This is a genomic window from Nostoc sp. ChiSLP03a (assembly GCF_034531215.2).
In the GTDB taxonomy this organism is placed as follows: Bacteria; Cyanobacteriota; Cyanobacteriia; order Cyanobacteriales; family Nostocaceae; genus Nostoc.
Genome location: NZ_JAVRBQ020000027.1, coordinates 57672 through 115342, shown reverse-complemented (window position 1 = coordinate 115342; position 57671 = coordinate 57672). Strand labels below are relative to the sequence as shown.

Here is a 57671-nt window from a genome sequence, read left to right as displayed (position 1 = left end):
CGGTAAAGCCAATTAAAATGTCTTCTTGCTGAGAACACAAATAAATCAAAGCCTTAAACGCTGCTACGAAAGTCATAAAGGAAGTAATTCCCATTTGTTCGTGACTTCGTTGTTTGATTGCAGCCCACAGAAGAGGATCGAGTTTAAAAAACTTTCGCCGGCCCTGGAAATTCTGGAGTGGCGGTCGGGGATGGTCAATGGGTAATTTTAATTCAAATGATGCCCCCTCTAGTTGCTGTTTCCAGTAAGCTAGTTCGCTTTTGAGGGCATCATTGTTGAGCCACTGGCGCTGCCATACGGCAAAATCTCGATATTGGATCGCAGGTTCTAGCAGTGGAGAAGGCTGTCCCTTGTAGAAATGACTGTAGACTGTCGCCAGTTCTCGAATCCATAAACCCATTGAGATCATATCGCTGATAATGTGATGAATGACGAGCAAGAGAATATGCTCGCGTGCATTTAAGCGAATGAGTTTAATCCGCCATAAAGGAGCGATCGCCAAATCAAAGGGAGTTTCGGCTGCTTCATCGGCAATTTGCCAGAAAGTTTTTAATTGTTCGGTTGCATCTAAATGCTCGAGATTTAAAACAGATAATTTAAACAGTTCTGGTGCAGTGATATTTTGCACGGGATTACCTTCCCATACCCCAAATGTTGTCCCAAAGACATCGTGGCGACGGAAAATTTCATTAAGACTTTTTTCTAGGCAGTTTAAATCTAAATCGCCATTCAGCCGCAAGGCTTGAGCAATATTATGAGCAGATTCTACAGCAGCTAACTGGGCCAAAATCCACAGGCGTTCCTGCTGGAAGGATACCGGCACGTTTTGCGTTTGTGAAAGCGGAACCAAAGGAATGGAAGCAGCGCCGATTTTGTTCTGATGTAGTAACCGGATTAGCTCTACTTTATTGTTAGCTAAAGCATTTCGGAGATCGGGAGTGATAACTCCTTTAGGTGCTTGAATGCGGAGTTGTTCTCCATCAACTAATAATTTCACTCCCCGGTCTGAAAGTTCGGCTAAAAGGGCATTTAGGTTCATAGGATTATTTCCTCTACATCCTCAGTGATTTCAGTTGCCGAATTTTCGTTTAGTCCCTGTAAAGCTAGTTGTTTCAATAGCAGGTCTGCTAGTTGGTTGATGCTGGAACCTTCAACAAACTTTTCTAAAGAAAGGTCAATTCCCAGTTCTGTGATGATGCGATTGCGGATTTCGATCGCCATCAAAGAATCTAGTCCGGCTTTGCTCAATGCTTGATTAGCATCCACTCGATCCACAGAACAACCCAACACTTTGGCAATCTTTTCTTTCAGATAAATGGTTAAAATCTGCAAGCGATCGCCAAAGTCATGAGTTTGCAATTGCTGCTGAATTTCCATCGGCGGTGGTGATGTCGATTGAGTAACCGCCAGTTGAGAAAACTCTGCCAAATATGCCGGACAATTCCCCGGTGAGAATTGCTGCATAAATGTCAGCCAATTGAGCGGCATCACACCTACTTGAGCAACCTCCCAAAAAAAGCTCTGCTCCAAAGCCTGTAAACCTTGGGATGGCGATATCATTTCCATTCCCTGATGTTGGAGTTGCTTACCGAACTGACGCTCGGCGGCTGCACCAATTTCAGCCCAAGCTCCCCAGTTAATACTCAATCCGGGTAATCCCAATTGATGACGATAATGTGCTAGAGCGTCTAAAAAGGCATTAGCAGCGCAGTGGTTAGCTTGACCGGCAGAACCTAAAACAGAAGCAGCCGAAGAAAACAAGATGAAGAAATCGAGCGGTAAGGTTTGGGTTAATGCGTGCAGATTCCAAGCACCTTGTACTTTCGGTGCCATGACTTGATGAAAGCGCTCCCAAGTTTGCTGGAGTAAAACTCCGTCATTCAAAACTCCGGCTGCATGGATAATGCCGCGTAGAGGCGGGTGGCTGCGGCCAATTTCTGCCAATACCTCCGCCACTTGTGACTGCACAGACACGTCAGCTTGCATTACCATCACCGATACACCTTGTGCCTGAAGCTGCTGAATCTGGCGATCGCTGTGTTCGCTTGTCCCTTTGCGTCCCATGAGAACTAAGTGCTTTGCCCCACGTTCTACTAACCAATGGGCAATTAGCAGTCCCAGTCCCCCTAATCCACCAGTAATTAAGTAGGTACTATCTGAATGGATGGGGATATCTGCTCGATTATGAGAGTTACGGTAAGGAACCAGTCTTGCCACCTGACGCATCCCATTACGGAATGCAATTTGGTTCTCTCGATCTGGTGATGTCAACTCTGCAAATAGTGCATCAAGAGGGTTTTGAGTTAGCCGATAATTTTCTTGGAGGTCTAAATCTATCAAGCGAAGCTGTAATTCTGGGTGTTCTTTGACGATCGCCTTCCCCATTCCCCATAGGGGCGATTGAACTAATCCAGCTTTATCGGCAACTGCTCCTTTAGTTATTACCCATAACTGAGGTGGCGTTATACCCATCTTTTTAACTAGCGCTTGCACCAAGTACAGAGTACTGCCACAGCCAATACGGGTTGCTGCTTGCAAATCTTCGACGGTTAAGGTTGGTGCAGTTTCTCCACTCTCTAGGCTCCACAAATGTACTGCCCCTGAGAGACGCGATCGCTTGCTAAGTATGTGCGAAACCAACCGCTGAAAATCTTCCGGTTTCTGAGGATTAATCCTGAACTCGAACTTGCTCAACAGTTCGTATTCCTGTCCGGGAAAAACTAGAGTACAGGTATCTCCTCGTTCTTGAAACCGTCGAGCAAGTTTCTGACTGATACCTTGACTATCTGCTAAAATTAGCCAGTTTTGTGGTATATGGCTCTCGCTTCCTTTTTGGGCAACGATCGCAGCCTGAGCCAGGGAACCGATGATTTTGTTTTTAGGTGCGATCGCCACCGCCGACGTAAATCCATTCGCTTGCAACACATCTTGCCACTCGGCACTACTTAAGAGCGGGTAATTCGGTCGCAACCAGCGATCGGCAAACAACCACCAACCTGGCGTCAAACCGAAGCTCAGATCCAGCCAACAATGGCGATCGGTGACTTCTAACATCACCATAATTCCGCCTGGTGCTAATAAGCTGTGGACGTGGGCCAATGTTTGTTGTAAATCTGGTGTCGCGTGCAGGACATTGGCTGCCAGAATCACATCGTATTGTTGCCCTTCCAAGCCTTGAGTCGCTGGATCTCGGCTGATATCTAAAGATTGATAGCGGACAAATGGGTAATCCCGAAACTTCTCCCGTGCTTTGGCTGCAAACAGCGGTGAAATGTCTGTGAAGGTGTATTCAGCTTGATAATTATTCAATTGCGGTAGAATGTAAGCGGTTGTGCTGCCAGTTCCCGCTCCAATTTCTAGCAAGCGGATCTTGCTTTTTTGTGGTACTCGCAGCAGTGCCGCGGAAACTGCCTTTTGCACCAATGTATTCATCACTCTAGCAGCGGGGGCATCTTGATACAGTTGCGTCAGCAGGGTAAAATCACCATTGGGAAATAGTAATTGTAGCGGGTCAAGTTTTCCCTGAAGTACCTCTGGTAAGCTGGCACCACAGCGTTCTACTAGGGCGATCTCAGTATCTCCGGTAGGGAATCGGGCTAACAATCGCTCTGGTTGCGGCGTTTGGCGATCGAGGGCGCTAATTACTTCCCAGTGATGTCTGCCGTTAGCACAATCAAGAGGTCTAAGCCACCCTGCTTCAGTCAAAATATCCAGAAACCGATGTAGCAGTTGGTGATACTGGCTAATCACCCCCAACTGTTCTGCTATTTCTGTAAAGGAAAACTGCAATCCGAGTTGAAAGTCCCATCCTAGTTGTTGTAAGGCACTGATTACATAAGACACACTGAGGGCTTCAAGTTGGGGTAAAAATTCCTCGTTTGATGAGGTTGTTGTTAAAAGTTCGGCCAATTGAGGAATCAGGTTTTGGCTGATGTCCTTGGGATTGAGCAAGTAATCCGGTGAGAGCGATCGCCCCATTCGGGCTTGAGGTCGCCACTCGATTTGATACAACCAATCTGGCGGAACTTGAGGAGAAACTGTCAATGTTCCCGAAGCGACCCTTTGAAGTTGCAGACCTTCAACAACCGCTATAATCTCACCATCATCTGCAACTAATTGTAAATCGCTAATGAGTGTTTTGTTACTGTTCTGGCTAGGATGTACTTTGGCAAAACTCCATAGTCGATTGCTGGGGCGATCGCAAACTTGCAATCGCTTGATGGCGATCGGCACATAAGCCTCTTTGCTACTATCTTGTGGGAATTTAGCTTGTAAAACCTGAAAACAAGCATCCAAGAATGCTGGATGAAACTGATAAATATCTGTTTCTAAAACGCATCTTTGGGGTAACTCAATTTCCCCTGTTACTACTTCTGAATTCAACCACAACTGTTTAACTCCCCGAAAACTCGCACCATAATCAACTCCTCGTTGAAGAAACTGTTGGTAATGTTCGTCTTGCTTATGAGAAGCTAGTTCCTTGGGGAAACAGTGCGTTGCAGAAAGTTCCAGCGATGGTTTGAGATTGGATGCAGTGACATTTCCAGAAACATGCAGCATCCAAGATGGTGAATCTTCCTCATCTAATTCACAACTAAAAATTTCAAAGGAATATCCTTGTTGCTCTGTTGGTTGAAGAATTAGCTGGAGCGTCTTAACTTCATTTTCTGATAGAATTAATGCCCGTTTATATAAGACATTTTCTAAAATTAAATTTTTGGATTTCAAAACCTTAGCTGCTGCCCCTAAAACCATCTCTAGATAGGCGGTTCCTGGCACGATTACTTTGCCGTAAACGCGATGGTCAGCTAAAAAAGCGGGGAAATTAGAACTGATTTGCGTCTGGAAACGAATCTCTTTCGAGTCTGCCAAGTGCAATCTAGAACCGAGCAGAGGATAAGAAGATTTGAGATTTGCAGAGGGAATTTGAAAATTTTTGTGGCTACTGTCTTTGTTTGGTTCAACCCAAAAACGCGATCGCTCAAAGGGATAATTCGGCAACGCCACGCGCCGATGCTCAGATCCTCGATGAAACTCATACCAATTCACCGATATTCCCTGCTCATACAACGCCGCTAAACTGGTCAACATCTGCTGCCAATCTGATTCTTGCGATTTGAGACTTGCCAGCCACAGATGTCCTGATTCTGGGATACACTGACGACCCATGCTTACTAAAATTGGGTGCGCGCCCACTTCCAAACAAGCCAAATTTCCTAACGCTGACAGGCTGACAATACTGTTAGCAAATTGCACTGGCTGCAACACATGCTGCACCCAATATTCAGGCGTGCTAATCTCCACTCCTGCCAATTGCCCTGTGATGTTAGAAATGAAGCGAATATTCGGGTTTGGTGTACAGTAGCTCACTTGCTGGGCAATCTGCCGAAACTCTGCCACCATTGGTTGCATCAACGGCGAATGAAAAGCATGGGAAACTTTCAGTGACTTGGTTTGCACTCCTCTGCCTTCTAAGATAGCCACAGCCGATGCGATCGCCCCAGCCGCACCAGAGATCGTGATTTGTCTTGGTGCGTTGATTGCAGCAATCGTTACCTCCGGCAATGAATCAATTACCGCACATACTTGTGCCAAATCAGTAAATACCGCTACCATTGCCCCTGTCTGCGGTAGTGCTTGCATCAATTTACCCCGTGCAGCAATGAGTTTCAATCCATCTTCCAGACTGAATACACCTGCAACAGTTGCGGCAACATATTCGCCCACACTATGACCCATCACAACACTAGGCTTGATACCCCAAGATTGCCATAGCTGGGACAATGCATATTCCAAAGCGAATAAGACAGGTTGGGTATAGCCCGTCTCATCCAGAAGATGAGGCGCTAAGTTTTTTTCCCTTTCCCCTTTCCCCTTTCCCCTTTCCCCTAATGGATACAGCACTTCTAGCAATGGTTGCTCTAATAATGAGTCCAGGATTTGGGCACAACGTTCTATGGCTTGCCGGAAAACAGGTTGGGTTTCGTAAAGTTCTCGTCCCATGCCGATATATTGCGAACCTTGTCCAGTGAATAGGAAAGCTACCCCTGAAGCCTGAAAGCAAGTGCGCGAATTTTCGGCAATAAATGTTGTGAGTTGATTTCTCAATTGTGCGGGTGAATCAGCAACCAAAGCCAGCCGATAATCAAAATGCGATCGCCCCACATTACTCGTATAACAAATATCCCTCAAACATACTTCTGAATGAGACTCCAAAAACCCCACATACCGCCGAGCTAATTCCCGTAACGCTGTCTCAGTTTTTGCCGAAACCGTCAACAGCGATTTTGGATTATTATCAGCATCATCCAATCTAAAATCTAAAATCGGCAATCTAAAATCGGAGGGCGTTTCCTCCAAAATCACATGGACATTCGTACCGCCAACACCCAAGGAAGTGACGCCAGCCCGCCGAGGCGTTTGGTCTGTTTGCCAGTCTGATAGAGTTGTATTTACATAAAATGGACTGTTAGCAAAATCAATCTTGGGATTGGGATGTTTAAAATTTAGGATAGGCGGTAGCAATCCGTGCTTGAGTGCCAAAACTGTTTTAATCAATCCTGCTATGCCTGAAGCTGTATCTAAATGTCCGATGTTAGTCTTTACAGAACCGATGGCGCAAAATTGTTGCTTCTGTGTTTTGCTACGAAATGCCTGGGTTAATGCTGCAATTTCAATCGGATCGCCGAGAGTCGTTCCGGTTCCGTGGGTTTCGATGTAAGTAATAGTTTCTGGATTGATATCTGCGATCGCTTGGGCTTGGGCAATCATTGCTGCCTGTCTCTGAACGCTGGGAGCCGTATAGCTGATTTTTTGGGAGCCATCGTTATTAATCGCAGAACCCTTAATCACGGCGTAAATATTATCTCCATCGGCGATCGCATCTGCCAATCGTTTCAACATCACAATGCCAACGCCATTGCCGCCAACGGTTCCTTGAGAGTTGGCATCAAATGCTCGACAGTGACCGTCGGGTGAAAGAATCATCCCTGGCTGATAGCGATAACCAGATTTTTGCGGTACGGCAATGGCAGCAGCGCCAGCCAGAGCCATATCGCATTCTCCCTGGATCAAACTCCGACACGCTTGATGCACTGCAACTAAGGAAGTCGAGCAAGCGGTTTGCACGTTGACGCTGGGCCCTTGCAAGTTGAATTTGTATGAAACCCGCGTGGGCAGAAAATCTGTACCATTGGCGATCGCTAGTTGCGAGTCATCAACGTGTTCTAGGCGATCGCGATTTGGGTAAAGATTGTGATTCCAGTAAGTTCGACCTGCATAAAGATTCATCCCCATGCCAGCATAAACCCCGATTAATCCTGTATAAGTAGCAGGGTCGTAACCAGCATTTTCGAGTGTTTCCCAAGCACACTCTAAAAACAGCCGATGCTGTGGGTCGAGGATTTGAGCTTCTTTGGGCGAGATATCGAAAAACGCGGCATCAAATAAATCTATGTCAGATAAGATACCACTAGCTTTTACATAATTGGCATCATTCAAAGATGAAGAATCGATTCCAGCTAACTCCAGTTCTTCATCGCTGAAGAATGAAATCGATTCCACGCCATTACAGCAATTTTGCCAGAATTCATCGAGTGTTTTGGCTCCTGGAAAACGCCCAGACATACCGATGATGGCAATTTCTAATTGCTGGGTATCTTTCATCTTACCCAAGTGATGGGATGGCGATAATTGCGATCGCTCCGGCAATGGCATTTGAGCTTGATTCAGAAACTCTGCTAGCGTCTGAATCGTTGGATATTGGAACAAGTCAATCAGTGACAGATGTTGCCCAAATTGTTTTTGTAAGCGATCGTGAACCCGAACCAAGGTGAGGGAACTGCCACCTAATTCAAAAAAGTTGCGATCGATACTCACCGAAGAAATGCCGAGTACGTCTTGCCATATTTGAGCTATCTGACGTTGAATATCAGTTTGCGGCAAAACGACTTGCCAAGGTTGGTTGTGCTTCTGATTGCTGCCAATAATTTTGGCAATGTCTATGGTACCCGTTTGTGTTAAGGGCATTTTTGCAAGCCGTACAATTTCACAATGGCTCGGAGTCCCAAAGCGATCGCTAACTCTCATTTGCTCCCAACCATCCAACCCTGCACCATCCACAGTGGTAATATAAGCGGTTAATTTCTCGACGTTATCGGCTTCTGTCTTCAGATATCGACGAATATGAGGATTACTGCCATCTAAACCGACAATCAACTGCGGTTGATGACGCGATAAACCTGCCAGTAAGGAACGCCAACCCTGTTCTTGAGTAATACTCTGATACCCCAAACGATGAGCTGCTTCCCGGCTGTGGATGGGGTTTCCTTCGCTCATACCAACATCATCCCACTGGCTCCAGTTAAAGCAGTAAGCATCAGGATGGTAATGGTATTGCTGATACTGACAACAACCATCTAAAAAACTGTTGGCAGCAGCATAGGCACTAAAGGTTGCTCCTCCAAACACACTATTTACAGAAGAAAAGCCGATGAAAAGCACATCTGGCTGATTCTGAATCAGTTGAAAAAGTGTCCAAGTGCCCTGAACTTTCGGACGTAGCATGGTACGAAAGCTTTCTAGTGTAGCCACAGCTATCCAGTGATTTTCCATCACCGTCCAGTGGTGTTTGAGATCGCCTTCACCTGCGAGATGAATAATTCCTGCCAGAGGTTGATTCCATCTCAACTCTGCCTCAGTGACAGCCTGTTGCAAGCAAGTTAAATCGCAGATATCAACAGATTTGTATAATAAATCACTACTTATCGCCAAGAGAGATTGATAATTTTTCAATCGCTTGGCGATCGCTGTATTCCGATCGAGATGCTGCGACCATTCTGTTTCTGGTGGCAAATTTGTTCTGCCAACAATCAGCAATCGCACACCAAATTGCTTAAGTAAATATTGGCAAACTGAAGCCCCAATTCCACCCAATCCGCCTGTTACCAGATAAGTCTGCCCTGCTTTAATTGGTATTTCCTGGGTTGGACTAGCAAGCATATCGACTTTGGCGAGTGACGAGATTAGCCGTTGACCTTGACGATAAGCAATTTCACTATCACCTTTGGTAACATTTAGTTCTCTTAAAATATAATTGGCATTTGTTTCCAGTGACCCAACTTCCAAGTCAAGGTGGCGACAGTGCAACCAAGATAGTTCTAAAGGAATTGTTTTCAGCAATCCGATAAGTGTGGATTTTTCATAAGCGATCGCATCATCGCTGCTAGTTAACTGGACGTTGTTAGAAATGACTTGTAACTGAATATCTATATCTAGTAGTTGGTGTTTTTCCTTGGCATTTGCTAAGGCTTGCACTAAAAATAGAATGCTATATAACCCTAAGTATTGGGCGCGTTCTAGTGACTCTAGGCTAGAAACTTGACCCGCAGACTCGTTATAAGTCCATAAATGCAAAATCTGAGTGGGAATATTCGATGCCAAAGACTCTAGTAACTGCCGATAGTGATCGGGATTTTCGGGATTGATGGTAAAGCGATCGCCTTGCTCAGATTTGATAAAATCTGTACCTGCTGTAACGCAGATATAAGATTGATGATTGCGTTCGAGTTCTGTACACAGGTAATTTCCTAAACCTAAATCATTGAGAAACACGAGGAATTTCTGAGTCGGAAGTTTAACTGGCTGCCGATGTTTGTGATTTAACTGCTTAACACACCAAATTCGGCGATAAAACCAGTCAGGGATTGTGTTGGCATTGCCACTCAGGATATCAAACTGACGGAGGATAAATTTAAATTCACCTGATTCAAAGCGTTTAACCAATTGCGATCGCTGGATCTTGCCAATGGGCGTTTTTGGAATCGCAGCTTTTTCAACTGGAATTACATAGCTGGGATTGATCCTACAACGTTGGACAACTTTTTGGCGAATGGTTTGCATCAACGTTGCAATTTCGATTTCATCCGCGCCATCTGTATGGAAAAAGATAGCTAGCTGTTCTGTAGTTTCTCCATCGCGGACTGCAACTGCGGCAGTGTAGGAAACAACTACACCTGCAATTTCTTCAACAACTGCTTCGATTTCATGACTATAGTAATTCAGTCCGTTGACGATAATAACGTCTTTCTCTCTGCCTGTAATTGTTAAACGTCCTTGTCGTAAGAAAGCTAAATCTCCCGTCTTCAACCAGCCATCTTCTGTAAAAACCTCTGAATTCAGTTCTGGTTGACCAAAATAACCTGATGTTACTGTCAATCCTTTTACTTGCAGCCTTCCGATGGCTTCTTCTTCAACGAGCTGGTCTTGAGCATCAACTATCCGCAGAGAAAATCCGGGAATCGGCGCTCCAACTTCTACGAATGCATCTTCATCTGTAGTTGATTCTCCAGAAAAGTTGTGAGAGTAAGTCACTCCCGAACAAGTTTCAGCCATTCCCCAAACGGGATGTATTGCCGTAGTCGGGAGTCCGTGCGCTGTCAGCAATTCGAGAAATCTTCTCGCAGTTTTGCCGACAATAGCTTCTGCTCCGTTCAAGATGTATCGCACTGATGATAAATCCCAATGCCCCTGAGAAAGTTCTGCTTCGGCTGCATTGATTAGCCCATACGCAAAATTCGGTGCAAAGGTGACACTCACGCGATAATCAGACATCCAATCAAGCCATTTCAGGGGTTGTTGCAACACCCAATCGGTGACGGCATGAATTTGTTGACAACCCACATACACATCCCGAATATGAAAATACACTAATCCGGCAACGTGATCGAGTGGCATCCAGTTTAAGGAAACATCTTTTTGGGTAAATCCGTTCATTTGGACACTCGCAGCCGATCGACAGATGAGACTGCGATGGCTTTGCATAACTGCTTTCGGCGTACCTGTACTGCCAGAAGTTAAAAATAGCACTGCCAAATCATCTGGGGCAGCAACATACCAGTTAGGATCGGGATGGTAAGATTGCAACTCATTGAGGGTAGCGATCGCCAAATTGTCAAGTGGCAAATCTGTCAGGGAACGTCTCAGTTCAGGTGCTAATCGATCGCTAGTCAGGACTAAGCTTGGTTCTAGTCTTTCCCAGATTTGAGCTAATTTATTAACGAAACCATCAGAGCGATCGTAACTTTGAGGAACGGATAAAGGAATTGGGATGAATCCGCCCAAAATACAGCCCCAGAAGGCAGGAATGAAATCTTGAGGTTGGTCAAATTGAAAGAGAATTCTATTTTGAGGTACGAGTCCTAATTTTCTTAAACCCGCCAAAATCCGTTGAGCTGCGTTTAATAAATTTTCGTAGGATTGGTTTTGGTGAGTATCATCGGGTTGGATGTAAGTAATTCCTTCTGAGCTTTGTAACGCTGCCCTTTGGAGTAGTTCCGTTAAGTTAGTGGTTGCGTCTGTTTCTAGTTGTAAAGGTTCGCCATGACTAATTGCTTTGGCTTTTGGCTGGGAAATCTGAGATTGTGAAGGCTGAAATTGTTGATTTACGCCATCGGATTTTAGTTTTTCTCCAGAATCCTCTAATTGAAAATTGAGTTTTGTTGCTTGTGGATTCCCTAGCAAATCCCAAACGTGTAATGGTGGCAGTTGTTTTGTCTGGTCTTGTACGATAACTGCGACTTGGTCGATCGAGGGGAGCGATCGCAAAGACGATTCCCAGCGATCGACCAAATCTATGTCAATCACGGCTAAATCAGTTAGACGGCGATCGTCAATCAGTCCCTCACTAGTAAGCGGCAATCTGGATAACCAAACGTAGGATTGAGGCAGGATAGTGTTTGGCAAATGAACCTGCAAATATGCATTTAGCTGTGCCAACGAACATTTTCCTGATGCAACTACGTAGGCTACTAACCACATATCTGCGGTTTCTGTTTCTCGGATTAATACCCGACACTCTTCAATTTCTGGATGGTTCAGGAGCGCAGTTTCCAGTGCTGCTTGGTCTGCTAAGGTTGCCTGAAAATCATTGAGGGTATTAATTTTCTCCAACATCTATAAGCTCCAAACTAACTTAGACACGTTTGCTGTTGCGGGATGTCTTTACTTCTACAAGCAACCCTATTAGTTGGTGGTTTGATATAACAGGCAACAGCTAATAGGCAACAGGCTTAAAAGTTTTTGGTGTCGGGGTTTGACGATCGGTTGATGTCCTAACCTATCTGGCAACTGCTATATATGCTTTTTTTGGCCGTTTTTGACATATTTGCTGTTTAAGGTCGCTACCTTGTGAATATTGAGAATACATGAAATTTTTTTGTAGTTACTAACTTCGTGACCATTTGTAACAAGTAACCTGAAAAGAGAATCTGGAAAAATTGGACTTAAAGGTTTGTAAATATTTGCTAGCAAGTTGTAGGAAGATTTTTGTCCAAAAATCATTCAGTTTTAAGTGCAACGGTGTCGAAAAACAAAACTATGTAAATAAAAATAAATTAACTTGTAACTCTTGTTGTATCTTGTTAAACTCATTGTTGTTTTTTTATAATTTATATTCCTACGAACTTACTTAACTAATTCCCAATCCGTCGTCACGATTTACAATTAAAATATTACAATTTTGGTTTTCGTCTTGTTGGTAAATAAACCGATCTACGCTCTTCAGAGCTAGATAAACTCCCAAACCGCCAATCTGTCGTTGCTGTAGCGACTTGTTCAAATCATTTGGAGTTAACTTCTGGGTAGGATTGAAGGGAACACCAGTATCTTTAATCGTAATGCTCAAGGAGCGATCGTCAAAATCGGCTTTTAAAATCAATATGCCTTGGCGATTTGCTGCCTGATAGCCGTAATTAATGATGTTTGTAGCGATTTCATCAACCGCCAAACGCAGTTTATAGGAGGTTTTTTTATTCAAACCTGCTACCATTGCTGCTGCCATCACATATTCTGCGATCGCCTTTAAAGAGTCCAGTGTTCCAGGCACAGTTAAAGGTTCCATATTTTACAGATTGGGGGTAAGTGAAAGGATGAAACTTTAGTCTGATGCCTTTCTCTGCACAATCAGCATTGTGATGTCATCATACTGAGGTGCGTTGCTGATATGAGCGAACAAATCAGTTGTAATGCTCTCTAGCAGGGGAGATGGCAAAAGTGCAGATCGATCTAGGAGCGATCGCAGTCGCTTTTCAGTAAAAAACTTACCGCTGGGACTACGTGCCTCAGTTACTCCATCGGTATAGCCAATTAAGATATCGCCTGGTTCCAACTGTACTTGTTGAATTTTAAATTTCATATTAGGCATCATCCCTACTGCTGGCCCGGTTGAGTTGAGACTGGCTTTGATACCAGTCTCACCGACAACAAACAGAGTTTCGTGTCCACCATTGATGTATGTAAGAATGCCAGTTGCTGGATCTAACACGCCAAAAAACAGCGTAGCAAACATACTCATCTGGGCGTGCTGCTGGGCGATATAGTTATTCGTGAGCGCTACTGCTTTCAGGGGGTTAATTTGGTATAAATTGGTTGCCATCTCTGACTCAAGCAAAATCGATAATTCCGCCTCATTGGCAATAATAGAGAGTCCGCCTAAACTAATTTGTCCCGAAAAAATACGGATTAAGCTTCGGAACAAAGCCATAAATAAGGCAGCGCCTACACCTTTGTCGGCGACATCAGCAATAACTAGCCCCAAGTAGTCGCCAGGTAGCATAAAAACGTCGTAGAAGTCGCCAGCAACTTGACGCGCAGGAGAGAAAAACGTGGCAATCTCTAAATTAGGTAGCTGTGGGATTTCGTTGGGTAGAAAATCTCTCTGGATTTGCCGCCCTTTTTCTAATTCGTAGTTGAGCGCTTTGGAATAAGTTTCAATTTTCCCATAGAGCTGGGCATTTTCTAAAACTATAGCGATTTGGTCAGCAGTGAGCTGCATCAGATGGGCAATTTCTGGGCTAAAGTGCCCCGGTTCTGGGTGTAGTAAGGTAAGAATACCTAACACCTCTTCATTCCTGAGAATGGGAACAGCTAATGCTGAACGTACAGTGTAAGGCTGATTGGGCAACTGCAACCAACGATCGTCGGTTTCAGTGTCTACAATCAACCCTATCTGACGCTGTCTGTATACCCAACCAGCAAGCCCCTGTGCTAAAACACAACCAATCAGGCGATCGCGTTCCTTCAGTGCTGTCTCCCTTTGCGTGAGGATACTATCGGTGACAGCACCCTGGCGATCGAGTAAAAACAGACTGCCTTTTTGGGCACCAGTAAGCTGACTACAAACATCTAACGTGTCTTGTAAAGTTGCTTTCAACATCTCTTCTTCGGGTGAAGCGCGGATGATTGTTGCTACTGAATGCTCCAGCAGCTTTTTTTGAGCTTGGAAAGCAGCTTTTTCTGTTTTTAATTCAGCTACCTCTCGCCGCAGGGCCTTCAGTTCCTCAATTAGCTGTTGATTCTCTGCTATGCCATTCTCTTCATAAGATCGTTGGATCATAAAATAGACCTGTCGCTTGATTATTGGGGTAAGATTCAGGACGGCGATGCTTCACTAAATTGAATGCATCTGCTAATTTAGATAGAAATTCCACAATTCTCCTGCGGTAACTATTAAGTTATTTTGATATAAAAGTCATCCCTTAAATAGTTGAGAATTTATAAAATTTGTGCATGAAGAGTGAAATCTTGGTATTGTTTAGAATACCAAGATTTTCTCGGAGAACACTAAGATTTTTTGGAGAACACCAAGATTTTTCGGAGAACACCAAGATTTATCAAACTGATGGCTTCATCAGTCTGATAAATCTTCGATACCTTCATTAGACCTCTTGCATAAATCAAAAATAAAAAAGAACCCCACCCCGCCAAAGCTACGCTTTGTCTCCCCTCCCGAAGAGCGGGGAGGGGTTGGGGGTGGAGTGTTAGAGACTTTTGCAACAGAAGAGGTCTATTTACTCGCAGATGTTGACTTTGCTTGTCAATTTGCCAGAGATTAGCGTTCTGAACAATTTCCAGGTTTTAGGAGTAGCCGTGCATGGAAAAACAACATACTAGTCAGACGCTAGTAGACGTATTGCGCTACAGAGCTATTGGGCAACCTCAGACGCTAGGCTATACCTTTTTGGTAGATGGTGAATCTGAGGGAAGTAAACTCACGTATGGAGCATTGGATAAACAGGCAAGGACGATCGCTACCTACTTGCAAACATTTACAAAGCCAGGCGATCGCGTACTCCTGCTCTACCCACCTGGTTTAGAATTTATTACTGCCTTTTTCGGCTGCTTATATGCTGGTACAATCGCGATTCCTGCCTATCCCCCTCGGCAAAATCAGTCGATCGCTAGGTTGGGTGCGATCGTTTCCGATGCCCAAGCAATTGCCATCCTGACAACAACAGCACTATTGGCAATCGTTAAGAACTACTTTGCAGACAATCCAGAACTAGCATCTCTAAAAGTCTTGGCCAGCGATGCAATTTCTGATGCAAACGCAGGCGAATGGCAAGCACCTAATATCAATGGAAATACTTTAGCGTTCCTGCAATACACCTCTGGTTCTACGGGAATGCCTAAAGGAGTGATGGTCAGCCACAGCAATCTGCTGCACAATTTAGCCTACATTGACCGAGGTTGGAATCACACACCCAATAGCGTGATGGTGACGTGGATTCCGTTCTTTCACGACATGGGGCTAATTTATGGAGTACTCCAACCTTTGTACTACGGCTTTCCTTGCTATATCATGGCGCCGGTGTCCTTTATTGGGCGTCCGATTCGCTGGCTGCAAGCTATTTCCCGCTATCAGGCAACCCATAGCAGCGCACCCAACTTTGCCTATGAACTATGCCTTCGGAAAATTACCGCAGAACAACGTGCTAGCCTAAATCTGAGTTCTTGGCAAGTTGCTTCCAATGGTGCCGAGCCAGTCAAAGCAGAAACACTCCAACGGTTTGCTAAAGCATTTGCTTCTTGTGGGTTTCAAGAAACAGCTTTTTGTCCAGCATACGGGCTAGCTGAGGCGACGCTGAAAGTGACTACTGTAGAGGCACAAACTCAGCCAATAACGATCGAGGTAGAGGCAACCGCACTGGCACAAAATCGGGTAATGCTGGCAACAGCAGAGGATTTTAAGACGCGGCTTTTAGTTGGATGTGGCAATAGCCAGCAGGGCGATACCCAAATTGCGATCGCTCATCCTGAATTATTGAGACGATGTTTACCAGATGAAGTCGGCGAGATTTGGGTAGCGGGAGCGAGTATCACCCAAGGCTATTGGCAGCGATATGAGGAAACAAAACATACATTTGCAGCTTATTTAGCAGATACAGGGGAAGGGCCGTTTCTCCGCACAGGAGATTTAGGCTTTTTACAAGACGGCGAACTATTTATAACCGGAAGACTCAAGGATTTAATTATTATTCGAGGACACAATCATTATCCTCAAGACATTGAACTCACAGTTACAAATAGTCATTCGGCTTTGGGAACGCAGGGAGTAGCCGCATTTACTATCGAGGTAGACGGTGAAGAACAACTCGTTGTGGCCTGTGAAGTCGAGCGAACTGCTGTGCGGAAGCTTGATGCAAGTAAGGTAATTGGCTGCATCCGACAAGCAGTCACAACACAGCACGAGTTAGAAGTTCATGCCGTCTTGCTGTTGAAGCCAGCCAGTATCCCCAAGACTTCCAGTGGGAAGATTCAGCGCTACGCCACCCGTGCAGGATTTTTGGCGGAGACTTTGGAAGTGGTGGGACTGTGGAGGAAGGCAGGGGAGCAGGGGAGCAGGGGAGCAGGGGGAGCAGGGGGAGCAGGGGAAGCAGGGGAGGCAGGGGGAGCAGAGGAGCAGGGGGAGTTGAGAAGTCGCAAGTCTGGAGAAAAGGGAGCGGCGGAAATTCAAGATTGGTTGGTAAATAAGATTGCTCAACGACAAAACATTGCACCCCAATCTATAGATCCGCGTGAATCGTTTGCTTATTACGGATTAGATTCTATTGCCGCAGTCAGCCTGTCGGCAGATTTAGAGGATTGGTTAGGTTGTCAGTTGTTGCCTACTTTGGCTTACGATTACCCAACGATCGCCACTCTATCAGCCTATCTCACAGAAACTTTATCCCAACGGCGAGAATCTCCAGAACCTAGATGCAATCTTAAATCTGTGGAGGCGATCGCGATTATTGGTCTTGATTGCCGCTTTCCCGGAGCTAATAACCCAGAAGCCTTTTGGCAATTACTACGAAATGGTAAAAGTGCCATCGACCAAATTCCCGTCAATCGTTGGGATTCTCATCTTTTCTATAACCCCATCCCCGCCCAACCAGGGAAAATGAGTACTCGTTGGGGTGGATTTATCAAGCAAGTTGACCAATTCGACCCCCAATTTTTTGGCATTTCTCCTCGTGAAGCCGAGCGGATGGACCCGCAGCAAAGGCTGTTACTAGAAGTGAGTTGGCAGGCTTTAGAAAATGCTGGATTAGCAAGCGATCGCTTGACAGGCAGCAACAGTGGTGTATTTATCGGCATCAGTACCAATGACTATGCTCGCTTCCAGTTCGATCGATTGTCTGATATTGATGTCTATGCCAGCACAGGCAACGCTCTGAGCATTGCTGCTAACCGCCTATCCTATCAGTTCGATTGGCACGGGCCCAGTTGGGCAGTCGATACTGCCTGTTCTTCATCTCTGGTTGCAGTTCACCAGGCTTGTCAGAGTTTACGGTTAGGGGAATGTGACTTGGCTTTGGCAGGTGGTGTGAATTTAATTCTCACCCCCCAAATGACAATCGCCCTCTCCCAAGCAAGATTCATGTCGGGGGATGGTCGCTGTAAAACCTTTGATGCAGATGCAGATGGTTATGTCCGGGGAGAAGGTTGTGGAATCGTAATGCTGAAGCGTTTAACTGATGCGATCGAAGATGGGGATAATATCTTGGCGCTGATTCGCGGCTCGGCAGTCAATCAGGATGGTCACAGCAATGGGCTGACTGCTCCTAGAGGAATTGCCCAACAAGGCGTTATCCATCAGGCGCTTGTGAATGCTGGAGTCGTACCCGCAGCCATTAGCTATGTGGAAGCTCATGGGACAGGTACAGCCTTGGGCGATCCGATTGAAGTTAATTCCTTGCAATCAGTGCTGATGTCAGGTCGTTCCCCAAACCAACCTTGTGCGATCGGTTCGGTGAAGACTAATATCGGTCATTTAGAATCAGCAGCCGGAATTGCAGGGTTAATTAAAGTTGTACTGGCTTTGCAACATCAAGAGATTCCCGGTACGCTTCATCTCCAGCAGTTAAATCCGAAGATTATCATCCAAGACACGCCTTTTTCAATTCCCCGCGAGACTCAGAAGTGGTCTGGTGTTGGCGAGCAACGTTTTGCAGGAGTAAGTTCCTTTGGCTTCGGCGGTACGAATGCCCATGTTGTTTTGGAGGAAGCACCCTCCGATTTGAGATTGCCGATTTTAGATTTTAGATTGGATGATGCTGATGACAATCCAAAATCCCTGTTGACGCTTTCCGCAAAAAGTGAGATAGCGTTACGGGAATTAGCTCGGCGGTATGTGGCGTTTTTGGAGTTTAATTCAGAAGTATCTCTAGGGGATATTTGTTATACGAGCAATGTCGGGCGATCGCATTTTCACCATCGACTAGCTCTGGTTGCAGAATCGTCTGAGGAATTTTGCGAGGAACTAGCAGCGTTCATTTATAATTCACCACCTTCTAGAACAGGCGATCGTTGTCAGGGAGTTGCTTTTCTGTTCACTGGCCAAGGTTCGCAATATATCGGTATGGGGCAGGAACTTTACAACACGCAACTTGTTTTTCGGCAAGCTATAGAACGCTGTGCTGAAATCTTACAGCCATACTTAAATCAACCTTTGTTAGAGGTTCTATATCCAAGTAGTGAGTTAGACAACCCAACTCAAGCCTCTATTAATGAAACTGCTTATACTCAACCTGCTTTATTTGCATTGGAATATGCATTGTCTCAGCTATGGCAGTCCTGGGGAATCAAACCGAGTGTGGTGATGGGACACAGTATCGGCGAGTATGTTGCTGCCTGTATAGCAGGAGTTTTTAGTCTAGAAGATGGACTAAAGTTGATTGCCGCACGAGGGAGATTGATGCAAGCATTACCGTCTGTGGGAGCAATGGTAGCGGTTTTTGCCCAGTCGCAAGAAGTATCGAGCATCATCGATGAGTATTCAGATTTGGCGATCGCCGCAATGAACGGCGCACATCTGATCGTCTCAGGTGGATCTGAATCTATGACATCGGCTGTGGCTAGGTTAGAAGCAAAGGGAATCAAGACAAAACCACTTGAGGTTTCCCATGCTTTTCATTCGCCGTTGATGCAACCGATGTTGGCGGAGTTTGAGCAAATTGTCCAGCAAGTAAACTACTGTCTGCCAAACCCCGATATTCGCTTTATTTCTAATCTCACAGGTCAACTGGCAAAAGCAGAGATCGCCACACCTGAATATTGGGTAAAACATGTGATGCAGCCAGTCCGGTTTGCTGATGGAATGGCAACTCTAGCAGAATTAGGAGCCTTAGCGTATTTGGAAGTAGGGCCGCAACCGATTTTATTGGGAATGGGTCGCCAGTGCTTACTGAGTAACGATTATGTCTGGCTTCCCAGCCTCAAAAAGGAATCAAATTCACAGCAGATGTTGTGTAGTTTGGCAACTTTGTACGAGTCTGGAATATCAGTCGATTGGGTAGGCTTCCATCATGGCTCTCAACATCGTCGGGTAGTGTTGCCCAATTATCCCTTTGAGCGATCGCGTTTCTGGATGGAAACTGCATCTAGTAGCGTGACTGCTAGAGAATCGCTCTGTTCGCCAGCAGAAATCAAGCGTTTGCTCGTGCCCCAGTTGGCTGAATTGACAGCCCAACTCAGTCTCAAACACTATGGGGAAGCTCTAAGTACTTTGGAATTACTGAGTATCCTTTACGTGGTGGCGGCATTCCGGCAGATGGGGTGGAATTTGCAGCTAGGCGATCGCTATTCTATCCCCCAACTTACCAAACTAGGAGTCATCGAGCAACATCAGAAACTCGCACTGCGCCTGTTGGAAATGCTGGTTGAAGAAGGAATTCTTCAGCGAATTGGTAATCAGTGGGAAGTAACTCGAATACTAGAGTTACCGACACCAGAAGCGCAACTGGATAATTTGCGATCGCAATATCCCCAAGCAAATGCAGAACTAACACTGCTAGAACGTTGTGGTTCGCACCTGGCTCAAGTACTCCAAGGTGAAACTCGCCCACTGGAGTTGCTATTTCCTCAAAGCGATTTGACAGCATTAACCCAGCTTTACCAGGATTCCCCTGGCGCAAAGGTGATGAACGCACTAGTCCAAAAGGCAATCTCAACCGCGATTTCTAGTGATACAGTCAGCATTTTGGAAATTGGAGCCGGAACCGGCGGAACAACTGCTTACCTTCTACCTCATCTCCCAGCAGATCGAACTGAATATGTGTTCACAGACTTAGGAACGTGGTTCACTGCCAAGGCTCAAGAGAAATTTCGGGATTACCCATTTATCCGCTATCAGTCCTTAGACATCGAACAAGACCCCCAATCTCAGGGATTTACTAACCATCAATACGACATCATTGTGGCAGCAAATGTCCTGCACGCAACTGAGGATTTACAGCAAACCTTACGTCATGTTCGCAGCCTGTTAGCACCAGGAGGATTGTTAGTGTTGCTGGAGGGAACAAGTCCCCGACGCTGGTTAGATTTGGTCTTTGGATTAACGCCAGGGTGGTGGAAATTCTCAGACTACGATCTGCGACCATTCTACCCTTTGTTAACAGTAACCGACTGGCTGGAATTATTGTCTGATTCTGGGTTTCAAGAGGCTGTGCATCTGGCACCTGATTGCGAGGCGATCGGCGATTCATTCCAACAGGTTGTCATCTTGGCTCAGAGCATCAGCACCGATAACCCAGTTAACCACAATCATCTTCCATCGCCCATTGCTACCACCATCAACACCCCACAATCAATATTTCTCCAATCGCTAATAGCCAAGCCTCTACGAGTGCGACAGGAGGAATTAATTACTCATGTCCGCTCACTAGTAGCCAAAGTTTTAGGCTTAAAGCAACCCCAGTCCATCGGTTTGCAGCAAGGATTCTTTGAATTAGGGATGGATTCATTAACTGCTACGGAGTTGAAAGACCAATTGCAAAATAGTTTAGGCTGTTCGCTTTCCCCAACTACACTATTTGATTATCCGACGGTGGCAGCGTTGGCGAATTATCTGGAAACGCAAGTGTTGTCGCTCTTAGAACCACAAGAATCAGCCTCTAACTCAGAGAGTTTAGAACAACAAGCCTCACTGCAAGAATCATTAGAAAAGAGAGTGAAATTGTCATCGCCCGACCAATCGCTTGACGAAATTGCAGATTTGCTGGCTGCAAAACTAGCATCAATCAGAGAGGGAAAACTGCTATGAGTCGTCCTTCCGAAACCAGAGATTATGGGCAATTGATGCAGAACGCATTACTGGAGCTATCAGCCTTACAAGCAAAGCTCGATACCCTCGAAGATGCTGCAACTGAACCGATTGCAGTCATCGGTATTGGTTGCCGTTTTCCTGGAGGAGTTAACTCTCCAGAGCAGTTATGGCTGTTGTGCAAAAATGGTGGTGATGCGATCGCCGAAGTCCCTAGCGATCGCTGGGATGTAGATGCTTACTACGATCCCGATTTAAGTAGTTATGACAAAACTAACACTCGTTGGGGTGGCTTTTTAGCAAGCATCAATCAATTCGATCCCGGCTTTTTCGGAATTTCCACGAGCGAAGCAGCTACCATTGACCCCCAACAACGACTCCTATTAGAAGTCAGTTGGGAGGCATTAGAAAACGCTGGATACGACCCCTTACAACTGGCTGGTTCTCAGACTGGCGTATTTGTGGGAATTGCCACTTGTGATTATTACAAAGCCATGACCGCAATTCCCACGAGAGCCGGCACCGGGATTGCCAACAGTATGGCGGCAAATCGCCTGTCTTACTTTTTGGATGTCCGAGGCCCTAGTGTGACAATTGACACTGCTTGTTCGTCGTCCCTGGTTGCCATTCATACCGCTTGCCAATGTCTGCGGCATCAAGAGTCAAATCTGGCATTGGTGGGCGGTGTGAATATTATGTTGTTACCGGAGGTGAATATTACCTTTTCCCAGGCTGGTATGATGTCATCTGATGGACGTTGCAAAAGCTTTGATGCTACAGCCGATGGCTACGTCCGAGGAGAAGGATGTGGGGTAGTTATCCTGAAGCGTTTTTCAGATGCAGTCAAAGATGGCGATCGCATTTTAGCCTTACTGCGGGGAACCGCCGTAAATCATAACGGCCGCAGCGTTGGCCTAACTGCGCCAAATGGGTTGGCTCAACAAGCAGTGATTCGGCAAGCATTGGCAAATGCGAAGGTGGCACCCCATGAAATTGACTATGTTGAGGCACATGGTACGGGTACTCCAATGGGGGATGCCATCGAGCTACAAGCAATCTTGGGGGTACTAGGACAGGGACGAAACCTCGACCAGCCCTGCGGACTAGGTTCTGTAAAAACTAATATTGGCAACCTAGAAGCTGCTGGTGGGATTGCCGCATTCATCAAAACTGTTCTCTGTTTGCAACACGGAGAAATTCCTCCTCATCCCCATTTCAAAACCATCAATCCCCATATTGACATCAAGTCAACACCATTCTTGATTCCTACAATCGATCGTCCGATAGATATCAAGCCTCGGTTTGCTGGCGTTAATTCTTTTGGTTTTGGCGGTACTAATGCTCATGTAGTACTGGAAGCAGCAGAGGAGGGCAGGGGAGCAGGGGAAGCAGGAGGGGCAGGGGAGCATATCAAATCGCTGTTGACGCTTTCGGCAAAAACTGAGACAGCGTTATGGGAACTTGCAAGTTGTTATGCAGATAGTTTAGAAAACTATGCTGCTCAATCGATTCCTGATATCTGTTTCACAACTAATATCGGTCGATCGCATTTTAATCATCGTCATGCCATCATTTCATCAGGCGATTTACCTCATTTAATCTCCCAACTGAGGACATTCGCCACGAGTAAACAGACGACAGGACAGCTACAGCCTCGCCCGAAGATTGCATTTCTGTTCGCTGGACAGGGTTCGCAATACGTTGGTATGGGATGGGAACTTTACAACAGCCAACCTATTTTCCGTGCTGCCTTAGACGATTGCGATCGCATCTTACGCTCTTATTTGGATCGGCCACTGCTGGAAGTATTGTATCCATTAGGGGAAAGGGAAAGAAACTCAACGCCTCATCTTCTAGATGAAACTGCCTACGCCCAACCTGCTCTATTTGCCTTAGAGTATGCCTTAGTGAAATTGTGGCAGTCATGGGGCATTGAACCCGATGCGGTGATGGGTCATAGCGTCGGAGAGTATGTAGCAGCTTGCGTGACAGGTGTATTTAGCTTGGAGGAAGGGCTGTACTTGAGTGCGGAACCGGGACGACTAATGGCAACGCAAGCTAGAGAAGGGCAAATGGTGGCGGTGTTTGCAGCTAAGGAGATTGTAGAAGAGGCGATCGCATCGTACCAGGATGCTGTTGCCATTGCTGCCTTTAACGGCCCTACGCAAACTGTGATTGCGGGCGATAGACAAGCGGTTGCAGCAGCGATCGCCCGTCTGGAATCGGATTTCATTATGACTCGCGAGTTGAATGTTGCCCACGCGTTTCACTCACCCTTAGTAGACCCCATCCAAAATGCCTTTGAGCAGACTTTGAGGAAAATGCAGTTTCATCCCCCTTGTCTACCCTTTATCTCTCATCATTCGGGAGAATTCGAGGCAGGGGTACTAGATGCTAACTACTGGCGCTCCCAACTGCGATCGCCCGTGCGTTTCGATCGAGGTATCCAGACTTTAGCAGAAGCAGGGTATAATATTTTCTTGGAAATTGGCCCAACAGATACCCTAGCAAGTATGGGTAAGCGCTGTCTACCTAAAAACACTGCTACTTGCTTGTCTTCTTTAAGACAAGGGCATGATGACTGGCGATCGCTGCTCGACACCTTAGCTACTTTATACGAGAAGGGTATAAACATTAATTGGTCAGAATTTCATCGAGATTCTCCCAGACAAAGAGTTGCCCTGCCCACTTATCCTTTCCAGCGCCAACGCTGTTGGATTGACAATGAATTTTAGATTTTAGATTTTAGATTTTAGATTTTTTGGTTCATGCCCCGCCCCGCTTCAATTTTAGATTTTAGATTAAAAATTCCTCAATCCCAAATCCCAAATCCAAAATCCAAAATTGATTGACTCTCTTTGAAAAACTTCCAAATAAAAAATACCCCACTGTTCCCAGTCAGTAATTAGCCAACATTCTATGCCTATAGGAATCGAGAAACTCAATCTGTACTCAGGGCAGTTCTATCTAGATATTGCCGATCTTGCCGAAGCGCGTGGTAAAAACTTCCAGCACATTGCCGATAGTTTAATGTGCAAAACGCGATCGGTTTATCCGGTCTATGAAGATGCGATTACTCTGGCGGTGAATGCAGCCAAACAACTCTTATCACCTCAAGACTTCCAAGACATTGAACTACTAATTGTGGGTACCGAATCTGCGGTTGATTGTGGCAAATCCCTGTCTACCTGGGTACATCGGTTTTGTAATTTGTCTCCTAATTGCCGTAACTTCGAGGTGAAACATGCTTGTTACGGTGGCACTGCGGCATTCAAAATGGCCGCTTCCTGGGTAGCTTCAGGGGCGAGACCTGGGAAAAAGGCATTGGTAATTAACACGGACTTCAGCAGCGTGACACTCAATACCGACCAGGAGTTTATCTGCGGAGGTGGTGCAGTAGCGATGCTCGTTAGCGCCAATCCCCAAATTCTCGAAATTGAACTGGATAAGGCGGGTTACTGGACAAAGGAGATTTCTGACTATCTGCGCCCCACTTTTAACACCGAAGTGATCAAAAGTGAAACGAGTCTTTACTCTTATTTAGATGCTTTGGAGGGAGCATTCAGTCACTACGAGCAAATCGTGGGTTCTGTAGACTATGATGCCGATTTCCAAAAACATATTTATCATGCACCCTTTCCAGCAATGACGTTTCAGGCACATCGCACCATACTCAACCGATTTGAGGCGGTAGGCAAAGCGGCTGCTAAGTTAAGTTTTCAATCAAAAGTTGCAGAGAGTATACATTTTGCTCAACAAATTGGTAGTTCCTATGGAGGTTCCAATTTTATTTGTTTGTTAAGTCTTTTGAATTATGCCAAGGATCTTAATCCGGGCGATCGCATTTCTTTGTTTGCTTATGGTGGTGGCTGCCAAGCAGAATTCTACAGCGCCACCATTGGAAAGGCTGCAACTGAAATTGTCCGATCGCTCAACATTGACGAACACCTCAATCAGCGACTTCGTTTATCCGTTGCAGATTATGAAGCTAGTGAATTGACCCGTGAAAAATATAGCGATCGCCGGGACTTTAACTTAGAAAACTATTTAGATGAACGCTATGAAAAACGCTATCGAGGTCAAGGTTTACTTGTGTTAAGCAATGTTGAAAATTACTATAGGCAATATAAATGGAGTTAATAGTAGAGGCCGTCCGATATAAAATCGATTCAGGAGTTGCCCAGATTGCCTTGGTGCAGCCCCAAACAGGTAATACACTCAATCCATCTTTAATTGATCGACTTAGTCAAGCATTACAAGCTGCGATCGCTGATTCATCTTGTCGGGCGATTGTGCTTCGGGCTGAGGGAACTGACTTCTGCAAAGGACTTGATTTGGAATGGATATTACAGCAGGGAGGAAGACCTCAAATAGAAATGTTTCAAGCCTTTATAAATTGTCTGCAACTGATTTGCCATTCTCACTTACCCGTAATCGCCTGTGTTGAAGGTAATGTTACAGGTGGAGGACTAGGCTTAGTTGCGGCTTGCGATCTCGTCATTGCCAACGAGAACGTAATATTTATGTTGCCAGAAGTCATCATTGGCATGATTCCGGCTCTGATTGCACCCTTCTTACTGCGTCGTCTGACCATAGCACAGCTCAATTATTTAACCCTCAGCAGTCGGGGAATTGACAGCCTAGAAGCCAAGGCATTTGGGTTAGTGGATGAAGTTGCAACTGAAGGCATGGCTACCACCTTGAACCGACAATTACAACGACTATTTCGTTCTTCTCCCGAAGCGATCGCTGCCAGTAAACAATATTTTGAACAACTCTATGGGTCAGATTTACAGCGACAAATTAATATTGCCCTGAATCAACTTGTTTCATGGTTAGCACAACCGGAGGTCTTAGAAGGAATTCAAAGTTTCACCGAGGGATTCTCGCCACCTTGGTTTCAAAAGTACAGGGGAAAAACCCATGTCTAAAGTTTTGCTCGCTAATCTAGAAGACGGTATCTTCCAACTGCAAATCGATGACCCTGAAAACGAAAATCGTTTGAGCGAAGAACTATGCGATGAATTAATGACAACCCTGACCGATCTAGCGACAGAACCGAGCCTGAAAGTCTTGATTTTGAGTGGGCGATCGGATGTCTTCTGCGCGGGAGCAAGTTTGGACACCATCAAACAAGTTGTGAGTGGCAATGCAGATGTCAAAGATTTATCACTGCCCAACCAACTACTCAGCTTTCCCGTACCAATTATTGCAGCTTTGCAGGGTCATGCTGTGGGAGGTGGCATAGCGTTAGCACTCTACTGCGATCTGGCGATCGCATCCGAAAACAGTCGGTACGGAGTTAATTTTACAGATTTGGGATTTACCCCCGGAATGGGTATCTTGTCTGTCTTACCTGCAATGGTTGGACATCACTTTGCTAGCGAGATGCTCCTCAGTGCCAAGCTCTACAAAGGCAAAGAACTCAAGGGACGAGGTTTATTTAACTACATAGTTCCAGCTGAGGAAGTTATGACTTTAGCCTTGGATATGGCACGGAGAATTGCCGAAAAACCCAGACATGTTTTGGAGATGGTAAAAGACACTTTGTCATTACCCCGGCGTCAAGCTCTCCAAGCAGCATTGTCCCGCGAACACCTAATGCACAAAATCTGTTTTGGCGTTCCAGGGACATTAGCACACATCGAAGCGGCTTATTTAGCCTAAATTTTGTTTTTTGATTTTCAATATAGGAGACAAGACATCATGGATCGAGAGCAAGTATTAAATGTCGTAATCAAACATATCAAGCTCAACATAGATGGACTGGAAAATGTTGAAATAGATCCACATAAAACCATCGGAGAATATGGAGCCAGCAGTCTTGACGGCGTAGAAATTGTTTCTGCTTGTATGCGAGAACTTAAAATAAAAATTCCCAGAACAGAAGTTTCTAGCTTTAAGACAATCAATGACCTGGTGGAACTGTTCGCCAAGTTTAAAGACGAAGCTTCTCAAGAAGTTAAAGTTACGCAATAAAAATTCTCCAGTCAATATTGTTTTAAGGTACAAGAAGCGATAAATCGCTGTCTCTACAACAACGATCGATCCTTCGTATAGACGGCGATAAATCGCGTCTTTGTAATCTATAACTTTCATCAAAAAACCTTAACCAGTGAGTTCGACGAGTGCTATTTTGACTTCTCCCCCAGCCCCTCTCTTACCAGGAGAGGAAAGCAAAAACTTTTCTTTTCTCGTTACTCTTCCCTCTCCTAAAAGGCGAGAGCGGCTGGGAGAAAGAAGTCTGTCGAACTCACGTTAACCAAACGGTATTGCAGTCCCCGTTCTTTTTCCAAAAGCAGGTGAAAATGGTTACTCAAACTGTCGAGTCCGATGTCCAAGATTCATTAATGGAATACTTGGAAGATCCGTTTTTAAATCACCTTTTTAAACAAATCAGAAAAGCTGAACAAATTAGAGGGATATCAGTTGATTTAACTCATGCGTGCAATCTTCGGTGTCAGGGATGCTATTTCTTTTTAGATGAATTGGATCAGTTCAAAGCACCCAAAGATGAAGCCGAATTTGATACATTTATTGCTCACGAAAAGAGCAGAGGAACAAATTTTATTACAGTGGTTGGGGGAGAACCCAGCCTGATGCTAGAGCGATTGCAGAAGCTTTACCAAAATTTTCGGTTAATGGTTGTTACCAACGCCCTGATCAAAATCCCTTATGAGGGATTTGAAACAATGCCGATCGCGATCTCTCTTTGGGGCGATCGTGAAACTGACAAGACACTCCGAGGAGGTGGTAAACTTGATGTTTTCAGCAAAGCTTTAAAAAACTACAAAGACGATCCGCGTGCTATTTGGCATTACACTACTACACCAGGTAACGCCCATGAAATCGCTAGCGTTGTCGAGCAGTGCGTAGCCAACGGTAATCGCGTCTTGTTTAACTTTTACAGCGATCGCATTGACTTAGGAGGAGTTTACGATCATAATCTGGGATTTGCAGATGTGCGACGTGAAATCGATAAAGCGATCGCCCGCTACCCTGACAAAATTTTAATGACTTCGTACATGAGCAGCGTGTTTACCACACAGCAACTTTACGATGAAACTTGGGGTTATGAAGTTTGCACCAGTCTCACTGTAGATCATGAAATTAATCAAAACCGGATTAAAAATGGTAAACGTTATAACCCCCATTATCGCGCTTACAATCCCGATCTGAAATCAACTCGGCGTTGTTGCACAGGTGATAATCAAGATTGCTCAACCTGTTACCAAACTTGGGCACAGGTTGGTTGGATCATGATCAATCTAGAACGACACCTCGCCTCCAAACAAGAATTTACTAACTGGCTGACTACGACATACCTGTTTTACCTGATGTGTCGCATGGTTGACTTTGAATCCGGCGTGCAACTTTTACCTGAAATTCATCAACGAATCAAGAGTGCTGAGTTTTGTTAGCGTCAGCAGGGCGTTTAGCCCGTGCTGAGTTTTGTTAGCGGATAACTAAGGTTTAGCCTGTGCTGAGTAAAAAACTGCCCGAAAGAATCAAAGCTAATACCTGTGTACATCAATATTGAGTAATTTTCCTTACTCAAGACTCAGCACAGAGTAAAGTAAATTGCTAGTAATTCAGGATCTATTCGTTTCTATATTGCTCGGTTTTTCGCAAAGGAAATAAATTGCTATGGCTACTCAAGTAATAGAAACCGAGGTACAAGATCCTTTAATGGAGTATTTAGAAGACCCCTTTCTGTATAACCTGTTCGCACAGATTAGAAAAGCGGGCGCTATTAAAGGAATCTCTGTAGACTTAACTCATCTATGTAATCTGCGGTGTGAGGGTTGTTGTTTTTTCACCGATGACTTAGATCAAAATGCAGCACCCAAAGACGATACTGAGTTTGAGGCTTTAATTGCACAAGAAAAAGCTAGAGGCACTAACTACATTACGGCAGTTGGGGGTGAGCCTACCTTAATGCTGGAGCGATTGCGAAAGCTGGCGCAAAATTTTTGGATGATTGTTGTCACAAACGGGATGATCAAAATTCCTTATGAGGGATTTGAAAATACAGCTATTAGTGTTTCGCTTTGGGGAGATAGCGAAACCGATAAAAAGCTGCGGGGAAAAGGCAAGTTAGATGTTTTCAGCAAGGCTCTCAAAAATTACAAAGACGACCGTCGAGCCTTTTGGTACTACACAACGACCGCTGGTAACGCCCATGAAATTGAACGGGTTGTTGAAAAATGTGTCGAAAACGGTAATTGCGTAATGTTTAACTTTTACGGGGATAAGGCAGGGTTAGGAGGTGTTTATGATAATCAACAAGGGTTTGCAGATGTGCGTCATGAAATCGACCGGATGATTGCCCGCTATCCCGATCGCATCTTGATGACCTCGTACATGAATCAAGTATTTACTACAGGGCAAATGTACGATGAAACCTGGGGCTATGATGTCTGTCCTTGCATTAGTGAAAATCGCCCAGAGAATGCAGCCCGATTCCAAAATGGTAAACCCTATAATCTTCACTTTCGCGCTTACAATCCTGATGGCAAATCAACCAGGACATGCTGCACCAGCGAACATCCCGATTGCTCAACCTGTTACCAAACTTGGTCGCAGATGGGCTGGATTATGCTGAATATGGAGCGGCACTTAGGTTCTAAGCAAGAATTTACCAACTGGCTGACGACAATGTACGTGTTTTACTTGGGTGCTAGAGCGATTGATTTTGAATCTGGCGTTCAGCTTTTGCCTGAAATTCATCGGCGAGTGAGTGGGATATGAATCAAGAACCGATCGCGATCGTTGGTATTGGTTGTCGCTTTCCTGGAGGTGTCCAAAGCCCAGCTAGCTTCTGGAACCTATTGCAAAATGGCAGGGATGCAATTACCGAAATACCTGGCGATCGCTGGAACGTTAACAAATTTTATCATCCCGATCCGGTGGAACCAGGTAAAATGTATAGCCGCTGGGGTGGGTTTCTCGACCAGATAGACCAGTTCGATGCCAAATTCTTTGGGATTTCCGGTGCGGAAGCGGCTCGGATTGACCCCCAACAACGACTCTTGTTAGAAACAACGTGGGAGGCGCTAGAGGATGCAGGACAAGTGCTGGAACATCTAGCTGGCAGCGATACCGGGGTTTTTATTGGGGTACTTAACCGGGATTACAATTACATTCAATTGGGGGAGCGCGATCGCGATGCGATTAATGCCCATACCATAGTTAGCTCAAACCTCAACTTGGTACCAAATCGCATTTCTTACTGCTTTGACTTCACAGGCCCCAGTCTACCGATTGACGCTGGCTGTGCCTCATCATTAATCGCCGTTCACTTTGCTTGCTCTAGTCTCTGGAATGGGGAATGTAGCCTTGCCCTAGCAGGTGGGGTCAATGTCATCTTCAAACCAGAAGTCAGCATCGCCATGAGTAAGGCATTTTTACTGTCTGCGGATGGTCGTTGCAAAACTTTTGATGCCGCAGCAGATGGTTTTGTTCGGGCTGAAGGGGTGGGGGTTGTTGTTCTAAAGCCGCTATCTCATGCCCTCGCTGACGGCGATCCGATTTATGCAACGATCCGCAGCAGTGCTGTCAATCAAAACGGTCGCGGCAGCAGTTTTACAGCCCCCGAAGCTTTAGCACAACAAACAGTCATGCAAAAAGCCTATCAGCGGGCAGGAATTCTCCCTCAGCAGGTGCAGTATGTAGAAACTCAAGGCTCCAGTTCGCCGATGGGGGATGAGATTGAAGCCAAAGCGATCGGGGCTGTCATCGGCAGCGATCGCGCTTTGGGCAATGAATGCGCCATCGGATCTGTGAAAACAAATATTGGACACATGGAAGCGGCAGCCGGCATTGGCGGACTGATTAAAGCAGCGCTAGCAGTTAGCCATCGTCAGATTCCAGCCAATCTGCATTTTCAAACCCCCAATCCCAAAATTCCTTGGGAGGAACTACGGTTGCGCGTGGCACAATCTCTGGAACCATTAATAAATAAGGATAATCAACCACCAATCGTCAGTGTAAATGGTTTTGGTCTGGGGGGCATGAATGTTCATGTGATTCTGCAAGGTGTAGAATCCTTGCCAATTGATACTGCGATCGCTAACCAACCACAACTGTTTTTAATGTCAGCTCGTAGTCCAGAGGCTTTGAAAGCCTTTGCTAAAGCTTATATTGAGTTTTTTACTGCTCAGGATAACCCGACAATTTCCTTGGCAGACATTTGCTACACAACTAGTTTGCGCCGTAGCCATCACTCCCACCGTTTGGCAATGGTGGTTGATTCTAAGAAACAACTCGCCGAGCATTTAATCGCTTTTCTCGCACAAGAAAGCCGCCCCTATATGTTTTCCGGCTATGTAGAGCAACAGGGGGAGCAGAGGGGCAGGGGAGCAGAGGGGCAGGGGAGAAGTCCTCAATTCAAAATTCTAAATTTTGCTACTGAACGCGCTCAGATATTGAATTCCTTAGCAGAGCGCTATACCCTAGAAGATTCCATTGATTGGAATGCTCTTTATCCTCATGGTGGTTGTTTTGTCCGTTTGCCGTCCTATCCGTGGCAACGACAGCGTTACTGGCACGAATCAGAAGCCTCACGGCAAGATAGATTAGGAGAATCTAATACAGCCCAAGCCTCTAGTGTGGTTGACTCTAAGATTGCCGAACAGATTGATATTATAAAGCAATGGTCAGTAGCGGTAAATAGCCAACGCACCGATTTATTAAGCACTTACATTCAAGCACAAATTGTTCAAACCTTAGAGTGTGAGTCTGTTCAAGTTGATGTCCAAAAGCCACTTAATAGTATGGGCATCGATTCTCTGATGGCTGTGAGTCTGAGAAATCACATTGTCACCAATTTAAAGATTGAACTGCCAATCGAACAGTTTATTGCTAGTCCTAGCATTGCGGAATTAGCTCAAGCTTGCCACGAACAATTAATTTTGAAAAATTTGATACCAACTATTCAGATTGCTAATTTTGTTGAAGAAATGGAGGAGTTAACACTTTAGCCTCAGTTCGGTATTGAGACGAGTACAAGCAAAAGCAGATCGGGTTTTGGAGAGGGCTGAATATGGTATTCAATGAATTGTTAACATCTAGTTTGTCAGTCAAAAATTTAGTAGAACTGACGCGTTATCGCGCCGAACAACAGCCCGATCGCCTCGCCTACACCTTTTTGGTGGATGGAGAAAAGGAAGTAATTAGTCTCACATATCGAGAACTCGATCTATCGGCACGAGCGATCGCGGCGCAACTGCAAACTGTCAGTGCCAAGCACGAACGTGTCCTGCTTCTCTACCCGCCTGGTCTTGATTTCATTACCGCCTTCTTTGGCTGCTTATATGCTGGTACGATCGCCGTTCCTGCTTATCCACCTCGACAAAATCAGTCGATCTCTAGGCTGATGGCAATTATGGCAGATGCCCAGGCTAGTATTGCCCTGACTACAACCTCCCTGCTCACAACCATCGCTACTCAATTTAACCACCATCCAGACCTGACCACAAAACAGATTTTAACTACCGACACCATCACTAATCAGCAAGCAGAGTTATGGCGCGAACCCGTACTCGATCCAAACGCGATCGCATTTCTGCAATACACCTCTGGCTCAACCGGGACACCCAAGGGGGTTATGGTCAGTCATGGCAACTTACTGCACAATTTAGAACTGATTCATCAGTTTTTCCAAACCACTGGCAACGAATTAGGCGTATCCTGGCTGCCCCCTTATCATGATATGGGCTTAATCGGCGGCATCCTCCAACCCCTCTATGTCGGTTCCTCAATAATTTTGATGTCGCCTGTTGCGTTTTTGCAGAAGCCATACCGTTGGTTAGAAGCAATTTCTCGCTATCAAGCGACGATTAGCGGCGGGCCGAATTTCGCCTATGATTTGTGCGTGCAGAAGATTCAGCCAGAACAATTAGTGGATCTTGACTTGAGCAGTTGGAAAGTTGCTTTCAATGGTGCCGAACCAGTTCGTGCCCAGACCCTAGAGCGATTTGCTACCAAGTTTCAGCCTTACGGCTTTCGCCCTGAAGCTTTTTATCCTTGCTATGGGATGGCTGAAGCCACATTGTTGATTTCCGGGGGGGTAAAAGAGTGCTACCCAACAGTGTGTAATGTAGAAAGTGCTGCTCTCGAACAAAACCAAGTTGTGCTGTGTGCAGAGCAACAGCAGCATAGTATCAAGACTGTTGGGCAAGGTATGACAGGGTTAAGTCAAACAATTGCGATCGCCAATCCGCAATCTTTCCAGAGATGTCCAGATGGTACAGTCGGAGAAATTTGGGTTACAGGAGCGAGTATTGCTCAAGGATACTGGCAGAAACCCCAAGAAACGCAAGAAACATTCTATGCCTGTTTAGACGATACAGGCGGGGGTTCGTTTCTGCGAACGGGCGACCTGGGATTTCTGCATAATGGTGAATTATTTGTTACCGGGCGACTCAAGGATTTAATTGTGATTCGAGGTCGCAATTACTATCCTCAAGACATTGAACTGACGGTGCAGGAAAGTTATTCGGCTCTCCGACAAGGCTGTGGAGCAGTGTTTGCCATTGAGGTAGAAGGGGAAGAAAGAATCGTCGTTGCTCAAGAAATAGAGCGCACCTACTTAAGAAAGCTCAATGCAGATGAAGCGATCGCGGCAATTCGCCAAGCTGTGTCACAGGTTCATGAGTTATCAGTTTATGCAGTGTTGCTGCTCAAGACTGCCAGCATTCCCAAAACATCGAGTGGTAAGATTTCCCGTACTGCTTGCCGCAATGGATTTCAAACAGGTAGTTTAGACATGATTGCTGCTGACATCTTGCCCCAATGGGATGGCACAGGTAGCGAATATAAACTCACAGCAGCAGAACTGTTAGCGATCGCTCCCACACAAAGACAGCAGCACTTAGAGTCTTACATTCAAGCAAAACTAGCCAAAGGACTGAAAGTTGACTTGGCAAAACTCCATCCCCAACAACCCTTGCATCAGCTAGGCCTCGATTCCTTGACTGCGATCGAGATTAAACATCAAATCGAAGTCGATTTAGAAGTCAATGTTCCTGTGGTCAAGTTTCTAGAAGGTGTGACGATCGCCAATCTCGCTGCTCAAATTCTCAGACAATTGACTGGAGTAAATTCTCAGCAGCAAGGCGAAAAGCTACCCTTCTTCTGCATTCATCCGGTGATGGGTGTCGCTTCTGTTTATTCCGACCTGGCAGAGTTATTGGGTCAAGAACAACCTTTCTATGGGCTACAATCTGCGGGGATTACTGGCGAAGGCAAATCAAAAGATTGTATAGAAGACATTGCTGCTGAATATATCCACGGTATCCAACAGGTGCAGCCAGAAGGCCCCTATTGTTTAGGAGGTTGGTCTTTTGGGGCGCTGGTGGCATTTGAAATGGCCCAACAGCTACAGCAAGCAGGACAGACCATTGTCCTACTGGCACTGATTGATACTCCCGCCTTTTGCGACAATCGCACTCAGAATTTCTTCCAGATGGCTAAATTTCTACTGAATTCCGTGCTTCGCAATCTTGGTCCTTATCTGGATGAAACAGTAGACCATTTTCTGACTGCTGTCGAAGAACGACAACTCACCCAACAAATTGAAACTAAGACCTCGAAGCCATTGCATTTTTTAGTTGAGCCAGGAAGTATAGCTAAGGTTGTCGCCCACCAGTCCAGGCTGAGTAAGCTTTTCCAACCAGCTGCGCGACGGCTATTTCAAGTCATGCAAGCTAACAACTCAGCCCTCCTCAAATACAAGCCACAGCCTTATCCAGGTAAAGTTACTCTCTTTCGGACGAGCAAACAAACTGGAAAAAATCCCCAAGATGCAACCCTTGGCTGGGGCGATCTAGCGATCGGCGGAGTTGAGATTCATCAAATTCCGGGAAACCATCTGAATTTAGTTCTCCCACCCCATGTAGAGGTACTTGCCGAAAAGCTAAAAGCTTGTCTCGATCGCGCGCAGATTCAAAAGATGGAGGTGTTGTAGATTTTCCCTTTTCTAAGAGGCTTGTATTAGCTTGATAATACTATCAGGAGATTTATAAAAATAAATAATAACCAAAATGTTCGCTTTGATTACTGATAGTTATAAAACAGCACTAACTGATATTATCCTATCAAGTCTCCATCTATATTCAGAGGATAAAAAATCAAGCAAATAACTAGAACGGCTTCAAAAAACCAAACTATGTAAAGAAAAATAAAATAGGCTGAAATCCTTTTACCTTCTGCCCGATTCCACTAATCAATATTCACACCGACCTACTTCTTATGAGTATACCTTTAAAGCTTCGCAGTGGTTTTAGCTTTGATGAAGCAATTTTAATGGCTAAGTTCTCCAAACGAAGTTATGAAATATTTCAAGTCGGAGGAGGCTCTGTTGAGGATGCCGAAGTCCAAGATATTTATAACTCTCTGTATAAGAATGAGGGCTGGAAATTAGTTCATAGCTTGCATAATAATGAAACTAATATTCGAGGTTTCATTTTTAAACGAGAAGGAAGTAATCAATTTGCGGTGATTTTTCGAGGCTCGATTGTTACCGATCGCGGTCAAATTGAATTAACGGATATTTTGACCGATCTCAATTGGTCATTAATTAACTATGGTTCTCTACCAGATACGCGAGTCAAAGTTGCACGGGGATTTTTTGAAGGATTTGAAGCCGTCAAAGATGAACTTGCTGTTTTTTTCCAGGTTCTCTTAGGTCAAATTAATGCTCAAGATTTTGAGATATTTCAAACCTTGAATTCTGGCAAACAAATTGCTATTGCCCATGCCATTGCTGCGGCTGGAGGAATCCGATTCGGACTGGCCTTTGAGCGCCGATTAAAAAAACTAATTTCGGAAGTTTTCTCTTATGATGCGATCGGCAACCTGAATCGAGCCTGGAGTTTTGCCCGCGATGAACTATTGAACTTTGAAGATATCTCTAGAGAAATGAGTCAGTTATCGAATAGTCGCAGGGCTGGCACTAGCTTAAATTATATATCTAAGATACCTAAAAATACCAGCCGCCTTGAGGTTTTCGTGGGCGGTCATAGTTTGGGCGGTGGTTTAGCTCAACTCGGCGCTCTGTTCTTAAAACGCCGTTTTAGTTCTTTAGGAGAGTCAGCTTTACGAGTCAAAGTATACACCTTTGGATCTGTGAAAGTTGGCAATCGGCATTTTGCCAATTACTACAACGAACAATTAGGAGAAGGATTTAGTTACCGCGTCGAAAATCAACTGGATCTGTTTACTCGAGTACCTTTTAGCCTTCCTTTCCCTTTAAGTATGGTTGCTGGCAATGGCTTGAGATTGGGGGAACTTTACTTAGGTAATTACGAACATGTGGGAGAAGTTCATCACGTAATCGGACTGGGAAATCACGGTGTCTCTCTGAATTTTGGGGGAGCGGCAGAATTTATGGGAGGTGTTCCTTTCCCTCACAGCTTCGATACCTACATTCAATTGCTAGAAGAAGATAAAAAACGGTGGCATCAGTTGTGGCAACCGATTAGAGGAATTCTCAGCATCTTTTTACAAGAAATGCTCCAAGAACAAGAAGCTGGAATTGTGATGACCACCGAAGAACAAATACGGGGAGTTCAAGAACAGACATCTGAAGAAATTCGGAATCTCAAGCAATCTCTAGACGAACTTAAAAGCGAAATTCAGCGATCGGGGCTGAACTTGAAGAACGAATAAGAACTGGTAACTTTCACTACTTATGATCGAGACAATTTTAGATGCAAGGATGCAAGGATTAAACTCAAAATCTGAAATCTAAAAAAGGTTTCAAGCCTCTCCATTTATGGAGAATATTTCAAAAAATCATCATTGAAGCCTCTTCTTTAAAAAAGAGGTTAATCCAAAAGACGCTCCTACGTCGCTAACGCTACGCTATCGTAAATCCAAAATCCAAAATCGACGTGACCCCTACTGTTACTGCTCGCAATTTTAGTATCTTTGCTGGTCTACTTGCCTTAAGTATCGGGGCTGGATACGTTTTCCTGTCTAAAGTATCTAGCCCGTCACCCGCCAACAACGCCTCGTCATCTTCGTTATCGTTGCCCGCTGAAAAAACAAAAGTCCTGGCATTGGGGCGGTTGGAACCAGAAGGGGAGATTACCAAAGTTGCAGTTCCAGTGGGGGCGCAGATTGATAAATTAAAAGTTTCTGAGGGTGATTGGGTTAAAGCCGGACAAGTTTTGGCTTATCTCAAAAGTCACCAAGAAATGCTGGCTAAACGAAATTTGGTTGCTAGCCAGTTAGAGGAGGTGCAAAAACAGATACAAACAGATAGCTCCCTCAATAAAATTGAGATTGGTCAAGCACAAGCACAGATTAGTCAGATTTCTACTCCTCGTTTGCAAGAAATTAGCTCTCAACAGGCTGCTGTTCGCCGATCGCAAGCAGAGTTGGATCAAGCAATTATCATACGCGATCGCTATGCAAAACTTTATGCTGAAGGTGCAGTTCCTAAAGAAGATTATGAGATTAGGAAGTTACTGGTTGTACAAACCCAGGAGAATTTAAGTCAAGCCAGAGCCAAGTTAGATCAATTAACCACGACCCGCACAGAAGATATCAAAGTAGCTCAAGAGAACCTCAAACGCTCAGAGATGAATTTAAAGCGAGTCGCTAGCCATAGTGGGTTGATTTCAGCCATCCAAAATTTAAAACTGGCCCAGGCACAGTTAGAGCAAACTATTATCCGTGCGCCCAAAAACGGCCAAGTCCTGAAGATTTACACTCAGGCTGGGGAAGTGATTTCCGATCGCGGGCTTCTGGCTCTGGGCAACACACGTAATATGTATGTAGTGGCAGAGGTTTTTGAAACAGACGTTAAGTTGATTAAAGTCGGACAGCGAGCAACTATTACCAGTCCGGTTTTTGAAGAAAAAATGACTGGCACTGTCGCCAAAATTGGTCAACTGGTGTTCAAAAACGACATTATTGGGGACGATCCGACAGCAAAATCAGATGTCCGAGTGGTAGAAGTGAAAATCCGCTTAGATCGAAGCAAACTTGTCTCCGATCTCAGTAATCTGCAAGTAGATACCGAGATTGATTTAAATTAATTCGCTAAAGGTTTTTCAAAAGGGAACAGGGAATGGGGAATGGGGAATGGGGAATGGGGAATGGGGAACAGGGAATAGGGAATAGGGAACAGGGAATAGGAGGCAAGGAAAAATATAGTGACTAAACGTCAGCACCGCAAACACTGGAAAGGGCCCCCGTTGGCATGGCGCAACTTAATGCAGAGTAAAGCTCGCTTAAGCGTGGGAGTTTCAGCCATCAGCTTTGCGGTTTCCTTAATATTTATGCAACTTGGACTCTTTGGCGGAGTGATGAAGGGAGCGACGCTCCTCTATGACAGCCTCGATTTTGACATTGTATTGATTTCATCCAAGTCGCCAGAGTCTACCAATGTTCCACCCTTTCCCCGACGTTATTTGTATCAGGCGGGAGGGATGAATGGCGTTGCTGCTGCTAGACCGCTATACCTGTCATTTGGCTCGTGGCGCAATGTAGAAACGACGCGAATACGAGCGCTTTTGGTTTTGGGGTTTAATTATCGAGATCCTGTGTTGCGCGTGCCAGAAATTTATCCGTATTTACAAGACCTGCAACGCCAAGATACCTTGCTAATGAATCGCTTTTCACGCTCCGAATTTGGCCCGAGAGAAGTAGGTCTGAAAACTGAACTGAGCAGGCGACAAGTTGAGATTGTGGGGTTGTTTAGCTTAAATAACACTATCCGTGCTGATGGCACTGTGATTGTTAGCGATGGAAATTTTATTCGTCTCAATCCGGGGCGATCGCTAAATGATGTGAGTCTGGGGCTGCTGAAAGTTGAGCCGGGTGTAAACGTTGATCAAGTCGTACAACGCTTACGCCAAATCATGCCAGCAACGATTAAGGTGTTCGATCGCCAGGAAGCCATGGCCAGAGAGCAGGAATTTTGGGTTAAATCTTCTTCGCTCGGTTATATCATTGGTGTTGCCGTTGTCATGGCTTTTTTAGTTGGCACTGTCATTGTCTATCAAGTCCTGAGTTCTGATGTCACTGAACGCTTACACGAATACGCAACTTTAAAAGCCATTGGATATACTAATCTGCGTTTGCTGACAGTCGTTGTCCAAGAAGCGGTTGTGCTGGCGGCGCTGGGGTTTATTCCCGGTTGTCTTCTGGCTTTGGGCATGTACCATGCCATTTTTATTGCCACAAGACTACCAGTCGCTATGACTGTTAGCCGGATGTTATTAGTATTTGGCTTGACGATTCTGACATGTAGTGCGTCTGGACTTATTGTTGCTCGCAAAGTATTAGTTGCAGATCCCGCTGATGTTTTCTAGGAAAAAGGTTCGAGTTGTCCTTTTTAAGTTTTCCCTTGCTTGGCGCAACCTGCTCCAGCGCCGATCGCAGTTTTTCACAGCATTAGCCGCGATCGCCTTTGCGGTTTTTCTGATGTTTTCCCAACTCGGATTTCAGAATGCAATGTTGAATAGTAACGTTGCGTTTATTCAGGTATTAAATGCTGATTTAATCATGCTCAGTCAGCGACGCTATGTTACCGTTATTGACGAAACCTTTAATCGAACTCGATTATATCAAGCTAGACAATTTGAGGGCGTTGCCGCCGCTTATCCTCTTTATATCACTCTCGGTAGTTGGAGACGTTCTGGAACTGCTGAGGAAAGGTCTATCCGAGTACTGGGATTTAACTTAGACGATCCTGTTTTTCTTTTGCCTGAGATTCAAGCCGCTGAATCCGTTCTCAAAATGCCCAACACTGTATTGACCGATAGCAGGTCTCGCAAAGATTATGGTTCTATGCAACCGGGTGTGACGACTGAGCTTTCTGGTGTCAACATCAAAATAATTGGCACGTTTGAACTGGGTGCTGACTTTGTAACTGATGGCAATTTAATTGTCAGCGATCTTAATTTTCTGAGAATCTTTGCAACTAGACCTTCTGGCATTGATTCCAAGCTTCGTCCATCGCTCAACGACGTTGATATTGGTCTAATCAAAGTTACTCCAGGAACGAATAGCGATCGCCTAGAAAAGTTTTTAAATCAAGCTTTACCATCTGATATAGTTGTTTACACCAAACAACATTTTATTGCCAAAGAACTAGATTATTGGATGCAATCATCTGGAATTGGGGCTATTTTTGGATTAGGAACAATCATCGGTTTTGTGGTTGGTATTGTCGTAGTTTACAACATTATCTATAGTAATGTTACAGATAATCTACCTCAATATGGTACTTTGAAAGCCATTGGCCATTCTAATTTTTATCTTGTCAGTATTGTTTTTCTCCAATCTATAATTCTTTCATTTTTTGGTTTTTTTCCGGGCTTTTGCTTAAGTTCTATTTTTTATCAATTAATTTCTACGGCTACAGGGCTGCAATTAGAAATGGATTTTAACGTTATCAGCCTCGTGCTATTTTTAACAATTTTAATGTGTGTGATTTCTGGACTGATTGCCAGCAGAAAACTTAAAAAAATAGATCCTGCTGATATTTATTAACAAAGATTTTGAATAGATATTGATATAAACCGATGTCTAACGAACCAATTATTGTCATCAAAAACCTCAACCATTATTATGGCAAGGGTCAATTACGCAAACAAATATTATTTGATATTTCCCTGAAAATTTATCCTGGAGAAATTGTGATTATGTCCGGTCCCTCTGGGTCTGGAAAGACAACACTGCTGACTTTAATTGGGGGATTGCGTTCTGTTCAAGAAGGTAGCCTTCAGATACTAGGACACGAGTTAAGCAAAGCCAGCAATCGGTTGCTGGAAAATGTCCGCAAGCAGATAGGGTTCATTTTCCAAGCTCATAATTTGTTAGGTTCCCTAACCGCAAACCAAAACGTGCAAATGTCTTTGGTGCTGAATGATGCGATCGCAATGGAAGAAGCGCAAGAGCGATCGCAAGCAATATTAGAGCAAGTGGGACTGCAAAAGCGGATTCATTCTTATCCACACCAGTTATCGGGCGGACAAAAACAACGAGTGGCGATCGCGCGGGCTTTGGTAAACCGACCCCAACTGATTTTGGCAGATGAACCAACAGCAGCGCTAGACAAAGCCAGCGGTCGAGATGTAGTGGAACTAATGCAAAAACTGGCAAAGCAGCAAAATTGTACCATTTTGCTAGTAACCCATGACAACCGAATTTTAGATATTGCCGATCGCATCGTTCATTTAGAAGATGGTCGTTTAGCCTCGCCTACAGAGCAAGCAATTCTAGACATTGAGAGTACAACGACCTCATTAGTTAAAGCGAAAAAAGAGGAATTGAGCCGCACGCTCGAAGAATTAACAATCCCTCAGTTTTTGAGTTTGCTTCAGAAGCTCAAAGAAGAATTTGAACAAGTTTTGCAAGCAATGAATATTCTGAGCGAGCAAATGCTAAAAGCAAATATTGAGGAAGTGATTAGAGCGTTAGCCTGGAAAATTGCCCAAATTATGGGTGCGGATAGAGCAACTATCTTTGTGGTCGATCGGGAAAAAAACCAGCTTTGGTCTAAGGTTTCCCGGAGTGAAAATGAAGAAGCGGTAGAAATTTTCCTGCCGATGAATGATAGTATTAGTGGTTATGTTGCCACAACTGGTGAGAGTGTAAATATAACTGATGTTCAGCAAAATCCTCACTTCTATAGAGAAATCGATCGAGCAACTGGATATCATACTTGTAATATCCTTTGCTTACCTATGTTCAATAGCAAAAACCAAGTATTTGCAGTGGTTGTGTTGACTAACAAATTAGGAGGTAGCCCCTTTGATGCCAATGATGAACGTCTACTTCGCGAACTAACTGCACCGCTGAGTGTGATTCTAGAAGGTACTCTCTCGGTGTTACAACAATAGAGTTGTCAGGATTTGAAGAAGAATTCAGGTAAGAATTCAAGAGTCAGAATAATAGACCTGCCTTAAAAATAGGGACTGGGGACTGGGGACTGGGGACTGGGGACTGGGGACTGGGGAAGAGATATTTTTATTGTTCCTTGTGAGTTCCGTTCATAGAGTCTCTTGCAAAAATGATTTTTGCAAGAGGCGGGAAAAGGGATTGATGTTTTTTATTGTTCCTTTCCCCTTTTCCCCTTACCCTTTTCCCTACTTTTACAAGAAGTCTAATATTTACCCTAAATAAGCTTTTTTAACTCGCTCATCACTAATCAATTCTGATGCTGCTCCTGTTAAGGTAATAGAACCAGCTTCTAAAACATAACCGCGATCGGCAATTTGCAGCGCCAAATTTGCGTTTTGTTCAACTAACAAAATAGTCACGCCTGTAGCCCGGAGATTTTCAATAATAGAAAAGATTTCCCGGACGATCGCAGGTGCTAAACCTAAGCTAGGCTCGTCTAAAAGCAACAGTTGTGGTTTACTCATGACAGCGCGAGCGATCGCTAACATTTGTTGTTCGCCACCGCTGAGGGTTCCTGCTAGTTGATTGCGTCTTTGTGACAAACGGGGAAATAGCTCAAATTGGCGCTGAATGTCTGCTTTGATCTCGGCTTGATTGGAACGAATATAAGCACCCAAAAGTAAATTATCAAATACAGTTTGCCGCGCTAATACTCTACGTCCTTCAGGACAATGGGCGACACCAAGTTGGACAACTTCGTGAGTTTGGCGACGAGTAATATTATGTCCATTATAGATAATTCTGCCACTCTTAGGATTAACTACTTTAGATATAGCGCGGAGTGTAGTAGTTTTACCAGCACCATTAGCACCGATTAGAGTAACTACCTCACCTTTTTTAATAATTAAATTAATCTTTTTTAAAGCTTGGATGCCGCCATAATTAACATCAAGTTCTTGAACTTCTAAAATTGTATAGTCTGGTTTACTATCGGCTTTCATCGGCGGTTTACATCCAGAAATGTTGATTCAAAATCTAAGAGGTTGTTTGAAAAGTCGCAAAGTATACTATAAACCCCTCTCAAAACCTCTCCCCGTTGGCATCAGCCTGCCGTTAAGCAAGCGCATAGAGGCTTTGAAACCCCCATTCCCTTGTAGGGAAGGAAGGCTAGGTTTCTGGGACTTAAATGCTACCAAAAATACTTGTTCATTCACCCTCTAAGATATATCAATCATACATTTCTTAAAACAGTGCCAAGAAGTCTATTGCTTCAACTTCAAACTAACGCCATAATACCGCAATCTTTATGATGTACCATTAATTACTGATAAATATATCAAGCGTCCAGTGGCAAAAGTAGCAGATATTGGTAGCAAAGGACTAATTAATTTAGCTCCCGATGCATGGGTAAAGTGGGTAACACAACGTCCGGAAGTGGTGGCGAGAGAAATTCTCGGCTCTGAGTTTCACTGGATTAGCCGCGAAACAGATGTGTTAGTGAAAGCATACAGTGCCACTCACGGGGATTTTCTCGTACTCAATGAACTACAGTTGCGTTACACAACACAGATGCCTCTACGGATGAGAGTTTATGCTGCCTTGGCACAAGAACGCTATCGATTGCCAACTTACCCAGTACTGATCAACATTTTACCGCCTTCATCCAGCTTAACTATTGTCAGTAGTTACGAGCAGGAATTTTTGGGATTACGTGCTATCCAAGATTATCGCACGATCAATTTGTGGGAAATCGATGCTGAAATAGTCTTTGAGCAACCATTACCATCGTTGTTACCCTTTGTGCCAATCCTCCGAGGAGGGGAAGAGGTATCAGTTGTGCAACGCGCATTAGAGGCGCTACGAGCAGATGAACAGCTGAACGAGTTAGAATCATTGCTGGCATTTTTTGCTAGCTTTGTCTTAGATACGCCTTTAGTGCAAGAAATCATGAGGTGGGATATGGCAGTATTGCGAGAATCGCCTTGGTATCACGAAATTGAGCAAAGAGGTATTCAGCAAGGCGCGCGACGGCAGCTAATTCGGGTATTGGAACAACGCTTTGGTGAAATTCCCCATGAAGTAGAAGTAAGGTTTGAGGGCGAGAGTGTGGAAAAATTAGAAAATTTAATGGATAGTGCGATCGCAGTGAATTCTTTAGACGAATTTGTGAGTATTTTGTTTATATAAATTTCACAGGTGCGATCGCCTTTAGATTTTTCACAATTCCACGTTTAAGGGTACGGAGAATTTAAACTAATCATTGTAGAAACACTAAAAATAATCTCCCACCATCTCTCAATATGTTGGAAATTAGTTAAATGTAATGCCACACTTCAAGTTACGATAAATCTGACTTATTGAGAGCATCTACACCCTGATGACAAAGCCTGCTGATGTCAGTACCAAAAAATTAATCAGCCTCGCACCCAATAACTGGGCAAAATGGGTAACACAAATTCCTGATATTGTTGCTGGGGAAATTCTAAATAGTGAATTTCAGTGGATTAGCCGGGAAAGTGATGTTTTAATCCGTGTCAGTAGTCCACAACATGGAGAATTTTTGCTTCTTAACGAATTGCAATTACGCTATAAATCCCAAATGCCGCGTCGGATGCGTGCTTATACTGCGCTTGCAGAAGAAAAATATAACTTACCAACATACCCCGTTCTGATCAACATTCTTAAAACTGGTAACAATGAAATACCCACAAGCTTTACATCAAATATTGCCGGATTACGGGCAATCCAAGATTATCGAGTAATTAATCTGTGGGAAATTGATGTCAATATTGCTTTTCAACAACCCTTACCATCCTTACTGCCATTTGTACCCATTCTCAAAGGTGGTGAAAATGAATTTATTATTAGAGAAGCATTGCAAATTCTTCGTGCTGATGAACAACTCAACCAACTAGAAACAGTTCTAGCTTTTTTTGCTACGTTTGTTTTAGAGAATACACTCGTTCAAAAAATTATGAGGTGGGATATGACCGTATTACGTGAGTCACCTTGGTATCAAGAAATTTTACGCGAAGGAGAAGCACGCGGAGAAGCACGCGGGGAACTGCAAGGAATACTTTCTGCGATTGAAATTAATTTAGAGTTGAAATTTGGCGATCGCGGCTTACAATTGATGCCAGAAATTAACCAGATTCAGGATTTAGAGCGTTTAAAGACAATTTTACGGAATATTGTCACTGCAAATACTATTGAGGAATTGCAACAGATTTTATAATTCTCAAGTTAGTTATCAATCATTTCCCAAATAAGCTTCAATTACAGCCGGATCGTTTCTGACTACAGATGGTTCACCCAAAGCAATCAATTGCCCAAAATCTAATACAGCAATGCGATCGCACAAACCCATAACCAATGGTACATGGTGTTCAATCAGAACGATCGTCAAATTGAAATCATTGCGCAGGCTGCGAATAAATGCACTGAGTTGCTGCTTTTCATTTGGGTTCATTCCCGCCACCGGTTCATCGAGAAGTAAAATTTGCGGTTGTAATGCTAAAGCACGGGCAATTTCTAGCCGACGCTGATCGCCGTAAGCAAAGTTTTTGGCTTTTTCGTCAGCGCGATCGCTTAATCCCACCAAATCTAATAAATCGAAAGCTTTTTGCTTAGTCTTCAATTCTTCACGAGGCGCTGGTGGTAATCCTAAAACACCTGTAATCATATTACTTTTGGTGTGTAAATGTCGGGCAATTATCACATTTTCTAATGCCGATAATTCTCCGAACAAGCGGATATTTTGGAAGGTACGCGCGATACCTAAAGCCGCAATTTGATGAGGACGCAGTCGAGAAACTTCTGCATCTTGATAAATTAATTGACCGCTAGAAGGTGGAATAAAAGCAGTAATCAAATTAAACAGTGTTGTTTTACCAGCACCATTAGGGCCAATCAGTCCAAAAATTTCATGTTTATTTACACTAAAAGATACATTATTTACAGCCACTAAACCACCAAAGCGGCGAGTTAATGCTCTTGCTTCTAAGACAATATTGCTGTTAGCTGCTGGAATACTATGTGCCATTTTTGCAGAATATAAAACTTACGCAATAACTCTCTGAAACTCTTATTCCTTTGCGCCCTTTGCGTGCTTGACGGTTCGTTTTTTTCTTTGAAAAACATCTGGAGTAATTAGCCCTTGAGGGAAAAAGATTGTACCTATTACTATAAGTAACCCAAAAATAATTAATCTACCATCTCGCAAAAACTGTGCTAACCAATTAGGTAAACCACCAGTATCAGCGAGGCTTCGCAGAATCTCTGGTAAAGCTGTAAATACCATACCTCCAATTACCGGGCCTAAAAAAGTTCTCGAACCACCAATTAAAACAAAAGTTAAATATATAATGCTGGCATCAAAAGTACCTTGACGAGCATTCCAGGTATTGAGGAAGTGAGCGCTAATTGCACCTACAACCCCTGCAAGCATAGCCCCTAACGTAAACGCCAAAACTTTGTAATAAGTAGGAGCAATTCCCATTGCACCCGCAGCTAATTCATCTTCGCGGATAGCGATAAAAGCCCTGCCGACGCGGATACGTTCTAAACGATAAAGTAGTATCATACTAATTAATAGTAATGGCAAAGCAATCCATAAATATTCGAGTTGTGTTTGGAAAGGTTGAGGAATGCCAAAAATTCCGACAGCACCGCCTGTAATATCTAGATTGAGAGAGATGACGCGCAGAACTTCCACAAAAGCGATAGTTGCGATCGCTAAATAAATTCCTCGCAAGCGTAACGCTGGAATTCCCACTAATATACCCAAAAAACCAGAAATTACACCTGCAATTAACATCTCCAATAACAACAAAGGAATTGGAAATAAACTACTGCTAGATGTAAAAACTTTTGTGGATAAAATTGCGGCAATATATCCACCTAAAGCATAAAATCCGGGACTAGCTAAAGACAATTGTCCTGTCATTAGCGGTAAGTAAAGCGATAACCCTAGTAACGCCCCCAATACCATAGAGACAATTAAAGAAGCGTAAGTAGCAAAGAAATCAGCCATTTTATTTTAAAATATTTTTATATAAGCTCAATCAAACTATCACTTTTGCCAACTTTTAAGCTGTTAAGATTTTCTCTGCTGTCAGCGTCAGTTCAGGAAAAGTTCGTGACACAATTCGTTCTGAGCCTCTAAAGTGTGTGCATTGGTATTTTCCCTCAGCATCTAAGAGAAAAACAAACACAGCCGGAACTTTTGGATTTCCCAAATACTCTCTTAGCCCAATTGCCAAATAATCTACAATCCAATATTCTGTAATACCTAAGCGTTGATACTCATCTAATTTATCAATGTAGTCATCTTCCCAATTAGTTGATGTCACCTCTACAGCTAATTGGATGGGTTCTTCAAGTGCAGCATAAGCAGAACGATTTGAGCGCCATTTATCTTTATCTATGACACTTGCATCAGGCTTGCGCCCTTGCTCTATGCCATTGGCAGTTATAGTTTTAAAGACTGCTGTGTTTTTTACTACGTAATTAAGATTTAGACGTTTAATTTCATCTTTGAAACTAAACAATAGAAAATTAGCGACATCATCATGATTTCTGGTTGCACACACTTCTACAATTTTTCCATCCACAAGTTCATATAAACCCTCCTCTGGACACTGTTCTAAAAATTGATCAAAAGTTAACTTTTGTTTGGTGTATGTTTTCATAGCGCTACGTCTCTTTAAACTTTCTGAATAAACCGCCGCCCTAACAAACCTTGGGGTCTAACTAATAGCATGATAAACAAAATTGCAAAAGCTACTGCATCTTTATATCCAGAATAATCAACAGGGACAAATGCCTCAACTAATCCAATTAACAAACCTCCTACCACCGCACCAGGAATACTACCTAAACCACCTAAGACAATTACTGCTAAACCGCGCAAACCAAAAGCAATGCCGAAATATGGCCCTGCAATACTAACACTAGAGGCAACTAAAGTTCCTGCTAATCCTGCTAAAAAACTGCTGATGAAGAATGTTAGGATGATAAAGCGATCGCTATTAATTCCTAACAAACTAGCTGTAGTTGGATCTTCTGCGATCGCTTGCATTGCCTTACCATATTTAGTTCGATTGATAAAATAGGTAAGAATTACCACGATTGCTACTGACACAGTGAAAATTACCACCTGAACACTGCGAATCGGAATTGGGTTTTCTGAACTACCAAAGTTAATCGCAGGTGGCAAATTACCATAAGTATTTGCGGGGTATGTGTAACTTTCCGCACCTACTAAATATTGAATTAAATTCACAATTACCACTGCTACCCCCAAGCTGGAAACAACAGTTAGTAAAGGATCGGAGCCTTGACGGCGCAAAGGTTGAAAAGCAACGCGTTCCATCACTACTCCTACCAATCCCGCCAAAGTGCTTCCTAAAATCAAGGATATAGCAAATGGTAATTTTATCGGCAAGGCTGCATTAGCCAGCAAACCATTAAATCCAAAGTTCCCACCCATGAGTGCATAAGTGAAATATGCACCCAAGGTAAAAATCGCGCCATGAGCTAAATTAATAATGCCCAAAATCGAATAAACCAAGGTATATCCCAAGGCAAAAATTGCATAGACGCTGCCAATGGATAACCCATTTAATAATTGCTGCAAAAAGATATTAATATTCATGGAGCAACTATTTTAGAAATGTAAATTTACCTTGACTTCCATCTTTTTCCATTTTGATTTGGGCAACATAGAAATCTTTTTGCACAACTTCACCTGTAGGAGTAAAACCAATTTCACCCAATGGTGTATTGTATGTTCCTTCAAGTATTTGTTTGTTTAGCTGCGTCCGTAATTCTGGTAGCTGTAGTTTGTTGACTTTGCTCTTTTTATCTAAAGATTGGAGTGCTTCGACATAAACCTGCACTGCTGCAAAAGCTTGGGCGCTAAATTGGGGTGGTTCTTTTTTATATTCTTCAATATAAGCTTTACGAAATGCCGTGTTAATTTCACCTGGATGTTCTGGACTGTAGGCTTGAGCAATCAATACCCCATCACAAAGTGCTTTACAAACTGGCAATAAATTCGATGTATTTAGACCATTTCCACCGACAATTAAACCTTTATAACCCAGTTCCCGCAATTGCCTAACTAAATTACCACCATCAGCAGCCAAGCCAGAAATAATTACCAAATCTGGTTTGAGATTAATCGCATTGGTTGCTTGACTTTGAAAATCTGTGTCACTAGTTTGGAATTTTTGCACTGTTACCAATTCTAGCCCTTGATCTTTAACTGTTTGCTGAAAAATTTCCGTTTCTGACTTGCTAAATGCATCATTTTGGGCGTAGAAAACTGCGACTTTTTTCAGTTGGGGATTTTGCTTAAGTGCCGCTTTCACCGAATTAGGTGCAACGATGGAAACTGGTGCAGAAACACGAGCAACGTAATCACCAATTTCGGGAATATTTTTAGCAGTATTTGATGGGCCAATAATTGGTACTTTTGCCCGTTCGCCAATGGGATCGGCACTAAAGGCTTGCTGTGACAAAGTTGGGCCGACAATTCCAATAACTTTATCTCTATTAATTAGAGTTTGAAAAGCGTTAATTGCTCCTGCTTCATCACCGCTAGTATCTTGAAAAACTAATTTAATTGGTGTACCATTAACACCACCTTTACTATTAAAATACTTCTGGGCAAGTTTAGCTCCAGCGACTTGCTCTTGACCCAGTAATGCCACATTGCTAGTTTGGGCAACACCAATACCAATAGGAATACCACTTGATAATGTATCCGTTGTTGCTGGGGTATTGGTTGCAGTATTATTAGGGGTACTATTTGGAGTACTATTTGGACTATTAGTGGGAGAATTTGTCACTGTGCTAGTGCCACCACCACAGCCTGTTAGTAGCAAAGCGCAAGTTGATAATAATGCTGTTGTCCGAGCGATCGCGTTGTTCATCGTTGGATAATCATCTAGTTATGAGATATTCGGCAAAAGCTAATAGTAATTTTCATAATCTGCAAACAAAATGATGCAGATTTACACTTTTGCACGAATTCTATTAAATCATTCTTATTTCACCATGCAAAGAGAAATATTCAAAGTGCTTGTAAATACAAATTATTAGACTTCTTGGCATTTGTCGACAAAAGGGAAAGGGGGAAAGGGTAAAGGTTTTGTATTTTCCCTTCCTTTTTAACCAAAACCTTTTCCCACGAGAGTGGATTGAGTATTGAGTAAGGAATCTTAAGTGCTTTTTTCATTATCAGTTAATTCTCTAGGTTCGTAGTGACGGCAACCGTTACACGGGCCTTCGGGATTGATAGCACAGCGGATGTAGCCAGATCGGGCATTAAATTTGCAGCTGATATCGCCAATCAGATAACCCACCCCTTCTAAATAATAGCGATCGCCTTCCACAGGTCTAAGGTTTTGCCGTCCCTGTACCACTGGAAAATTCATGGCTGCTTGCCTCATCCGCAAGCGCGATCGCTGGGTTCTACGAATCATCCACAGGGAAAACAGGGACGGTAAAAAACCAACGGCAATCACTAAAAGTGTTTTTAACACCTTCTTTTTACCTCTTCTGGGCGCTGATCGATTGTCCCTGATGTTACACTCTGGTTTTACGGAAGTGCAAATATTAGGGCGGCTTTGTTTCTTTGTCACCAACTATGGTTGCAAAGAAATAATGGCAGTGTAGTATCTAGCAATTTTGAGAAATAAGTTCCTTCTGCCACTTCAATCAGCATAACTGTTACAACCTCAGAGGCGATCTGCCGTTGAATGTTGATATAGCACAAGCCTTGGTGGTTAGGACATTAACAGATGATAAAACTTAGACACAACAAGACTTTTCACCTAATCCCCAGTCACCAGTCCCCAGTCCCTTGCTATAATCTTAAGATTTGTTGACTAATACCTTTTTGAAGAAGCGTTTTGTGTCTGCTTCAGCCCCATTCTTATTTTTTCTGTGTCGCTGCGATGCTAATCTTTTTTTGGTTTGCTGACGAAGTTGCTGTGCTAGCAGTGCAGCTTCCCTTTCGGCTCGAAATAAATCAACTTTTCGCGTTGTCAAAATAAATGATTCGTCAGACTTTCGTTTCACCCAAGGGATGCTAACTGCGAAATACTGACAAATATTTTTGCATATCTCTTTTATCAAGAATGGGCAACGTTTTTGAGTATTCATTTTGTTAGCGATCGCTTTCAACTCTAATATCGCTGCTTCTAATTCTGCCGCTATCTGATTGATGCGTTCGACTTGTGTTATAAAACGCTCCCGTTCGCTGATGATTTTTTTTTCTTGGGGTTGCAGTGGCACTATCGCAGTAGTTACAAATGTAGGCTGGAACAGCAAAATGGGCTTTTTGTCCGTGTCTGGAATTTTTTTCATACTACCTCAAGCAAGGCTAGCTGACTTTTAAAGCATTTTAGCAGCTAATTAGTATATTTGTACTGTATAATAATGATGCCTAAAAGAGAATAAGGGTAGCACAGCGAATTAGACCTCTTGGCAAAAGTAACTTTTGCACTCTCGTGGGTAAAGGTTAAAGGTTAAAGGTTTTTTGTTATTCCTTTCCCCCTTACCCTTTACCCTTTCCCCGACAAATACCAAGAAGTCTATTATTGCGTCAAAATCTGACGGGTTAAAATACTCATAACTTCATTGGAATTAGCTGTTGGTAGTAGTGGACTCCAATTACGTACATTTGCGTAGCCCAAAACATGCAACAAGTGAATGGTGGCGGTAACAGCTTTGGGTGAACCAATTAATAAATGTTTAATTCGTTCTCTTCTGGGTGATGAGTCTTGGAAAGATGAATACAAAGGAGGTACGTCACCGCCTTGTGTGCCAAGAAACTGGGTTGGTTGTGATTTGGCGAACTTTTTTGATTGTGCCATGATAATATTTGACTCCGATTTTGGGGTTAAAAGAAGGCGATCGCAGACTCTTGCGCGAGGGCGATCGCCTTTCTTATACTTTCATAATAAAGTATATTTTTATACTTGTAAAGATGTTTTTCTAAATATTTTTACATAGATTAAGCATGAGGAATCAGGGCGATCGTTTGTTGAATTCGGTCGAGCGTTTATTGAATTCGTTCAAGCGTTTGTTGAATTCGTTCAAGCGTTTATTGAATTCGTTCGAGCGTTTGTTGAATTCGGGCAAGCGTTTATTGAATTCGGGCAAGCGGTTGTTGAATTCGGATAAGTTTCAATAAATTCACGCAATAAATATGCTAATTTTTGTATTAAATAGGTTTTATATACTGAATATTGCTGGTGTCGATCGCCGCGATTTTGTTTATCCTAATGGTATAAAGACAGGATAGAAGTCAGTTTTTATCTTAGTACACGATCGATAAAAGGAAAGTTATTTATGTCACGTCGAACACGTGGGTCTAAAGTACTTGATAGGGCACAGCGTCGAATTGCGGCTTTGAAATCGATTAGTCCCACCTTAGATTTAGGTAATGGAATCACTATTGACACCTTTGCCGACGCCATCAAAAAAACACAGGACAAGTTGGAAGCTTATAACTCCACCCTCTCCACCGTGGATCTAACTCAGGGAACCTTTGAATTAGCCGAAAAGTCGCTGATGGAACTAACAGAACATGTGTTAGTCAGTGTAGCTGCAAAGTATGGCAAGAATAGTGATGAATACAAAATGGCAGGGGGCGTTCGTCGCAGCGAACGCAAGCGTCCAGTGCGGAAGCCTAAGCAAGAGGTTGTTGCTTTATAAAGACAATACATTTGGGTTTTTTGACACTCTCCCGAATTGAATTCGGGAGATTCTTGGTTAGGTGGCAGCTTTATAAAACCCTGAATTTAAGAGAAAATTTAAGAATCGTAATTAGAGTAAATTTAAATGCACGTTATTAGTCGCAGAATTCTACGAGAATTTTGTGAGGCACATGCAGATGCAAGGGAAGCACTTTATGATTGGTATAGGATAGCAACTAAAGCTGAATGGAAAAATCTGCTTGAAGTTCAGGCTATTTATCCAAAAGCAGAAGCAGTTGGTAACTTCACTGTATTTAATATTAAAGGAAACAATTACCGTTTGATTGCTGATATTGTTTACGAAACTCAAAGAATCTATATTAAATATGTCCTGACTCACGCTGAATATGATAAGGATAAATGGAAAAATGACCCGTACTTTTAATCCAGAATCTTATGGTAAATTGCTAGCCGAGTATCAGCCAAAAATTATTACCACGGATGCAGAAAACGAACAAGCGATCGCACTTGTATTAACCTTAGAACATCGTCCCAATCGTACACCAGAAGAAGAAATGCTGTTGCAACTGTTGGTGACTTTAATTGAGCAGTTTGAAGAAACCCATTACCCAATTCCCCAAGGTACGCCCAATTCGATGTTAGTGCATCTGATGGACGCACGCGATACTACAACAGAAGCATTAGCTGAGGTAATTGGTTCATTGGAAATTGCCTTGCAAATTGTTAATGGCGATCGCACCATTAATAAAACTCAAGCAAAAGCGTTGGCGGACTATTTTAATGTAGATATCAGTTTATTTACCTAGCTTATCTTCTATAACAACACTCTTAAAATCAGTGCTTAGTATTGAGCCGGAAATTTAATATTTGGGTATGAGGTTAAAGGTGCATAGACCGCAGCAGCTTGTCCTTAGACATCGCTTCTCTACTCGATACAACAGCTACAAAATCTTTTGTCATTTAGCTTCTAGAGCTTGAGCAAGCTATGAACCTGTATTAAAAATCCTATGTCCTAACCATCCCAAACCCAAGCCTAGACTAGAAGTGCTAGCTAAAATTAGAAAAGTATGAAATTTGCTAAAAGATTCTAGTAATTTATCTCCAGCCACAGCCCAAGACCAAGCCCCAGCCACAGCCACAGCCCAAGCCACAGCCACAGCCCAAGGCACAGCCCAAGCCACAGCCCCAGCCCAAGTCTCAGCCCCAGCCCCAGTCTCGGCCCCAGTCACACTCACAGTCCAAGCCACAGCTACAGCCGCAGCCACAGCCCAAATTATATACGGAGGGTTAGACGCTGCTAACAAGTAGCCTATCAATAGGTAGCTTAATAATGTACCAATCAACCAGCCCCAGGGAATAATTCTAGATGATTTAGTACGTAGTTTACTTGGAATTGGCTCTAAGAGCTTGGCTTTGGAACGAACAACTTCTGTTCTATGAACTAGCTCAACAGGTGGTGGAGGCATTGCTTTTGGTGCTTCTAGCATATTCAACCATGCTTGCATAGATTGGGGGCGGTCTTTTGCCTCCAGCGCCATACCCTTGAGAATTGCTTGATTTAATTGGTCACTAATGCCTGAAATAATTTCTTTTGGTGGAGTTAGAGGAACGTCATCAACCCTACGAGCTAAAGAAGTTGTGGGGTTTTGACCTGTCACCGCATAATAAAGTGTAGCTGCCAAACAATAAACATCAACAGTTGGCTCTCGACTCCCCCTAGTCATCTGCTCATACGGTGCAAATCCATGATTACCCGCATTGCCTGTTGAACTCAAGGTTTTAGGCAAAAGTTCTTTAGCGATTCCAAAGTCAATTAAGACGGCTTTGCCATTTCTCCGCACCATAATGTTTCCAGGGTGGGCATCTCGGTGTACTAAACCTGCTTGATGCACTACGCTCAAAGCTTCCCCAATCTGGCGGATGCAGGGTAGAATCTCTGCTTCTGCTAAAGCTCCTCTACGCCTCACCGTCTCAAACAAATTTTCTCCCTCAACAAAGTCCATCACTAAACAGTGGGTAGCACCTTCCCGAAACAAATCAATCACTCCCACAATGTGAGGATGAGGGTCTTCTGATAAGCGTGCAAGTGTGCGCCCTTCTTGGATAAATCTCTGTATATACTTTTCATATTCCGGATCGTGACTGAGATATTCATTAGGTGTCTTAATTACAACTGTCTGATTTAGTTCAACATGCAAAGCTTTATAAGTAATCCCAAATCCCCCCTGTCCCAGAACTTGCTCAATTACATATTTGCCACTTTGCAATTGTTGTCCTGCTATCCAGGGCATGAATACCTCTAAATAATTCGTAATTCGTAATTCGTAATTAAGGCACGCTCAACAATATATGAGACAATCTCTTTAGATAATTGGGCATGAGTCAAAATCGTTACTTTAATATCAACACCCTAATGAAAGTTTACCTAAATCTACGGTGTTTTGCTAGATGACGGACTGGGCGACAGTGATGGTGGACTGGAAGATGGAGAGGGTTTGAAAATAGGAATCCAAGAAGGTATGGCTGCAAGTAAGGCTATAAAAACTCCGATCGCCGCTATCACCACAGTCCAAAACTGAATTTTTTTATCCCAGTTCGAGTTAGTATTCGAGGATACAGTTGCCACAGGCTGAGGAATTTCCGCAGTTAATCCCAATAAATCAAGCCATTCTCGCATTGATTGAGGACGCTGTTTCGGGTCTAGCTTCATACCTGTTACAATTGCGCGGTTTGTGCGATCGCTAATTTGAGGATTATGTTTTTTCGGTTCCACTAAAGGAGCGTTATCCACCTTACGTTTGAGCGCACTGACTGGTGTTTTTCCAGTCAAAAGCACATAAAGAGTTGCCGCCAGAGAATAAATATCGCTATATGCTCCAGTTGGTTTAGTATGTTGAGCATAAAGCTCAGGCGGTGTAAATCCTTCAGAAGTTTCCTTTGTTCTACTCGTGGTTAAAATATGATCGAAATCGAGAGCTAAACCAAAATCTATTAGCACCGCTTCCGGCTGTCCTTCTCGCACTCGCAAAAAGATATTTCCTGGATGTACATCTCGATGGATTAACCGATTTTTATGTACTTCGATCAGCGCTTCTCCAATTTGTTGAATGTAGCGTAAAGCCTCTGATTCAGAAAGTATTTGTTGGCGACGGTCAGCCAAACTCACACCATCCACATATTCCATTACTAGACACCAGTGTTCTCCTTCTTTGAACGGTTCTGCAACCTGCACAATATGTTTGTGTTTACATTGAGTAAGTTTTACCGCCTCTTGCCAAAACATTGTCTCCAGTCGTCCGCGTTCAGACTGACTTAGGGACGTTAGTAGGTCATCATTTAAGGTTTTAATGACTTGGCGATCGCCATTCTTATTTTTCACCAAATAAGTAATGCCAAAGCGTCCTCTTCCCAACTCTCTTTCAATGGTGTATTTTCCACCTTGCAAGCGATCGCCAGCTACCCAAGCCATCTTTGCAACTCCCAAAATGCTTAGATTAATTCTCACACAAGAGAGCCTTAATAACTTGAGCCTAGTTTGGCAGAACAGGTGCGATGTCTACGACGGTCACTGAGCGTTGGTCATTGAATCTCGACTCACTTCGACGCCGCTCAGTGCAAGTCGCTCGATTTTTGCGTAGCCGAAATGAGCCGAAGTGCGGGCTACGCCTACGCTTTTTTCTCTCTCTATTGCTAAACTAAAAACAACCTTTAGCTAGTGCAAAGGTAACTTATGACCTCTGCAATCAACCTCGATACCGATCTCACCCCATTTCCTGACCACACGCAGCTACCAGACTCTGACGGCACCTTTGTGAAAAATTGGCAAGAGCATCCCCAAAGTATCTTACTAACGGATTCAATTACACCCATTCTCCAGCAATTACATCCAGAAGGTCAATATTGTATAGGTCAGGACTTAGGTATTTACTGGCGGTTGACAGATCCTCCAGAGAAAGGAGCAGCAGCACCAGATTGGTTTTATGTAGGAAATGTCCCGCCCTTACTAGATGGATTGACGCGCCGTTCTTATGTATTTTGGCGAGAACACATCGCTCCATTAATTGTCTTAGAATTCGTCTCTGGTGATGGGAGTGAAGAACGAGATACAACCCCTTGGAAGGGCAAATTTTGGATTTATGAGCAAGTAATTCGTCCTCCGTTTTATGGCATTTATGAAGTGAATAAAGCCAGTATAGAAGTGTATGAATTGATTGGCGGACAATACCAGTTATTAGCAGCAAATGAACGAGGACATTATCCTATACCTCCTTTAGGAGTGGAGTTAGGCATAAGGCTTGGAATTTACCAAAACGTGGAATTGCCCTGGTTACGTTGGTGGGATTTGCAAGGTAATTTGTTGTTGACTGGCGATGAAAGAGCAGAACTTGAACGCCAACGCGCGGAACAGGAAAGCCAACGCGCTGAACAAGAACGCCAACGCGCTGAACAGGAAAGCCAACGCGCTGAACAAGAACGCCAACGAAATGAGATTCTGATTGCTCAATTGCGATCGCTTGGTGTAGAACCAGAAGCTTAAATCTATTGCTAAACTAAAAAACAACCTTTACCAGTGCAAAGGTAAGTTTATGACCTCTGCCATCAACCCCACTGACCTTACCCCTTTCCCAGACCACACGCAGCTACCAGAGTCTGATGGCACCTTTGTGAAAAACTTCCAAGAACATCCCCAAAGCATTCTACTAACAGACTCGATTCAA

The 57671-nt window shown here is 43.8% G+C and carries 37 protein-coding genes (2 of these 37 cut by a window edge); 22 read left to right on the top strand and 15 right to left on the bottom strand.

What is annotated here, in order from left to right; genetic code table 11:
- From RMY32_RS03515 to RMY32_RS03500, 4 genes are all read right to left on the bottom strand, one after another.
- Positions 1-1039, bottom strand: the beginning of a protein-coding gene (locus RMY32_RS03515; RefSeq protein WP_322712359.1) for a thioester reductase domain-containing protein. Its footprint begins 3806 nt before the window's first position; 1039 of the gene's 4845 nt are visible here — the first part of the coding sequence; it begins with the start codon at positions 1037-1039; its stop codon lies off the left edge, out of view.
- On the bottom strand, positions 1036-11952 hold the full coding sequence (locus tag RMY32_RS03510) for an SDR family NAD(P)-dependent oxidoreductase (protein ID WP_322712357.1): 10917 nt from the start codon (positions 11950-11952) through the stop codon (positions 1036-1038). Before RMY32_RS03510 ends, RMY32_RS03515 begins: the two co-directional genes overlap by 4 nt.
- A gap of 514 nt (positions 11953-12466) precedes the next feature.
- The gene (locus tag RMY32_RS03505) at positions 12467-12898 is read right to left on the bottom strand and encodes an ATP-binding protein (protein WP_322712355.1); all 432 of its coding nucleotides are present in this window, start codon (positions 12896-12898) and stop codon (positions 12467-12469) included.
- Between the two features lie 36 nt (positions 12899-12934).
- Complete coding sequence (locus RMY32_RS03500; protein WP_322712354.1) at positions 12935-14392, bottom strand: GAF domain-containing SpoIIE family protein phosphatase; 1458 nt, start codon at positions 14390-14392, stop codon at positions 12935-12937.
- A gap of 537 nt (positions 14393-14929) precedes the next feature.
- On the opposite strand from RMY32_RS03500, the gene RMY32_RS03495 reads away from it, so the two are divergent.
- The 15 genes from RMY32_RS03495 (at position 14930) to RMY32_RS03425 (ending at position 42222) form a co-directional block, all read left to right on the top strand.
- The gene (locus RMY32_RS03495; RefSeq protein WP_322712352.1) at positions 14930-21361 is read left to right on the top strand and encodes a polyketide synthase; all 6432 of its coding nucleotides are present in this window, start codon (positions 14930-14932) and stop codon (positions 21359-21361) included.
- Positions 21358-24096, top strand: a complete 2739-nt coding sequence (locus tag RMY32_RS03490; RefSeq protein WP_322712351.1) for a type I polyketide synthase — start codon at positions 21358-21360, stop codon at positions 24094-24096. The genes RMY32_RS03495 and RMY32_RS03490 overlap by 4 nt, the downstream gene beginning before the upstream one ends.
- A 184-nt stretch (positions 24097-24280) precedes the next feature.
- A complete protein-coding gene (locus RMY32_RS03485; RefSeq protein ID WP_322712350.1) occupies positions 24281-25501 on the top strand; it encodes a hydroxymethylglutaryl-CoA synthase family protein in 1221 nt (406 codons plus the stop codon).
- Positions 25492-26292, top strand: a complete 801-nt coding sequence (locus tag RMY32_RS03480) for an enoyl-CoA hydratase/isomerase family protein (protein ID WP_322712348.1) — start codon at positions 25492-25494, stop codon at positions 26290-26292. The genes RMY32_RS03485 and RMY32_RS03480 overlap by 10 nt, the downstream gene beginning before the upstream one ends.
- Entirely contained in the window at positions 26285-27028 is a 744-nt protein-coding gene (locus tag RMY32_RS03475; protein ID WP_322712346.1) for a polyketide synthase, read from the top strand. The genes RMY32_RS03480 and RMY32_RS03475 overlap by 8 nt, the downstream gene beginning before the upstream one ends.
- A gap of 39 nt (positions 27029-27067) precedes the next feature.
- Positions 27068-27340 carry a phosphopantetheine-binding protein gene (locus tag RMY32_RS03470; protein WP_322672812.1) on the top strand — a complete coding sequence of 91 codons (273 nt, stop codon included), beginning with the start codon at positions 27068-27070 and terminating at the stop codon, positions 27338-27340.
- A gap of 329 nt (positions 27341-27669) precedes the next feature.
- Positions 27670-28782 (top strand): radical SAM protein, encoded by a 1113-nt coding sequence (locus tag RMY32_RS03465; RefSeq protein ID WP_322712345.1) that lies wholly within the window; start codon positions 27670-27672, stop codon positions 28780-28782.
- A 226-nt stretch (positions 28783-29008) separates the two neighbouring features.
- The gene (locus RMY32_RS03460) at positions 29009-30112 is read left to right on the top strand and encodes a hypothetical protein (RefSeq protein WP_322712344.1); all 1104 of its coding nucleotides are present in this window, start codon (positions 29009-29011) and stop codon (positions 30110-30112) included.
- Positions 30109-32343, top strand: coding sequence for a type I polyketide synthase (locus RMY32_RS03455; protein WP_322712342.1), 2235 nt, complete (start codon positions 30109-30111; stop codon positions 32341-32343). Before RMY32_RS03460 ends, RMY32_RS03455 begins: the two co-directional genes overlap by 4 nt.
- Before the next feature lie 62 nt (positions 32344-32405).
- Positions 32406-35330, top strand: coding sequence for an AMP-binding protein (locus RMY32_RS03450; protein ID WP_322712341.1), 2925 nt, complete (start codon positions 32406-32408; stop codon positions 35328-35330).
- 284 nt (positions 35331-35614) lie between these two features.
- Positions 35615-37033, top strand: coding sequence for a lipase family protein (locus RMY32_RS03445; protein WP_322712339.1), 1419 nt, complete (start codon positions 35615-35617; stop codon positions 37031-37033).
- Between the two features lie 224 nt (positions 37034-37257).
- Positions 37258-38409, top strand: coding sequence for an efflux RND transporter periplasmic adaptor subunit (locus tag RMY32_RS03440; RefSeq protein ID WP_322712338.1), 1152 nt, complete (start codon positions 37258-37260; stop codon positions 38407-38409).
- A 117-nt stretch (positions 38410-38526) separates the two neighbouring features.
- Entirely contained in the window at positions 38527-39687 is a 1161-nt protein-coding gene (devC, locus tag RMY32_RS03435) for an ABC transporter permease DevC (protein WP_322712337.1), read from the top strand.
- Positions 39677-40870, top strand: coding sequence for an ABC transporter permease DevC (devC, locus tag RMY32_RS03430; protein ID WP_322712336.1), 1194 nt, complete (start codon positions 39677-39679; stop codon positions 40868-40870). The genes devC (RMY32_RS03435) and devC (RMY32_RS03430) overlap by 11 nt, the downstream gene beginning before the upstream one ends.
- Positions 40871-40902: 32 nt before the next feature.
- Positions 40903-42222 (top strand): ATP-binding cassette domain-containing protein, encoded by a 1320-nt coding sequence (locus RMY32_RS03425; RefSeq protein WP_322712335.1) that lies wholly within the window; start codon positions 40903-40905, stop codon positions 42220-42222.
- A 270-nt stretch (positions 42223-42492) separates the two neighbouring features.
- On the opposite strand, the gene RMY32_RS03420 is transcribed toward RMY32_RS03425, so the two are convergent.
- Entirely contained in the window at positions 42493-43224 is a 732-nt protein-coding gene (locus RMY32_RS03420; RefSeq protein ID WP_322712333.1) for an ABC transporter ATP-binding protein, read from the bottom strand.
- Positions 43225-43570: 346 nt separating this feature from the next.
- On the opposite strand from RMY32_RS03420, the gene RMY32_RS03415 reads away from it, so the two are divergent.
- Both RMY32_RS03415 and RMY32_RS03410 read left to right on the top strand, forming a co-directional pair.
- On the top strand, positions 43571-44410 hold the full coding sequence (locus RMY32_RS03415; protein ID WP_322712332.1) for an Rpn family recombination-promoting nuclease/putative transposase: 840 nt from the start codon (positions 43571-43573) through the stop codon (positions 44408-44410).
- A gap of 190 nt (positions 44411-44600) precedes the next feature.
- Positions 44601-45458, top strand: a complete 858-nt coding sequence (locus RMY32_RS03410; protein WP_322712330.1) for an Rpn family recombination-promoting nuclease/putative transposase — start codon at positions 44601-44603, stop codon at positions 45456-45458.
- 15 nt (positions 45459-45473) lie between these two features.
- On the opposite strand, the gene RMY32_RS03405 is transcribed toward RMY32_RS03410, so the two are convergent.
- The 8 genes from RMY32_RS03405 to RMY32_RS03370 all read right to left on the bottom strand — a co-directional run bounded on the left by RMY32_RS03405 (position 45474) and on the right by RMY32_RS03370 (position 52107).
- A complete protein-coding gene (locus RMY32_RS03405) occupies positions 45474-46265 on the bottom strand; it encodes an ABC transporter ATP-binding protein (RefSeq protein ID WP_322712329.1) in 792 nt (263 codons plus the stop codon).
- A 42-nt stretch (positions 46266-46307) separates the two neighbouring features.
- Complete coding sequence (locus RMY32_RS03400) at positions 46308-47255, bottom strand: branched-chain amino acid ABC transporter permease (RefSeq protein ID WP_322712327.1); 948 nt, start codon at positions 47253-47255, stop codon at positions 46308-46310.
- 55 nt (positions 47256-47310) lie between these two features.
- Positions 47311-47913, bottom strand: coding sequence for a Uma2 family endonuclease (locus RMY32_RS03395; RefSeq protein ID WP_322712325.1), 603 nt, complete (start codon positions 47911-47913; stop codon positions 47311-47313).
- Between the two features lie 14 nt (positions 47914-47927).
- On the bottom strand, positions 47928-48878 hold the full coding sequence (locus RMY32_RS03390) for a branched-chain amino acid ABC transporter permease (RefSeq protein ID WP_322692446.1): 951 nt from the start codon (positions 48876-48878) through the stop codon (positions 47928-47930).
- Positions 48879-48885: 7 nt separating this feature from the next.
- Entirely contained in the window at positions 48886-50160 is a 1275-nt protein-coding gene (locus RMY32_RS03385) for an ABC transporter substrate-binding protein (protein ID WP_322712324.1), read from the bottom strand.
- 288 nt (positions 50161-50448) lie between these two features.
- Positions 50449-50772 (bottom strand): DUF6464 family protein, encoded by a 324-nt coding sequence (locus tag RMY32_RS03380; protein ID WP_322712322.1) that lies wholly within the window; start codon positions 50770-50772, stop codon positions 50449-50451.
- A 331-nt stretch (positions 50773-51103) separates the two neighbouring features.
- A complete protein-coding gene (locus RMY32_RS03375) occupies positions 51104-51598 on the bottom strand; it encodes a hypothetical protein (RefSeq protein ID WP_322712320.1) in 495 nt (164 codons plus the stop codon).
- Positions 51599-51828: 230 nt separating this feature from the next.
- Entirely contained in the window at positions 51829-52107 is a 279-nt protein-coding gene (locus tag RMY32_RS03370) for a hypothetical protein (protein ID WP_322712319.1), read from the bottom strand.
- A gap of 478 nt (positions 52108-52585) precedes the next feature.
- On the opposite strand from RMY32_RS03370, the gene RMY32_RS03365 reads away from it, so the two are divergent.
- From RMY32_RS03365 to RMY32_RS03355, 3 genes are all read left to right on the top strand, one after another.
- Positions 52586-52951: a hypothetical protein gene (locus RMY32_RS03365; protein ID WP_322712318.1), complete on the top strand. Its 366-nt coding sequence runs from the start codon at positions 52586-52588 to the stop codon at positions 52949-52951.
- A 126-nt stretch (positions 52952-53077) separates the two neighbouring features.
- Positions 53078-53377 (top strand): type II toxin-antitoxin system HigB family toxin, encoded by a 300-nt coding sequence (locus RMY32_RS03360; RefSeq protein ID WP_322712316.1) that lies wholly within the window; start codon positions 53078-53080, stop codon positions 53375-53377.
- The gene (locus tag RMY32_RS03355) at positions 53361-53759 is read left to right on the top strand and encodes a transcriptional regulator (protein WP_322712315.1); all 399 of its coding nucleotides are present in this window, start codon (positions 53361-53363) and stop codon (positions 53757-53759) included. Before RMY32_RS03360 ends, RMY32_RS03355 begins: the two co-directional genes overlap by 17 nt.
- A gap of 177 nt (positions 53760-53936) precedes the next feature.
- Here the strand turns inward: RMY32_RS03355 and RMY32_RS03350 are convergent, their stop codons facing one another.
- Together RMY32_RS03350 and RMY32_RS03345 are read right to left on the bottom strand one after the other, a co-directional pair.
- A complete protein-coding gene (locus RMY32_RS03350; RefSeq protein WP_322712313.1) occupies positions 53937-55244 on the bottom strand; it encodes a serine/threonine-protein kinase in 1308 nt (435 codons plus the stop codon).
- 140 nt (positions 55245-55384) lie between these two features.
- On the bottom strand, positions 55385-56422 hold the full coding sequence (locus RMY32_RS03345) for a serine/threonine-protein kinase (RefSeq protein ID WP_322712311.1): 1038 nt from the start codon (positions 56420-56422) through the stop codon (positions 55385-55387).
- Between the two features lie 261 nt (positions 56423-56683).
- On the opposite strand from RMY32_RS03345, the gene RMY32_RS03340 reads away from it, so the two are divergent.
- Together RMY32_RS03340 and RMY32_RS03335 are read left to right on the top strand one after the other, a co-directional pair.
- Entirely contained in the window at positions 56684-57490 is an 807-nt protein-coding gene (locus tag RMY32_RS03340; protein WP_322712309.1) for a Uma2 family endonuclease, read from the top strand.
- 49 nt (positions 57491-57539) lie between these two features.
- Positions 57540-57671, top strand: partial view of a Uma2 family endonuclease gene (locus tag RMY32_RS03335; RefSeq protein WP_322712308.1) — the 5' end (the start) only. The gene runs 651 nt beyond the window's last position; only the first 132 of its 783 coding nucleotides appear in the window; its start codon is at positions 57540-57542; the stop codon falls past the right edge of the window.

Coding starts and splice junctions, on each gene's coding strand:
- RMY32_RS03510 (WP_322712357.1), bottom strand. CDS start 11,952: ATGTTGGAGAAAATTAATACCCTCAATGATTTTCAGGCAACCTTAGCA.
- RMY32_RS03410 (WP_322712330.1), top strand. CDS start 44,601: ATGACAAAGCCTGCTGATGTCAGTACCAAAAAATTAATCAGCCTCGCA.
- RMY32_RS03505 (WP_322712355.1), bottom strand. CDS start 12,898: ATGGAACCTTTAACTGTGCCTGGAACACTGGACTCTTTAAAGGCGATC.
- RMY32_RS03375 (WP_322712320.1), bottom strand. CDS start 51,598: ATGAAAAAAATTCCAGACACGGACAAAAAGCCCATTTTGCTGTTCCAG.
- RMY32_RS03450 (WP_322712341.1), top strand. CDS start 32,406: ATGGTATTCAATGAATTGTTAACATCTAGTTTGTCAGTCAAAAATTTA.
- RMY32_RS03420 (WP_322712333.1), bottom strand. CDS start 43,224: ATGAAAGCCGATAGTAAACCAGACTATACAATTTTAGAAGTTCAAGAA.
- RMY32_RS03490 (WP_322712351.1), top strand. CDS start 21,358: ATGAGTCGTCCTTCCGAAACCAGAGATTATGGGCAATTGATGCAGAAC.
- RMY32_RS03365 (WP_322712318.1), top strand. CDS start 52,586: ATGTCACGTCGAACACGTGGGTCTAAAGTACTTGATAGGGCACAGCGT.
- devC (WP_322712336.1), top strand. CDS start 39,677: ATGTTTTCTAGGAAAAAGGTTCGAGTTGTCCTTTTTAAGTTTTCCCTT.
- RMY32_RS03370 (WP_322712319.1), bottom strand. CDS start 52,107: ATGGCACAATCAAAAAAGTTCGCCAAATCACAACCAACCCAGTTTCTT.
- RMY32_RS03355 (WP_322712315.1), top strand. CDS start 53,361: ATGACCCGTACTTTTAATCCAGAATCTTATGGTAAATTGCTAGCCGAG.
- RMY32_RS03460 (WP_322712344.1), top strand. CDS start 29,009: ATGGCTACTCAAGTAATAGAAACCGAGGTACAAGATCCTTTAATGGAG.
- RMY32_RS03465 (WP_322712345.1), top strand. CDS start 27,670: ATGGTTACTCAAACTGTCGAGTCCGATGTCCAAGATTCATTAATGGAA.
- RMY32_RS03480 (WP_322712348.1), top strand. CDS start 25,492: ATGGAGTTAATAGTAGAGGCCGTCCGATATAAAATCGATTCAGGAGTT.
- RMY32_RS03495 (WP_322712352.1), top strand. CDS start 14,930: ATGGAAAAACAACATACTAGTCAGACGCTAGTAGACGTATTGCGCTAC.
- RMY32_RS03345 (WP_322712311.1), bottom strand. CDS start 56,422: ATGGCTTGGGTAGCTGGCGATCGCTTGCAAGGTGGAAAATACACCATT.
- RMY32_RS03395 (WP_322712325.1), bottom strand. CDS start 47,913: ATGAAAACATACACCAAACAAAAGTTAACTTTTGATCAATTTTTAGAA.
- RMY32_RS03475 (WP_322712346.1), top strand. CDS start 26,285: ATGTCTAAAGTTTTGCTCGCTAATCTAGAAGACGGTATCTTCCAACTG.
- RMY32_RS03350 (WP_322712313.1), bottom strand. CDS start 55,244: ATGCCCTGGATAGCAGGACAACAATTGCAAAGTGGCAAATATGTAATT.
- RMY32_RS03470 (WP_322672812.1), top strand. CDS start 27,068: ATGGATCGAGAGCAAGTATTAAATGTCGTAATCAAACATATCAAGCTC.
- RMY32_RS03390 (WP_322692446.1), bottom strand. CDS start 48,878: ATGAATATTAATATCTTTTTGCAGCAATTATTAAATGGGTTATCCATT.
- RMY32_RS03445 (WP_322712339.1), top strand. CDS start 35,615: ATGAGTATACCTTTAAAGCTTCGCAGTGGTTTTAGCTTTGATGAAGCA.
- RMY32_RS03400 (WP_322712327.1), bottom strand. CDS start 47,255: ATGGCTGATTTCTTTGCTACTTACGCTTCTTTAATTGTCTCTATGGTA.
- RMY32_RS03500 (WP_322712354.1), bottom strand. CDS start 14,392: ATGATCCAACGATCTTATGAAGAGAATGGCATAGCAGAGAATCAACAG.
- RMY32_RS03425 (WP_322712335.1), top strand. CDS start 40,903: ATGTCTAACGAACCAATTATTGTCATCAAAAACCTCAACCATTATTAT.
- RMY32_RS03405 (WP_322712329.1), bottom strand. CDS start 46,265: ATGGCACATAGTATTCCAGCAGCTAACAGCAATATTGTCTTAGAAGCA.
- RMY32_RS03485 (WP_322712350.1), top strand. CDS start 24,281: ATGCCTATAGGAATCGAGAAACTCAATCTGTACTCAGGGCAGTTCTAT.
- RMY32_RS03385 (WP_322712324.1), bottom strand. CDS start 50,160: ATGAACAACGCGATCGCTCGGACAACAGCATTATTATCAACTTGCGCT.
- RMY32_RS03340 (WP_322712309.1), top strand. CDS start 56,684: ATGACCTCTGCAATCAACCTCGATACCGATCTCACCCCATTTCCTGAC.
- RMY32_RS03455 (WP_322712342.1), top strand. CDS start 30,109: ATGAATCAAGAACCGATCGCGATCGTTGGTATTGGTTGTCGCTTTCCT.
- RMY32_RS03360 (WP_322712316.1), top strand. CDS start 53,078: ATGCACGTTATTAGTCGCAGAATTCTACGAGAATTTTGTGAGGCACAT.